Here is a 57,671-nt window from a genome sequence, read left to right as displayed (position 1 = left end):
TACCTAGGATTAGCAGAATACCTGGTGATTATCCAGGATCCTCAAACCCGAAAGGAATGTACAAAACGCTTCGGGACTTACGTAGCCGGAGAGTATTCGGATTCTCTCATACGTAAAATCCTCTGGAAGGGAGCTGCGGAACGAACCGGACAAGCACTCTCCGAATGCTCCGGAGTGCAAGTTCCTCCGACCCCCGAATATGTATTTTCTCCCAGTCTCTGGGAATTCGGTAGCGGATTTTGGGACCTCTTCGGCGGAGAACCCACACGCTACGTCGTAAAATACTCGGAGACCGAAAAAGATACTGTTGCTCGCTTGCCGGAAAAGATTCGTTACACGGAATGCGTGTATATCGTGGCCAACCCCTCCGGTGCCCGTTGCGGACATTACGGAACCTTTACCACACCCCCGATCGATTGGAAGACTCGGTACCGCGAGTTGCGCACTGAGGATCTCCTACGGGAAATCAGATAAATTCCCTCTCTAAAATTAAAGATTCGTAATAATCACCAGTAAGAACAGGAAAAACGGAAAAAGCCAAGTCAGAATCGCTCTTCCATAATTCTGGTCGAAGACGACTCTACACATCCGAACATAAAAAAAGCACTGAAGGATCACACCCGAAAAGAAAAGGATTCCGTTCAGGCTCAAAAAAGTTACCATCTGAAATACGTCTGTGCGAATGCTCGCAGGCGAGATATTAAACAGAATCAGGACGGGAAAAAAAGTCAAAAGAACGTACAGACCCGACGAAAAAGCGATCCCTAAAATTCGTGCAAAAGAACGCTCCTTCTCCCCCAGAACCCAAAGAGCCAGATAACTACTCCCTGCCGCATATACCTGAAACAAGATCAAAGAGCCCGACAAGAAAAAGATACTATAGGGAAACGAGTTCATCAGATATAAGGACCAAGCGATCTTCTTCTGAAGATAAAACTCCCTCATCTGCCTGGAATATTCCTCCAAGTAAGGAAGATTGAATAAGGAAACGAATAGATTGAATAGGATATAGGTCCCCAGGAATAGACAGAAAATCTGAACGGTCTGCTTCAGGAATTCGGAAGGAGAAAGCTCTTGAACGGATCTCGGATCCGCGCCGAAAGCCCAATTCCTAAACAAGTATCTCGTGTATATGTTGTTTGTCAAAAAAGTCCGAATGGATTCCGAATTCAGTTTCATTTTCTTTTTCCTTTATGGTGTTTTTTTGTCGGAGTCGTCGGTTCCGTTTTCGGGACGATTCGTTCTTCCCTTTGTTCTAACTGACGGTCCATTGCCCAGGTTCCGCGAAATACGATCAAACCTTCGGGGGAAACGAGAGTGCCGAATCCGTCTCTTTTTCCTCCTTTCCACGATCCAATGTATTTGGAACCGTCTACATACATATAAATTCCTTCCCCTTCGGAAATCACACCGTGGGAATAGGTTCCCGAGAGGCTTGTGCCGTCGGGTAGTCGTAAAACTGCCTTCCCTTCCGGTTCATCGTTCAACCAATAACCTTTCAAAACGGTACCATCAGCCCAAGTGTACGTTCCGTTTCCCTGTTTATGATTCATGACGAACGTACCTTCATATTTGGCGCCATTCGGATAAGTATATTCGCCTTCGCCGTGCTTGAGCCCGTTTAACCAACTACCCTGAAAATAATCTCCCTGGGGATTTCGGTACACTCCGTATCCGACAGGAACCTTATCCTTCAGCATCCCTTCGTAAATGTCTCCGTTACGATATTCCAAGGAGCCGAGACCGTCCTTACAGTTTCCGGAGATGCACTTGGCATTTCCCCACGACCGTAAAAACAGAAAAATCACTGCAACAAAAACGATGGCGACTGCGACTCTAATCGATCCGGACAGAGCGCGGAATCTGGAGGACACAATCGCTGCAATGGATTTCAAAAAAGGAACGAAACCTTTTCTTCCTTCTCCTATCTGAGACGATGGTGGAGCCTGAAACGTCCGAGGCGCCGGGGATTCCGTGATTTTGGGTTCTTTTTTTTTCTTCATAAAGATTCCTCGAAACTCATTTGGTTTTCTTTTTGGTCTTGCGTTTCGACAAGATAGGTTCGGAAACTACGGAGACAATTTCGGAAACGGATAATTTCTCGTTCGACGTCGAAGATTGGAAGCGAACGAAATAAAGCCCGAGCATGGAACATGCCATTCCGACTAGAATCGTAACTTCGAATTCCATCAGGAATTTACCTCCTTCCCTAGGAAACAGAATCTGAGGGAGGAAAAAAATCGACACCGCGAGAAAGGACTCCCTACCCCAACCTGCCGACTTCAATTTCGGATTTCTGACCAAAAATAGAGATTGAAAACATACGACCGCGACCGTGAGAAGCAATGCGAGATAAACCGGAAGAGAAAGCGAGCCGAAGACGAAAGAAGCCAGGATCAAAGTCGCGAAAAAGATCGGTAAGCTCGCGAGTAAAATCGGCAAGGGTTTAAAAAATGATTCGAAATAGGACGCCAAAATCATGAAGATCAAAAGAAAGGAAAAACCCAAAACTCCGTAAAGACGACGTTCTGTCTCCACGATCCTCTCCATATTCCTGCCTAATTCGATAAAATAGTTTTCGGGAAGGTCCTTACCGAGCTCTTTAAGTACGGAATTTTTGATCTCTGAAAAAGAAAGCCCCGAACTCAAAATGGAAAAGGATAGGGTTCTTTTTTTGTTTTTTCGGAAGATCTTCGTAGGGGTTCGGGACTCCTTTTTTGAGGAAAGTTCGGGGACGGGAATGTATTTCCCCATTTGGTTTTTAACGACCAACTTTTCCAAACTTTGGGGGGAGTTCCTGAATTCCTTAAGAGCGCGCAGGCGAATATCCAATTCCCGGTTATCATCCAGGAATTTAGAAATAACCGAACCTTGGATCGCCGTTTTCAAAAAGCCTGCGACCTCCGAGTTACTCAAAGTGGAATTCGAAATTTTCTGATGATTCAGAGAAAGCTCTAATTCGTCCCTGGGGGCCTTATAGTTCAGGATCACGTCTTCCACTCCGGAGATAGAGGAAGCTTTTCCCGCCAAATCCTGCGCCAAATCGTTTAGGCGATTATAATTATCTCCCAAAATATCGATCTTTACTTCCTTGAATTTGGAGGATTCGGATTCCCGTGAAAAGTAACAAAAAGCAGGCTTTAAACCGCCGACTTCTTTTTTGATACCGTTGATAAATTCGTCCGATTTGATTTTACCCTCGTCTAGAGTGATCACCAAAAAGGAATGCCCCGGCTCGATCCGCGACGCAACTTCGGTAACTCCAGGGAACTGAAGGATCTTATTCTCCACTTCCTTTGTAATCGCGTCCGTTTGCGGAAAATTAAAATCAGCGGGGAGCTCCACAAAACCCAAAATCTTTCGGTTTTCCACCGAGTAGAACAATTCTTTTTCCACCGAAACGAATCTCCAAATCCCCAAAATAACGATCACCAAAAACACAGGAATGAGTCGCCGCCGAGAAAGATGGAAACGAGAGGGAAAATCCGGGAGACTCGTATAGGAATCGGACTCTTCCATAGGAATCATCGTATAATTGCGCTGGAATCTCCTCCGTGCAAGATCTAGAATACTGTGCAAAGGGCCGAAAGAAAAATAGCAGAGACTAAGATACAGGGAAAGAAACGTCCCGAATCGTAATGTCGATTCTCCGGTGTCTCGATCCAGGTAGTAGAGAGGAAAACAAAGGGAAAGAACGATGATGACAAGCGACAAAAATTCTCCCGCGGTATGTTCGAAGTCGAATTCTTCCCCGTATTTTCCTCCTTTGGACAGAAAAGGATAAAGTACGATCCACAAAGCGAATCCGATCGTTTCTGCGCAAAGGACAATTATGTCGTAGTTTGCCTTAAAGACGAACAGCAGAAATTGGAACAAAAAAAAGATTACGATAAATTGAACTAGTAAAGTGGAAAAAACTTCGAAGTTACCGTATTTCTTTCGAACCAAGAGGGAAATTCCCAGAGCGATCATACCGAACACGACGGAAATAGCGGTATTACGGTAAGTTTTGCGGACCGTATCCGACTGGTCGTAAGCGATATTAAATTTGACGTGCGGGAGTTTCAGCTCCGCTAAAGTCTTATCGACGTCGGAAGAAATTTGAAGGGGATTCCCTACGGAAGATTTATAAACGTAAACGCTAACGGTGTCTTTTCCGTTGATCCGAGCTGAACTGGACTCGTCCCGAAAAGAGTAGGAAATGTCGGCGACCTCCTCCAAAAAAAACGTCTTACCCGATTCCTTGGAAAGAATGGGCTGTTTTTGGATCTCCCGTAAATTACGGTACTTGCCGGACAAGAACATGTTGAAACGGTTTCCTTCCGATCGTACCGAACCAATGGAGGCGGATCGATTGTTTGCCTGCAGTACTTTCTGAATTTCATGCAGGTCTAAACCGTAGGCCCGAAGCTTTTGCATGTCACAGCCGATCAGAATTTCCCGGAGTTTGCCGCCGGACGCAGCGATTTTGCTCACGCCCTCTATATTTTCCAAATACCGTTTCAGTTCGTTATCCGCAATACTCCGTAGGGTCGTAAAATCGAACTTATCGCTTTCTAGCGAAAGAATCAGTACCGGCTTTTGATCCGGATCATAATGATAGATCATCGGCTTATGCACTTCCCGCGGAAATCGACCCGATACGAGATCCACTCGTTCCCGGATCTCTAATCCCTTCAGATCCAGATCGGAACCTTTCTGAAATTCCACGTTGATTTCGGACCTACCTCGTTCCGCGGAGGAACGAATCTCCTCGATCCCGCCCACGCTGGAAATGATCTCCTCAATCGGAATCGTTAGCGTTTCTTCCACAGTACCGACATCCGCTCCCGGATATTCCACGGAGATCGTCAATCCAGGATAGTCCGAAGTCGGAAAGAGAGTCAGCGGAACCTGAAAAAAGGAAAGGACCCCGAACAACAACAGGCCTGCAAAAAACATGGCTACTGTAAGAGGTCGTTTCAGATTTCGATTTCGGCTCTCTGGTTGCATAAACTCATCAGCGCGCCTTACGGCTCAATAAATGAAAGAAAAGGACGGGAATCAGATACAAGCTAAAGAAAAAGGAAGTGAAGAGTCCCACGATCACTACGATCGCCATCGGAGATTGGAATTCGGTACCCCTCTGAAGTTCGAACATGATGGGAATCAAACCGAGAATAGTGGTGGCGTTATTCATCAGAATAGGTCTCAAAACGATCCGCCCGCTATCTAAAATCACTTTCTTCAAGGGGAGATTCTGTTTTAAAAGGAGATGAACGTACTCGTAATAAAGAGCAGCGTTGTCTACGACGACTCCAAGTAAAAGCACGAGCCCCATGAAGGAACTCACGTTAAGACTCTTTCCAAAAAGAAACAATGCCGGAAAGACCCCGATAAACATAAGAGGGATCGTGCAAATCATAATCAAAGAATACAATAGAGATTCGAATTGGCTCGCTAGCAGCATATAGATAAGTACGATCGCTAAAACGAAGGAAAGGCTAAGGTCGGAAAAGGATTTCTCTATATTCTCCTGTTCGCCCGAGAATTTAATCCGATAACCGTCAGGCAACTTCAGACGCGAAATCGCATCCTTTACGTCTTCAATCGGATTATTGGCCGCTTTCAAGTCCAGATCGGCGGTAGCAAGATTCACCCGGGAATTCCCGGATCGAATAATGGAAATCGGAGAATTCGTCCTTTCCACTTTTCCGATCTGGGACAATCGCACCAAGCTGCCGTTCGGAGCCTGGATATTCGTATCCAAAATTTTTTGGAGGGAATCCACGTCTTCCTTGCGGAAACCCATACGAACATCCGTGCTACGATCCGCGACCTTGATTTTGGTGACGATCGATCCGTAATTGGCGATCCTAAGATAATTGGACAGATAGTCGTTATTAAGGCCGAGCATGCTAGCCTTAATGGGGTCGAAACTCAATTCGTATTCGATCGCTTTATCCTCCATGCTGAGGCGAGGATCTTTGACGCCCGGAATTTTGGAGAGAATGGATTTCAGCTTTTCGCCGATATCGCTCAAAGTACGGAGATCCTCTCCCAAAATCTCCAAGCTAAGTCCGTTAGAGTCCGGAGAAACCACGGAGGCGAGAATATCACCGCTGTTCTCGAAATGAAGTTCCACTTCTTCGGAAAAATGGAATTTCTTTCTCACACTTCGGATAAACGAGTCCGAAGATCTCCCGCCATCCTTTAACACGACCCGGATAGCCGCCCGATTTGTCCCCCAATTGCCGTTTCTTCTTCCGGACAATTGATCTTCTTCGTATCCGATCCTAGAAATGACGCTTTTCGTATCTTTTTCCGCAGATAAAACCCTCTCCACGGACTCCACCGCATCGGATGTGGCCTCCAAAGAAGAACCATTCCTCGTTTTTAGTAGAATCGAAAACTCTCCTGTATCCACCTTTGGAATAAATTCCTTCGGAATAATAAAAAGAAACGCGATCGAAAATACGAATAAAAGACCAATCAAAACGAAGAGAGATTTTGGTTTATCTAAATAATGGGAAAGACGCGCTTCGTATTTTGCTAAAAGATTCCTATGAAAATCCTCGGAACGCTCGAACACTTTTTCCTTCAAGAAGGCCGGTTCCAAAGGAATATCGTAAAGAACGACAGTCAGCATCGGAATCACGGTCAAGGAGGCGAATAAACTCATCAAAAGCGAGATAGTGATTGCGATAGCCATTTCGCCGAAAACGATACCGATCATACTCTTAAAGAAAATGATCGGAAGAAAGACGATAACGGTAGTAAGAGTTGCGGAAACGACCGAGCCGGTCACTTCCGACGTTCCGTTCACTGCCGCCTTTGCGACTTCCATTCCTCTGGATAGATTCCTTTCGATTGCGGAAAAAACCACGTTACTGGTATCGAAAAGCATCCCGATGCCGAGCGCCATACCGCCCAAGGACATCATGTTAAGGGAAATGCCGAAGATATAAAATAAAAGCAGAGTGGAAAACAAGGAAGCCGGAATCACCGTCAGAAGAATCAACGGACTCTTAACGTTTCTCAAAAGGAAAACAAGTACGAAGAAGGCCAAAATCATTCCGGAAACGAGAGCGCCTGTAACCCCCGAAATGGATTCCTTGATGAACTTGGATTCGTCATATACGATCTCGGCTTTCAGTTCGTTTTTGAACTTGTTGTTGATCGAGGTAAGCTCTCTCTGAACGTTGTCGGAGATTTCGACGGAATTCCGTCCCGATTCCTTATACAAATACGCGATGATACATTCTTTACCGTTATATCTTGCGATTCCGGTTCTCTCTCGATACCCCGAACGGATCGCACTGAACGATCCCAAACGAATAGGAATCCCCTGGGAATTATTTCCGACTATGGTTTCCGCAATGGATTCGATCGAATCGTACTCCCCGACCGCTCTCACGAGATAATCCTTATCCCCGACCGGAAGGCTGCCGGCGGGAGCGCTTACGTTGGAGGAATTGATTGCCCGGCGGACGTCGAACAAAGAGATATTATACGCATTCATCTTATCGGAATCGATTTGTACCGAAATTTCCCGCTGAAAACCTCCGGAAAATTGAACGGAAGCAAGTCCTTCGATCCGCTCGAAATAGACCCTAACATTGTCGTTCAAAAAGGATCGAAGATCCCGATCGGTGATTCTACCCTGCGGAAAAATTACGATTTCCTGAAATGCAGAAAGGGAAGGATCGAACCTGGTAACGACGGGTTTACTTGCGTCCTGAGGTAAAAGATCCCGTACCAAATCGATCCTTTCGCGGACATTGATGACCGCGTATTCCAAGGAGGTACGGTTCGAAAACTGGATCGTAACGACCGACCTGCCTTCGAAAGATTCGGAATTCACCGATTCTACTCCGCCGACAGTGCCTACCGCGTCTGATACGGGTTTTGTGATCAGATTTTCCACTTCTTCGGCGGAGGAATTCGGATACGCAGTAACGATCGTTACTTTCGGAAACTCGAGTTCGGGCATCAAATTGATCTTCAGCCTCTGTAAGGCGATCAATCCGAACATTACCAGGGCCGTCCAAACCATGGATACGGTTACGGGTCGGCGAACGCAAAACTTAAGAATGCTTTCCATTAGCGGACAAAACTAGGAGAGACCGCCATACCGTCTCTAAGCTGAGACAAACGATCCAATAAAATGACGTCGTCCTTCTGGAGACCTTGGAGGATTTCGATTTCGTCCCCCTGCTTCTTGCCGATCTTAACGTCGTTCGTATAACAATGACCTTCCCTTACCAAAAAGACGGAGTTCCTGCCGGAATCATTCGAAAGGACAGCCGTGGAAGGAATCAGGATTGTCGGAACCGGCGATCCCAATACTACGTTGGCCCGGATGAACATTCCGGGCTTCAATCTCCTATCCTTATTATCCACTAAAGCGCGGACTTCTACGGTATGTGCCTTTTGGTCCACCAAAGGGCTAACTGTCTCCACTTGGCCCCGAAACTTGGACTCCTTATAAACGTCGGCCGTAAATTCGACTTTCATCCCTTTCTTCAAAACGGTCGAATCCGTTTCAGAAATATTCAGAACTCCGTAAACCTTATCGATATTGATTACGGTTAGAACCGCCTGGTTTCCGGAAGTGCCCGTTAGAAGTTCCCCTTCGTTTTTGTATCTTTTGGCAACTACACCCTTAATAGGAGAAAATATGATCGTTTCCTTGAGCATCGTCTTGGTGGAGTTCACCTGGGCCTCATGTGATCTAAAAACCCCGTCCGCGACCTCTAACTCCGCTTTTTCGATCTGGGTATTGATTTCTTTAAAAAGCTCGAGTTTGTCCTCTCTCGATTTTGGTACAACGAAACCGTTTTTTATGATGTCTTCGTCTGTAAGATTAATGCTATGGATTTCCAAATCCCGTTTTGAAATGCCGAAGGACGTTTCCTTTGCCGTAAGATTCAATTTGGCGGTCTCGAATTCTTCGCGGCTCATTCCCCCAGCTTTATAAATCTCTTCAATACCGAGAAACGTATTACGAGCCTTTTCCAGTTCCTCTTTGGTCTTTTCAAAAACTGCGCGGCTTTTTTCCATCTCCTGGATTTTGGCGTACACGCCCATCCGCGCCTTATCGTATTTTTCCTTCGCCAATTTGACCTGAGACCGGGATGATTCCAAAGTCGCCTGCTGTTTCATCAATTCGAGTTCCATCTGGAGACTTTCGACTTTAAACAGTTTTTGCCCTTGAGAAACTTCTTCCCCTTCCTTTACGAATATTTTTTCCAGCCGCCCGCCGATTTTGGAATATAAATCCACCTTTTCGGTAAAATCGATTAAACCGGAAATATCGATATTGGGAGAGATCGACTTTTCATCCACTTTCATTGCGGAAATCGAAACAGCTCCTTGCTCGACTCCGAATTCCCTAGCATCATCCTCACGCCTAAAGGAACTTAGGGGTTTAAACAGCGTGGAATCCAATTTAGAAAAAAACTTGTTCGACGAGCCGCGGGAAAGTCTGGAAAAAAGAAAATAAATGCCTAAGTATATGAAAAATACGTAAACTATATACCGAAGAAAACGATTCGACAGCAAAGACTGAAAAAAAGATCGCATATATGACGTTCCGAAAGATAATTTTTTGCGACGATTGTCCCTAAAATCAGTCCTTACCGATCAAAGATTCGAATTTTTTCAAATGAAAAGCCGCCTTTTCCGATAACTTCGCCTTTCCATAAATCGTCGCAAGATGTCTGTGCGCTAAAGCGATCTGGCCGGTCTGCATGACGATCTGATTATAATGCTGGATCGCCAAATCAGTTTTTCCGACTTCTTCCATAATCATCCCGCCGATCATTAGGGCCTCTAGGTTGCCGTTGTCCCGTTTCGAAAAGAATTGTAGGTTATCGAAAAAATCCTTGTCGCGGACTTTACCTGCAAACTGCGCTTTAATCACCCAAAGCAGTACGTTTAGATTATCGGTATCCTTTTTGTACAATTCCCGAAAATACTTCGTCGCTTCTTTGAAATTTAACTCGTAATAATACAATTTTCCTAGATTAAAAAGGGTGTCTTTATAATCCGGATCTTCCTTATAAATTTCCGAAAAGATCTTGATGGCTCCTGCCCGATCGTTCTTTGCGAACAGAGTCATACCCTTATTATACTTTTCTTCCAACTTTTTGGAATCCGTACCACAACCTGCAAACGACAGTATGAATAGCATAACGACGAAGACTTTGCTCATTAGTATCGAATATCTCTTTAAAATTTCCACCAAGGTCTCTTTTCTTCCTTATTATCTAATCGATCTATGATCCTGGAACAAACCGAATGCAAAAGTTCCGCTTCGCTTAAAGTCTTGCCTTCGATCGTATAATTGATACTGCGTACTATTTTTCCGGATTTATCGAATATTTCTAAAAAGATCATTCCACTCTCCGTCTTATCCAGCATTCTGCGATTGTCGCTCATTGCTATCGCACCCTGAATTAGGTAATCAAAATTAGCGGAAGCTCCTATCGCTTTGATTTCGGATTCTTTCAAAATCCTGGAACTCAAATCTTGACCGCCTGCGGGTAAGGTTGCACCCAAAAGGACCTTACTAGGTTCGTTGGAGGACTGCTCTAACAGTTTACTTTTGGCTGCATTCGGGTCTTCGGTCGACCTCACATAATCTTCTAAATTTAAAATTCCGTATCCCGAATTCAATAGGGAAAATCTCAGCATGCTGGCAAGATTCCTCGTACTGAAAGGATCGAAGTGACTGTCCCGATTTTCGATAAAGCCCAATAGATACGTGGACTTGACCGCTTCCGGCTTGGAAGCTATCCTCACCGTCCCGGAATTAAAATAGTTTAGGTTCAAACTGGCACATGAAACGGACCAGAAGAATATCAAAAACGAAAGAGAAATCCTCATAAAAACTCTATCTCCGTATGAATAACACAACCTCTCAATATCGATTTTCATTGGCTGATAAACGAAAACGAAAAGGGCGAGTTGAGCGCTCGACCGTTAACGTCCGTAGCTGAGTTCGAAACCGATAACGTGTAAACCGGACCGTTCGGACTCGGAGTAATGGACGGGAACGCGGTTGCCGGAGCGACCGGTGTGACCGTAAAATCGAAATTGGCATTAGTCAGATTATAATCGCCGGAACTTCCGAACGCCGCATTCCCTCCGCAGCTCGCTTCCAATTCGGAAAAAACAAGATCCAAAACGCGGCATCCGTACGGATAGGCGGCCTGGCAATCTCTCCAAGTCCAGGATGCCAAACGTATCACCGTGGACGTGCCGGAAATTCTGCTTAAAGATACGGCAGGAATCGTCGTCCCGGAACTCATATAATTATTAAATACGATCCGGAAATCGTCCGTGGTTTGGTCTAAACAGGATGTGGAGGTACCTTGGCCGTCATCCCCTCCCCTAAATTGATAGGAACTCGGAGAGAGTACCGAAAGAGAAGAATCCCACCAGCAATAGCCTAAAGACCAATTGCCTCCGGTAGAACTCCCAGTGCCGGGATAAGTACCCGAACCGGCACAGCCGGGACTACCGACTTGACTGACCAGACCGATCGCTTGTACCGCGGGACTCGGATTCAATCCTACGGCAACGAATGAAGCCGTCGTTGTCTGCGGAAACGGAATCAGATTAGCGGTAAGCGCGGATGTTCCTATGGCAATCGTATATCTAGTTCCAAATCCTAAAGTCGAATCGGTCACAAACGTCAAAGTTTGATTTCCGCCTGACCAAGTGAATTGTCCCGACAAACTTGGTGAAAAAGAAATGGCATTTTGGGTACTTTGCGGATCCATCGGAGTCGTAAAGTTAAAGGTAATTGTATTACTTGTAGGGTTTCCCATACAAGCATTGGTAACAGTACCAGTTAAAATATTCACCGGTGCGCCGATCCCGACTTGACAGCCTGCTTGTGAGCCCGCCAATACCGTAAGCGAACTTAGGCCCGGAGCCGCATTATTGGTTCCTACTAGAAAGCTCGCCTGCACGCCCTGTTTTAGGGAAATATTGGATTGATCCATCGCCTGAGAACCTATGGATATCGTATAACGTTGGTTATAGAGTAATGTAGTATCCGGCGTGATCGTCAGAATGCTGCTCGACGTCCAAACGAAATTGGCGGAAACACTAGGACTGATCGTAATCGCGGATGCTGTCGCCTGCTGGTTCATCGGTCTCGAAAAATTGATGACGATTTGATTCTGAAGTGGATTTCCCATACATGCATTGGAAACATTTCCGTTCAAAAAATCGGAAAGAGAAGCACTCGAAGCGTTACACGCAGCCGCGGTTCCGGCAAAAACGAACATATTCGAAACACCAGGATTCGTGCCTAAGCTGGAAACGGATCCTACCGCAAAAGAGGCGCTAAAAGGATTCGCGATATCCATACCGTTCGGATCTTCGCAGGCTTTTGTCAAAGTGAACGTATAGGTTCCCGCATTCAAAGCCGACGAAGGAGAGAAATTCAGAATCAGATTATTTGTATTCGAAAAAAAACCTGAAGTTTGTGGGGAAATCGAAAAGGCGGTCTGACAACTATTGATGTTCATCGCCCGGCTAAAACCCACGGACAAAGTCTGATTCGAAGGAAGGTTTTGCTGACCAGAGATTGGATTGCTGAAGATCACTTTCGGCGGCTCATTCTCCCCCAAAAAGGGATCCAATTTCAGGAGTTTATTCGAAAGTTTCTGGCAATCACCGAACAAAACCAAGCTAACCGAATAGAAAAGAAAAGATTTGTAAAAGTCAATTTTCATAAGATTCCATAGACTCCTGAAATAAACATTCACCTACCCATCGGAGGCGAATCGCCTTCACTGGGCTCGACGCCGGCGGCTGTTTTAGGATCCCGATTTGTTAGAAGAGCGGCAATTAAAGAGTTTCCTCGTCCTTTTTCATACCGAACGAGTTTACTCTCTATAGGGTCGATATTCGCGGTTAAAGCGACTTCATAGCAACTAACTATGTAACTAGCCAAAGAGTCCGTCAGTTCTTGTTGCGATTTAACGAATTCCAATTCGGCATTTAGAACTTCTTCTTTTTTAGATTGCCCGACCCCGAATCTTGTGTTCCCGATTTTAATCGATTCCCACTGGAGTAAAACTCGGGAATTTGCGATCTTTAGAAGTTCCCAGGACTCGGTCGTCTTTTCTATGCTCTTCTGCACCTCGACCCCGACTTGGATTTCTAGATTCCTATAATTTAAAAGCGCTTCGGTAAGTTGAACCTCTCCCTCTAAAATTTTTCTAGAGTAAGCAAGGTTATCAAAAAACTTAATTTGAGTGGATTCATAACCGTTTAATCCGGGCCCGACGGTTTGATTCCCGAAACCGGGATAGGTTTGGATCCCGGTCCCGTCCTTTTGGACACCAAGGTTACCGTTACTTTGCACGATATTACTGCCAAACGGAATGACCAAATTGAAGTTCATACCGTAAATATCATGTCTCAACGGAAAATCGTTTCCGTTTTTACCCGCATATCCGCCCATATACACTTTCGGAATCCAATAATTGTCCGCCAACTTCTTTTCGTTCTTTAGGCGCTTGACGATCACTTGGGATTTCTTAAGATCTTCTCTTGTGTTCAAAGCTCGGATAACGGACTCATCTATGTCGAATTTTGGCGATGAAATGTGGAAATCAATGAATAGGTTTTCTTCTATATCCAGATCGACATGATAATCCAGAGCTAAGATCTGCTTGAGTTCCAAAATGGATTGATTGTATTCGTTCTTATATCGCAAAAATGCGTATTCCGCCTGTTTGACTTTAGTGGAGATATCGTTTAGTTGGATTTTGGAAATGAAACCCTGCGAATGCTCTATTCTTGATCTCTTAAGAGTCTCCTGCATTTTTTCGACGGACTTCATCCCGATCTGTATTTTCCCCTTGGCAGCCAACGCTTTAATATAAGCCTTCTGAATATCTAGTTTCAGTTTTGCAGCGTTGATTTTGAAGTCCTTATCGTTAAGAACCTCGTTTAACCTAGCGATTTCCACCTGTAAATTGGCTTCTCCTCCGTCGAACACCAATTGTTGAACGGTCAATCTAATATCGTTATAAAGATTATCCAACGATCCGACATTGACGTTTCGGAGTCCCATATATTGAACGCCGACTTTCGGGAGGAATTCCCGCCAACGTTCAGTAATAACCATTTTAGAAATCTCTTTCTTAGATTCTAAAGTTCTTAATAACACATTGTTCGTAGTTCCGATCAGAACAGCGCGATCCAAATTCACTGGAATTTTAACTTTGGTGATCGAAATATATCTTGTGGATTCCGAAGAGAGAGGAAGAGAAAAGAAAACACAAAGGATAAGAGAATAAGAAAAGAGAAAGATTCTCTTCTTTTTGAGCCGAAAAAGATTCATGCTTCGGCCTCATGATATTGAAATGCCGCACAAAAATGACCCATTACACATTTTGGCTTCAAAATGGAAAAAACTCTCTTAATTTGGAGACTTTTGTAAAACAGCATCTGCGGACAATTCATATTTTAATTCAGAAACCAAACCCTTAAATTGCATGACTTAGGTAACAGATATTCACGAAGTCTTTCCCCTCGCATGCATCAGGCAGATGTTCTGATCTATTTCGGATCCATTAAACCCGCTTCTTGATATATTAATTCGATACGCAACGGACATAATACTTACTAGATTTAGATGCGAATGGATTCACTAAGCCGTCGTTCATATACACGTACCAAGCATTGGAAGGAGACTGAGTATAGGAAGTCGATGACCAATAGTATGCGGATAATGTTCCCGGAAAATACGTGGAGTTTATGGCGGGATTCTTCTTGGAATAATCCGAGATGGATCGTAGCTCGTTTACGTTAGGTAATCTCCAGGATTTGGACGCCAAAGACAAAGTGTTACATCGATTCAATGCAGCTTGCCAAGTATATTGAGTCGCGGTCCCGGCCGAACAATTGCTTCCGGAAAGACCATCGGTACATTGTTCCCAGATCAAACCGGTTACATTATCCGTGATCGTTCCATCACCATTGTTCGTATAAGACGGTTGCGAGGCCGAAGTGCCGGCAGAAGAAACGCACATGATTCCGTTCTGATTCGGTTTGATATAATTGGACTGAGAACCGTCGGCAAGACTCGTAATCCAGGAATAGTAGGGATTCGGAAAGTAAGAAGTTGCCGTCCAAAAGTTCACCCAATAACTACCTCCTTGGCCCGAAGGAGCGTCATAAAAGGCCGCAGTATCGATCGCAGGCAAAGCGGACGAACCGTATTTGGGTAGTGTAGCCAACTCGGCTTGCGTCGGCAATCTCCATGCAGAAATACCTCCGTAATTCGCGGGTAAATATTTCGCACAGGCATTTACTGCGGAAAATAACGCAGGAGTTTGGCTATTATTATTATAGATCGGCCAGGGATCTATTTTGGTGGTATTTTGAACACATGTGTTCGGCGTTCCGGTTTTTACCTCGTAACCTAACGCGCAGGTTTTCCATGTAAGCCCCGTGACCAAATCTTTAGTGATATAATCTCCCGTATTGACCTTAGTCGGACCGCTATAATTGCGAGCCGTCTTACTTAAATACTGTCCATCCTGCCCGGTTCCGGAACAAGGAATCGGATTCCCACTAGAGTCCCAACAAGCGGATTGTCCCGTCTGTAATACAACGAATTTATTCGCCGGATTCAACCCTGTGGTAAAACTCAGTTTTAAATTGGAGGCGATCGGATTACCTGCAACATCCTGAAGCAAGCCCGACGGGACGATCCATTGGATATTCGTATTTTCCGGGAAATTCACCCAGGACAAATCCGCCTGCAACTTCGTATAATTCACATCCAGCCAAGTGAATGTAGCCGTCACATCGGTGCAATTGTAACCGGCGCCGTCGAATATATCCGTCTCAACCAGCGTGGTGGAATTGGAAGTACTGCAATCGTTCGAACTCGTTGATCCAATTTTACTAGGATTCATCGATTCGCTGAAAACCATCGTGATTCTTGCAGGAGAGCTGGAAATGGATAAACCCAAATTCGAAGGAATGGATGAGGACAAGGTCGGAGGAATATTGTCCTTTGTAATCGTTGCGGATAGAAATCCGTATTGGGGAGAAAGGCTAGCGTTCGCAACGCAGATCAAAACCGTATTTTGTCCGTTTGTAAAATTGGAATTATCCAGAACGCTGGCGATTTGCGAATTCGCAGAGACGGTACCGCCGATATTCGTACCTGTCGCCTGAACCCCGGAAGTGCAAGTACTGGCGGATCCTATAAAGATTTTATAAAAACCGGGAGAATTGGATTGCCAATCGATTTCGACTGTTGAAGAAACGGATGCGTTGATCGATCGACTTGCGGGAACGTACGCATTGATTGTGATCGTAGCGACGGTCGTATTGATCGTGTAAGAAGCGGAGTTAACGGAGGAAAGATTCCCCGCCCCATCCCTACCGATATACTTCAGAGTAGTCGCCCCTGCACCCAAAGAAACCGGTGCGGAAGTATATACGGTGCCGTTCGTAACCACCCCCGTCAAAGAGTTGATTGCAGGGACTGTCCCGTCGGTAGTATAAACCACCGTGCAACTGCTGGAATCGACGCAACCTAAAGCAATATTCTGCGGAGCCGTTCCGAACGTACCTCCTCCCGGAGTTGGAGAAACGGAAGGTGAAACATCGTCGCGACTGATATTGAACATAAACTGTCCCGTCAAACCGGCAGTGACACAGATATAGATCGAATTCAATCCCGCGGCCAGTTGGCTCGCCAGAATGCTGGAATTGATCGCAGAATTGGCCGCTACCGTTCCACTTTCTATGATCGTACCGTCACTACAGCCTGTCGCATTTTGACGCACCGTGTACGAGCCCGACTGGTTGGACTGCCAGGAATAACTTGCAGAGTTCATGGCTCCACTATTGACACTAATGTATGGAGAACTTAAGGGAGTTGTAATGGAAATATTCGGAATATTATGGTTTATTTGATATACCGCAAGTTGCACGACTCCGGAATTTCCCGCCATATCCCTGCAAAAATATCTTACCGTATAGGATCCGTCTCCAGATCCGCCTACCGTAAAAGTAGCATTCGGAGGATCCGTCACATTGCCTACCAAGGGGGTAAAAGAAGGAATCGATCCGTCCGTAGTATAGATAATATTCCCGGGAGCGACGTTGTCCGCGCACATTACCGTAATGGATTGCGGACCGCCATAGGCCCCCGCGACCGGAAAAATCGCGCTAGTCGGAACCGTGGTATCGGCAAGAATCGAAGCGAGAATCGTATTATCCGCGACTCCGTCTCCGTTCGTATCATAACCGCTTCCCGGAATCACTAATACTTGATTTCCGGAACAGCTAATGCCTGTCTTTAAAGTAATCGTTCCGGAGGTATTGCAAAGAAAATAATCCGGATTTCCGTCTCCGTTCACATCGACTGCAAACGGATTTCCGCTAGCATTGTATAAGAATATCAAAACCGGAATTCCGCCGGCCCCTTGTAAGGAAATTCCTACGGCTGTACCTGCGTTGCTCGGATCGACGACGGTTCCTAAAACTTGAGGGCTAACTCCCCCGTTCAGGTCGAAAGATTGCCCGACAGCTAATGGGCTACTAAAAGCGGATCCTTTCGCTAACAGACTCAATAGGGAAACGATGGAAGAATGAATATCGCTGGAAGGTTTACAGCTGCACGAAACAAAAATCGCAAAAACAAAATTCAGAAATCGCCAAAGGATACGGTGAACCGAAAGGTTCGGAGAGACTTCTTTTATGCTGATTTCCCGGAACATATATTTATTTAATATTTAATACCAAATAATAGGATAGTCGGTACTTGCTTTTTTTGTGCAACAAAAATTGCAGAAAATCGGCATTTTGAAAGATTCTAATCAATTTTACAAGAAGACGGTCGAAAAAAAGGAAAACCGACAGAATTGGAGATATGCTACATAAGAATATGTATTCCCAGAAACCCGGAAGAGTTGAGACCGAAGAAGGAGTGGCAAAAAGGAAACCGCTTATCACCCAGGGGATAGATGTCTCGGCATGGAAAAGAAATTCGTTTCCAACGATTCCCTGAAAAAATAACGTTTCCGAAAGACCTTCCTATGAGATTCCCCAGATGGATCCGACCACTACTCCTCTTTTTTTCCATCTTTTCGGGACTAAACGCCGAAGAAAAAGTCCTCGAAGGGAAATTACTGCAATTCGGAAGGCTTCTTCATTCGGGAGAAGAATTCGTAACTCTCATCTCTAACGACCTCGGCCCGGAACTATCCAGGCATGAAAAGGAGACCATCCGCATCCTTTGCGAAATGAAGGGAAAGAATTGCGAACCTCTTCGGTTCGATCTTTCTCCGTTCGCGGAACAGACAGGATTGGCTCCCTGGACTCTGAAAAAAATTCCGGACTATGTCGGTCGCGGTCTCTATTCCATCAACCCGGTCGTATCTCCGGACGGAAAGGCGCTGTTCTGGACGGTTTTTCGCCCCCAAGGAAGGCACGGAACCCAAAGAATCTGGATGGCGGAAAAAGACGAATTCGGAATTTGGAAGGACGGAAAGGAAATGCCTCCTCCCTTAAACAACGAACTTCCTACATCGGTTCTCGCGGCTCTCTCCGGAGGCAATGAACTCTTCCTGTTCGGGAGTTATGACGACGAAGAGCAGAAAAAAAAACTGGAGGACGAACTGCAGGAACGGAAAAAGGAAGCGTATCAGAACATAGACCGAGATCCGGAAGTCCATTCCAAAATCGAATCCATAGAAGAGGAATATCGGAAAAAAAAGGAAGCTCTCGCCCGAAGAGTCCCTCTCTACCGGAGCTACAAAGAGAACCAAAGCTGGTCCGTACCTAAAATCATACAATTCCCCGGGTTTTATAATCATTATAGAAAGAAGACCAATCCCTCCCAGGAAGTCTTCGGAGGCTCTACGCTTTCCAGCAACGGAAGAGTCCTGATTTTTTCCGTCCAGCGAGAGGATTCCGTAGGAAAACTGGATCTGTACGTAAGCTATCGGCGGGAAGACGGAACCTACGTTTTCGGACAAAACCTCGGAAACGGGATCAATACGGAAAAGGAAGAGATGGCCCCTTTCTTGGCCAGCGATGACCGAACCCTGTATTTTTCCAGCGACGGACATAAAGGAATTTCCGTATATGTTACGAGAAGAATCGGAGACGGATGGGACAAATGGACCAAGCCGACGGAAGTCTCCGAGAACCTCAAAGGAACGAATTTCTTTTCCATACCCGCAAACAGCCAGTGGGCTTATCTAAGCAAGGAAGGAAAATTGTACATGGCCTATCTGCCGGAGGAGTTCCGTCCCGGAGCAGTGGTCGTAGTGGAAGGAAGAGTCAAGGACGAAAACGGAAATTCCCTCTCCGCGGAAATACATTACGAATCTCTAACAAACCTCTCCAAACTGGGTAGCGCCAAAAGCGACCCCAAGGACGGAAGCTTCAGCATCGTACTCCCTTACGGACAGAAATACGGAATCTATGTGGAAAAAAAGGGATACCTTACCGTTTCCCGAAACTTGGACCTCACTACTTCTGAAAAAAAAGACAAGGTAGCGACGGAATTCGTCCTCCCTACCCTAGCTGCGGGGAGACAGGTCCGACTCGATAATATCTTCTTCGAAACGAACCGGTTCGAACTCACCAAAGATTCCGAACCGGAACTGGATCGGCTCGCCGAGATTCTAAAGGCGGATCCGAATCTCAAGATCCGCATCGAAGGCCATACGGACAACATAGGAAAGGAAAAGGACAACCAAGTCTTATCCGAAAATCGCGCCAAGGCCGTATCGGAATACCTACGATCACATCACGGAATAGATCCCACTAGATTGCACACAGTCGGTTACGGGGATTCCATCCCAATCGCACCGAACGATACGCCTGAAAATCGCCAAAAAAACCGCCGTGTCGTTTTCATAATCTCGGAATAGCAACCGCGTCCTTTCACTCAACTCTCGTCGGCCATAAAGCGGTGTCTTTTTTCGAAAATTGTAACTAAAAATCAGTTGCAGATCCGTAATTTGTGCAATTGAATAGAATTGGTGAGTAAATTCGAAAAGTCGCTTCGTAGGCTGAAATCGAAACCCAAGGATTTTACATATGGTGAATTAAGAAATATCCTAACTGGGTTAGGTTATACCGAAGTAAACCAAGGGAAAACTTCAGGCTCAAGAGTAGGTTTCATAAATGAAGAAACAAAGCATTTGATCAGACTTCATAAACCGCATCCGGGGAATATTTTGAAAGCTTATCAGATTGAATTAGTGCTGGATGAACTAATGAAGAAGGGAATTATATAATGAAGGATATTTTAAACTATAAAGACTTTATCGGATCGGTTCATTATAGTGATGAAGATGAAACTTTTTACGGGAAATTGGAAGAAATAGACGATCTGGTTACGTTCGAAGGAAAATCGGTTTCGGAACTAAAAAAATCCTTCAAAGATTCGGTGGACGATTATATTTCCGTGTGCGAGAAGCTTAAGAAGCCATTGTTCAAATCTTTTCGTGGAACATTTAATGTTCGGATCAATCCGGAACTTCACAGAAAAGCCGTAAGGAAATCGCTTGTACTTGGAATTTCGCTGAATCAATTCGTGCAGTCTGCGATCGAAAAAGAAATATTGAATCCTAAATCTCCGAAAGCAAAGACCTAAAGAAGCAAACGATCGATTCCGGCGCGGCCACAATAGGATCACTAGCGGATCCGCGTTCCGACCGCGCGGCCTTTCGCTCAGCTCTCGTCGGTCATAAAGCGTTTCTTCTCTTCCTCGGAAAAACGGAACGGACGTTTAGAATGAAGGTCCATGAAAATCCCGTAAAACTTGCCTCGACAAACATGAATCTCAACGCCCCCTTCCGTACGGAAAAGATCCTGGATGAACAGGAGCCTATTCTTCTCTCCCTTTTCCACACGGGTTCGAACGGAAACCGTTTCCGGGAAAACAAGGGAATCGAAGTAATCCAAAGTGGCCTTATAAATGACGGGCCCGACACCTTTACGATTCAATTCTTTCAGATCAAAGCCTGCTTTGATAAACGACTTGATCCTCGCATCGTCCAGATAGTATTGTAGGGAGGAAAGATATGGGTGGTTCTCCGGACTGATATCCGTCCAACGAAGCGGAACGGAATGCTCGAAAAACCTCCCTTCTTTGTTCAACTCGGGCGGCCGCGGTTCCTGCCCGGGAGAAAAGACGGAAAACTTGGCAAAGGCCGCAAATACACCATCCGAAGACCGGTACATCTCTTGGCGGATCTCCCAATTCCCTTGCGGGTCCTCCGGAAAAGACGTCAGAATCCGAATGGACTCCGGGTGCTTTAATTCCGCCTTATATTCTAGAAAAACCGAGCCGAAGGGAGAGGGAAGATTCTTTGCTCGAGTCGGAAAAAAGCCTGCTTCGGCAAAAGCCGCCTCTCTTGCTTCCTCGAAATAACTTTGGTACGTGCCGTTATTCACATGACCGTTCACATCCAAATCCGCCCTGCGAACGGGCAAATCGAAGGTAAACGACTGCAAACCGAAGGTTTGAGATTGAAGTCCTAAGGTTTCCATCCGATCCTCCCGGGAGACCGATCGGTCTACCCGCATAAACTTAGAGTAAAAAGGTGGACAAATCTGTCTACTCCTTTTATACTCTAAAGAACCGATATGGACCGCAATTCGCAAGGAAACCTTTCCCTGCGGGAAGATTCCCCTGCCAAGGACAGAATCCTAACCGCAGCCTTGGATCTCTTTTACGAGAAGGGGTATCCGAATACCGGAATCAATGAAATCTTAGAGCATGCCGGAGCCTTTAAGAAAAGCCTGTACCGTCATTTCCCTTCCAAAAAGGACCTGGGTAGAACTTACTTGGCGACCCAGGAAAGGATCATTCTCGCCTTATTCCAAAAACTGATGGATAGAAAATCTTCTTACCCCGACTTCATCCACTCTTGGATGCGAGTGGTAAAACGCGGAACCGAATCCACCTTCCGGTTCGGATGCCCGGTCGCGAACTTCGCGAACCAGACGCATGACGAACCCGAGCTACAGGAATTAACAGGGGAGTTTATCCGACGTTGGACGGAATTATTCGAGACGTATCTACGGAAAACGTTTCCCGATACGAACCGGGACAAAATAAGCAGGACTACCGAGTCGATTTTATTGTACTACCAGGGAACCATGCAGGTATACGGAATGACCGGAGATCCGAAATATCTTCAAAAATTGGAAAGAGAACTATTGAGATTGGAAGCAGATCTGACCTAAGACCGCTTGGGTAGTTTCAACTTTCTCACCCTTTCGATATGTTCGAATTGCGCGTTCTTTGCGTCTTCCAGGAATTGTCGGATCGCCTTCAGTTCGTCCATGGAGTACTTGGATAAATTCCGTTTCCCGACTTCTATAAAAGGCCCCCAGATCGAGCCGATACTGGATTCCCCTTTCTTCGTGAGTTCCAAAAGGATTCCCCTGCGATCCAAAGGATCCGGTATCCGCTTGGCATAACCTGCATTTTCGATTCTATCCAGCGCGGTCGTCATGGCTCCCCTGGTAAGCCCGGTGACTCTCGCAATCTCGCTAGGAGAAACGGATCCATTCCTGAAGATAATACCCAGACATTTCAGATCGGTACGATTCAGCCCCATCACTTCTGCTGCGGTATCATCAAATGCCTCGGAGGCATCCTGGAATAGCATAACGGCCTGGCCTATCGTCTGAATGATTTCGTTTTTCATAGATTTCCGACTCGTTGCAAACCTGCACTCCGTTCCTGCGTAAAATCCCACCGAAAGAGCAAATAGTCAAGACCTTCCATTTTTTGCAAATCCCCCCATATTCCATTTTTTGGACCCCTCCCTGAAATCCAGCTTTTTCTTTAAAAAGAGGTTGACCTTTTTCAGGTATTTCGTTTTTCATATAGTTTGATTTTATTACTATATAAAAATCAAACATGTATGTCGGTCAGTCGATATCTAAGACCGGGTAAATAAAAGGAGAAAACTATGGAAAATCAAGATGAACTCAAATACCAGGAACTGTTCGGGAAATGGCACGGCTGGGCTTCCCCCGTGGGCCTCGGAATCTTCTTCCTAAGCCTCGCTCTATCCGTTTTAGTTCTGAGTACTGCCATCAAGAAATTGACGGAAGCGGGGGAAAAAGGGGTGGAGATCCAACAGAGGTTAAAAGCGGAGTAGGCAGGAACTCCTAGACGAAGTCCCTTCTGCCCTCCCTTTCATATAAAAAAAAGAACCGACGGAGAGGAAACCCTACCCGTCGGTGGGAATGGACGTAAAATACGACCGCGAACAAGAAGCGGTTATAATGGACCCTTCCCGATTCCTTCAAGTAATCGCTTCCGCCGGTTCCGGAAAGACTAAGACCATGGTGGGAGTCGTGGAAAGAAGCCTCGAACAGGGAGTCGGAGCAGAGGAAATACTTGTGCTCAGCTTTACCAGAAAGGCAGCTGGGGAAATCCGAAACAGAATCCTACACCGTGTCGGACGCACAAACGTCCGGGTCCATACTTTCCATTCCTTTTGCTTCCAAGCTTTGGCCCGTTGGCACCCCGATTTCCGAAAGCGCACTCCGAGTATCGTGCTCCCCATGGAAAAAAACGCTTTTTTCCGGGAATGGTTCCGGAAAGACCCATTCTTGGTCGGAGGAATTCCGTACGAATTATTGGCGGATCTGCGAAGCTTGCCTGAGGACTTTCCCAAGGAATGGTACGAGGAATTGCAGAAAGATTACCGTGCCTACAAAACAAGTACGGGAAAACTGGATTTCGACGATTTAGTGCATTTGTTTCTTCGCTCTCTCGAGGAAAGAGAACCTTGGACGGAAATCCCTAGGAATCTCTTGAAAAAAATCCTGGTGGACGAATTCCAAGATACGAATTCGGAACAGCTCGTTTTTCTACGCAATCTAAGCGAAAGCTCTTCCATCGTCGTAGTGGGAGACGACGCTCAGAGCATCTACGGATTCCGTGGAGCGGATGTGAAATTGTTCCTGGATTTTCCTCGATTCTTCCAAGGAACGAGCCGACATTTACTCATTACAAATTACAGATCTTTACCGAAGATTGTGGAAGCATCCGACATTCCGATCCGGAAAAACCGCGGCAAAATTACGAAAGAAGTCCGCGCCCATAGAAAAGGGAAAGCGTTCGTCGGTAGAATTTTGATCAACGGAATCCCGGACCTTTTCCCGTTTTTGGAAAACGCGTACCTCACCTGCGGAAAAAATTGGAAGATCCTCTGTAGGTCCAACCATAGGATCCGGGAATACCTCCGCGCGGGAATTCCGGAAGACTTCCTGCTGACCATCCATAGCGCCAAAGGACTGGAATTCCATACGGTCTTCGTGGACTTAGCGGACGGTTGGAACGTAAAGTGGACTTCATCCGAGGAAATCCTGGAAGAGGAGCGCAGAATCCTTTACGTGGCCTTGTCCAGAGCCGAAGATAGCCTTGCAATCGTGGGGTCTCGAACGAGGAATGCACGCGAAACGGCGGAGGATCTTTTTTTTTCCTATTTCGATTCCCTACCCCTATGGAAGAAACCTCCGCAATAGGCGTCTTGTACTTTGCAGTTTCAAGTCTCCTTGCGATCCTGTATTTAGGAGAAGAGAATGAAATTTTTTCTAATAGAACTGCGCTATACTTCCTCTTTGGAAAAGATCGAAGCTGCGGTCGTAGAACACCGCGCATTTTTGCAGACGTTGTACGACAGAGGGATCCTATTACTTTCCGGCCCGAAGGAACCTCGAATCGGAGGAATGATTTTAGGAAAAGCGAACTCTAAAGAGGAAATGCAAAACTTACTCCGAGAAGATCCTTTTCAGAAGCAAGGATTAGCGGAAGTATCATTTACGGAATTCCATCCGGTTAAATATCAGAAATTTCTGGAGAATTGGATTTCGGCCCCATAACCGAAAAAAAATCGAATCTTGTTCCTTACGGGCGAAAAAAAACCGACCTCCCGACTCCTTGCGGAGCGGGAAGCGGGAAGCAATTGGATTGGATGGGTGCTACTTAAATGGTGGCCAATGCGGCGTTCGCTAATTCGTATCCGCCGGTCTGATCAGGGTGAAAACCGGGTTTAAAATACAGGAGCGCCATAGAAGCCAGCGACGGATACAAAACTCTTCCTATGGGCCGGGAGCCGTTGAGATCTTGAAAATACTTTCGGATCCCTACTTTCTTATCCGCCAAAAGGAACCAGTGCTGTAGAAAAATCGAATATCCCCAGAAGATCAGGGAAGCGATCAAAAAGCCGAAAATACGCAAAACATAACTTTTTGATATCGTTTGGAGAACGTCGTAAGCTACCGATTTATGCTCGATCTCTTCGCAGGCATGCCAAAGCAATAAGTTTCTCATCTCCCCTTCCGCATTGTCGTACAACCTATGCCTGAGTACTACTTCTCCCATGCTAGCCGTATAATGTTCCAACCCTGCGGTTACGGAGAGTTTCAGTTTCTTTCCGAACAGGAACTCCAATACGGGAACCAAAAAATCAAAAGCGGTCCACACGTAGAACTTCAACATGGCTCGGATCGGACGCCCTTGGGCTTCCAGAATCTCCAGAGCTTTTTCATGTTCCTTTCCATGCTGGACTTCCTGACCGATGAAAGCCTTCACACGGTTCTGTAATCCAGGATCGGTGACACGGTCCGAAAAAGCCTTTACGCTCTTGATAAAGAAGCGCTCCCCTTCCGGAAACAGTACATGATATGCATTCACATTATGTGTGACGAAGGAATTATTCGCCACATAATGATCGGAGATCTTGTCCAAACCGGAAAAGTCCATCTTACGGACCGTAGGCGATTGTGCGTCTATCGGCTTTAAATTTTTACCTTTCACTTTCGTTTCTAAGCTCATTGAATGTACCCGTTCGATTCGTTTATATAGTTGCGAGAGCGGCGTTCGCCAATTCGTATCCACCGGTTTGGTCCGGATGGAAATCCCTTTTGAAATAAATTCCGAAAGATTTGGATATATCGGTCCAAAGTAGGGAAACGTACGGACCCGCGTTCTTCATGTCGGCGAAATACCGTTTCAGACCTATGTTCTTATCGGATAGGATAAACAGATGCTGGATAATCACTGCATATCCCCAAAACATAAAGGAAGCGATGATAAAACCGAAAACCCTCAGTAGATAACTTTTGGATACCGTTTGGAGAACGTCGTAGGCGACGGACTTGTGCTCGATCTCTTCACACGCATGCCAAAGCAATAAGTTTCTCATCTCTCCCTCCGCTTGGTCGTGAAGGTTGTGACGAAGAGAAATTTCCCCCATAGTCGCGGTATAATGTTCTAACCCGGCGGTTACGGAGAGTTTCAGTTTCTTTCCGAACAGGAATTCCAGGATTGGCCAGAAAAAGGAATAGGCGGTTTTCACATAGAATTTCAGGATCCGAGAGACCGGATAACCTTTCTTTTCCAGCATTTCCAACGCTTTTTCATGTTCCTTTCCGTGTTGAACTTCCTGACCGATAAAAGCCTTCACACGGTTTTGTAGTCCTGGATCGGTAACTTGGTCGGAAAAGGCTTTTACACTCTTGATAAAGAAGCGCTCTCCTTCGGGGAAAATAATATGATAGGCGTTTACCGTATGAGTGACGAAGGAATTCCCGGCGATATAATAATCGGAAAGCTGGTCTAACCCTTCGAAATCCATTTTGCGTACGCTCGGAGACTTTGCGTCGATCGGTTTGATATTTCGCTTTTTAGTAGTTGTTTGGACGGTCATTGGTACCTCCTCCAGTTTCCACGTCGACTTTTGTAGCGCTTACTATAAGCCTATGACGTTCGAATTGCACGCCGATCCCGGAAAATCCTAGCCGATTCCGAAATCTGCCTAGATTAATTCTGATTTTTAGCCTCAAAAACAGGGTTCACCGACGGAAAATCGTCCGGTTTTCTCTAAGAATTCCTTGGGATTGATTCGGATACGTTTTCGATCGGGAAAAAATGAGTGAAGAAAGGCCGAATCGAAAAGGCTTTACGATAGGAGTCGCATCATAATACTGGTCGCTACCGGGGGGATTAGCTCAGCTGGTTAGAGCGCTACCTTGACATGGTAGAGGTCACTGGTTCGATCCCAGTATCTCCCACCACCCGGAACTCCCTTCTTACTTCTTTCCGAAATAAAAAAGAAAAACGGGACTTATTTCCCGCTTTGGTCTTGGAACATAAAGCTGGTCGCCGGCATTTTAAATCCGATCACACTAGCGAGGTCCTTTTTAATCTGTTCTCGCACGATCGGCTCATGTTCGATCAAAAGAGCCTCTCTCAGGGAAAATTCGCCTGCTTTCAGATCCACCTCTCCCACGGCTACGGAAGTCCTGTAACGAACCATAGGCGATTCGTCCTTCAAGAACGCGCAAAGATCGTAAAACTTCTGATTCGCGATCCGATTGTTGGAAACGATAGCGTTCAGAATCGCGACTTTTACGAAGGCATTTTTTTCCTTTTCTAGGGCCGAATTCAATTGAGCCAAGGATTCCTTCCGTTTCTGGTTTTTGAGACCGTCAGCGGCAGCGGCACGGATATAGAAATTGGGATGGCTTAAGCCCGTTACGATGGTATCTTCATTCTCTTTCGAATAGGGCAAAAGACCCAAATTCCGAACGACTTCCCCCACGGAGATCGTCAGGTTATAACCTTCCGCAGAACTGAAATTCGGGAGATCGGATTCCTGAACTTGAGGAGACATGCGCTTGAACTCTTCCACCAATCCGGGAGCGGCCAAGTCCAATTCCATCGCACCGAGCGCCTGAGCGATGGCGAATTTTAAGGAAGGAGAGTTCTCTTCCGATTTAGGCACCTTGGGATTTCCCTTTAAAGCGTCCAAAAGAGGGCGAACCGCCAATTTGCTTTTTACGAATTTCAGATACTCGGCAGCCTGGACTTTCTCCTCTAATGTACCGCTTTCCAATTTGCGGACTTGCTCGAAGAACAATCGATCCAGTTTTTCGTGAATGGGTTCCTTTGCGGAAACGGAATTGGATATGAGAAGAATAGCGCAAAAGAATAGGCTGGAAAATCTAAAAGCGGACATGGTCCCCCCTTTCCCATAGAGTATCGGAGATCGGAAAGTCTATCTTGACAGATTCGACGTAAGAAACGGGCTTCAGATGGAATCTTTGTCCCGAACCTGCTCCGCGATCTTCCGAATTTTCTCGGAAAAGTCCTCTACCGCCAATCCCTTTTCGCCCCCATCTTCCAGTTCCCGACCGACTTTTTTGAGCTCTTCTTGGATTTGTTCCCGATTTTCACTGGCTCGGTGAGCCAAATGGGTAAGCAGGTCTTCCCGGTAGCTCTTCACCTCTTCCAGTTTCAATTCCCCTAGCGCCACCATGCTCTGCAGAATCTTATCCATCTTTTCCCGGGTCAGGTAGGCCAGGCCGATTCCGCCGAGCACCAGACGTCCGAATAAGGCACTGATGTTTTTTCCCGTTTCCCGTATCAGGGCGGAAAGCATATAGTTGGAAAATTCCTCGTTTCTCTGGCCTAGGCTGACCTTTAAAAAGGTTTGGCCTAGGATTTTAGGAGTGATGTCCTGGCCGGTCATATTGTCCACGACCTTGATTTCACTTCCGGCGATGATCATCTCCGCAACGTCTTCGAGGGTGATAGTTTTGCTCGTCTCGGGGTCGTACAACCTGCGGTTTGCGTATCGTTTGAGTACTTTCATTTTGGCGTTCGCCTATTCTTTGGAAAAATCCGAGACCGATGTGAAAAGAACCGAGACCGAATCAAGGAAAGATCGTTTTTTGAATCGGAACACCTTTCTAGTTGCGGGTTTTTCGCAACGCACTAATTCTAGGATCGGGTTAAAATCCCCGAGGTCAAGGAAAAAACCCTACTTTAGAATTCGGCATGAATCTACTTTCCGACGTTTACCTTCTACGACGACTGACTTCCGAAGAAAAAGAATTTCTATTGGCCTTATTAAAGTGGAAAGGAATTTCCGTTTCGGAATGGGTGAAGTCTTCGGGATTTCCCTCGGTTTCCAGGGAAATCTTGGTGTGGAAATCGGACTCTCAGCCGGAAGATTTATCCGTCGTCAAAGATTGGTCGAGGGAACCTTGCCTGATCGGAAGATTCGACCCGGAGGAAAAGAACGCATTTTTAAGAGCAGGCGCAAATCGGATCTACGATCTCAATCTTTTTCCCTTAGAGGAAATTCCTTTCTTCCGCCCCCAGAGACCCATGCATCCGGAAATCCTGTTTTTCACCCGGGACGAAAATCTGTATTATAAATATAGGTCCTTGCTTAGAGCCGGAGGGTCCAATGCCTACTGGTGCCGGGACGAGTTCGGTCTACCGAATCTTCTGAAGGAGACGAGACCCGGACTTCTGGTATTGGACGCGGAATCTTTTTCCACCAGAGAATTGGTGGAAAAATTGAAGCCTCTCTTAGGAGTTCCTTTTTTTCCACTTAGTTTCTGTTTGATAAATTTCGGAAGAGAAAACGTTTATACGGATCTGGCGAGAGGGCTAAAGGATTTATCCAAAGCCTTCTTTTCTCCCGAAGACCTGCTCCTCTTTTTACGCGATCGACTAGCCTTATCTTCGGAAGTGGAAACTTCCGGATACCAGGCGATCGTTTGGGGAGGATCTCCCCATAATATTCGGGAATACGAATTCATTCCTATCCCAAGATTTCCGGAAGGCAATGCGGAACTCATCGAAAACCGAAGGATACGCAGATTATTTCTTTGGTTGGGAGAAGGAGCCCAACGAGGAGATTCTTCTTTTTGATCGAGGCCGGAAACGATTTCAGTTCGATTCCGCTTTCAAACGATCGAATACCTGCAAAAACAAATCCACGGGCTGTGCGCCGGAGACCGCGTATTTTTCGTTAAAAATATAGAAAGGGACTCCGGTGACCCCCATCTGTTTTCCGTCGGTTTCTTCCGATTCGATTTCCGCAATGAGGCGATCATCCGCTTTCACGGCCGCCAACTCGGATTCGGGAACACCGGCTTCCTTCAAACTCGCAAGAATCACGGAATCTTCCGACAAATTTTTTCCTTCGGAAAAGAAGTTCCTGAAGAATACCTCCGCCAGTTCCGATTCTTTGCCATATTTTTTGGCCTTTCGGATCAATGTGTGGAGCAGGAAAGTGTTGGGCTGGTGCCCTTTTTCCAAATTATGAAATTCTAATCCGTCTTGCTTCGCGATTTCGGCTACCCGTTCCGTCATGGATTTTACCCTTTCCAGCGAACCGAATTTAGAGACCATGTGAGCGTCCCGATCCGTTCCTTCCGGAGGTAGATCGGGATTCAATTGGAACGGTTTCCATTCTACTTGGATCTCGTCTGCTGGATGAGTTTCTTTCCATTTCTCGATCGCAGATTCGAGTCTTCTTTTTCCGATATAGCACCAAGGGCAGACTACATCCGAGTAAATGGAAATTGCGGTTTTCAAAAAAAGATCTCCTGTAATTCTTAGACTTACAAGACCTCTAAAAATTCCAACCTTTTTAATCGGAGTCCCGCAAAATAAAGAAATCGGAAGTTTAGGGTTTTCCGATACGAATTAATCCTCGTCCGAAATCTCTTCGGAATCCAGCTCCTCCAATCCTCTATGAGGAAACGCTTGTTCGTAGAATAAGGCCGAAAACAGATTGAAGTCCTCGTCTTCTGCCAGTTTCGCTTTTTCCCAATGCTCGTTTCTCCTCTTGATCAGCACAGAAATCGTCTCGTCTTCCAGAGAGAATTCCTTGGCTCCTCGATTCAATCTTCGGATCAGCCAGTTCAGGTTATGAAGGGTAAAGGAGCCCAGAAATTCCAGAGAAGCGAGAGAAGGTTCCCTCTTCATCAACGTTTCCGTATGATATAAGGGAATTCTTAAATAATGCGGGTCGTTCGTTTGGACGTACTGTTGGTAGCCGGAGGATATCGACTCGAAAAACTGCAAAGTATTCACGTAAGAAGAGTTGATCAACTTTTCCCGTTCCGGATGCAACCGAATGATCTCCATCAGATCGATAAAACGATCTTTGTTCAGAGCCTCTCTTAGAATCGAATCCTGAGGTGCGGGCCGAGGTTCCACATCGATCAACTTCACGAAAAGATATTTGATTTCATATGCGAATCTGGATTCCCTAGGAATATAGTATTCGATCCAGATCGGCTCCTTATAATAATGCACCAGCTCTTCCGCCGGTAAATCGGGAGTGACGCTAAGCGACTTGAGCTTCTTAACGTCGTCGGTGATGACCTTCTTACCGCCGACCCTCGTCCGAGAGCGCTTGATCTGACGGAGCTCGCTTTTATTCAGTAAAGGTTTCGGTTTGTAGGAGTCCATCTTAGAATCCTATCGGATCGGAAAGTCTCCGAATCCAGTTATCCCTTCGATTTCCGTTCCGACCGATCAAGGCCAGAAGATTTTCGCCCAAACCAACCTGAGGAGCATTCCGAATGGGCTCATGATTCCCGACTCCGCAAAACGAACATTGCCTCCTCCGTCGAGTATATAAAAACTGGGGTATCCTCCGATTCTCCAGTCTCGTAGCAACATAGGATTCCCTTGAATGACGGGAAAATCCACTCCTTTCATTCGGATATAGTCGTTTAACGCTACCTGATTTTCTCCTTCTTCCACGCTCAAAAAGGAAAAGCCCGTCCTATCCTTTAGTACGGAGGCGTACCATTTCACGACGGGAAGATTGATCGTGCAAACCTCGCACCAAGTCGCCCAAAAATAAACGACCGTCGTTTTTCCCTGTAACTCCGCCTTCTTTCCGCTAAGGTTCCTGAATTCCATCCCTTCGAGAGAAAGAACCGGCTTGGTATCCACGGCTCGAAACCATGCTAGAAAAAAGGTAGCCGCCAAGAGCAAAACCAGTGCTCCCCCGTATTGAAAGGCCGTCTTTGCTTTGGCATTCATCTTTCTATTAGACTCGAATCTAAAGATGAATGGGCAAACTTTGTCCGGGTCCAGAATACATGATCCAGACCACTAGTAATAGCCAGAAAAATCCCGCCGCGAGAACCCCGGCGTCCGTCAAAATGGCCTTAGTAGGATTGTGGCCCATATTCTTGATATAAATGATGTAGAGGGATCGGAAAATCGCGTATACTACGATCGGAATCGTGTAAACCATCTTATCGGTGCCTAAATTTTCGATCGTGGTCGGACTGGTAACGTACATTACATAGGTCACAAGAGTCATCGTGGCAACGATTCCCATCATAAGATCCAGAAAGTTGACCGAGTATTCCTCGAGAATCTTTCTATGTCCGACCGCCCCTTCTTCCAGGATAATCAGTTCTCCTCTCCGCTTTCCGAAGCCCCAATACAAGGCCAACATAAACGTACAAAGCAGAAGCCAGGACGAAAAACTGACCCCTACGACAACGGAACCGGCGATGGCCCTAACTACGAAGCCGATCGAAATACTCATAACGTCCAGGATCACCATGTGTTTGAGGAATCGACTATAGACGACGTTAAAAACAAGATAGAAAGTGACTAGATAGAAGAATTCCGGTAAAAGCTGAAAAGAAAGCAGAAGAGTACCGGAAAGTAAGATTGCGGTGAGCAAGAGAGCGACCGTCGGTGAGATGGCTCCCGAAGCAAGAGGGCGATGTTTTTTTTCGGGATGCAGCGCGTCTTCTTTGCGATCTAGAAAATCATTGATCACATACTGGCAACTTGCGGTGAGTGAAAACAGAAAAAACGCCGCAATTGCCCTCTCGACGGATTCTACTTCTCCCAGTTTTTTCCCGAAAATAATCCCGGCAAATAGGATAATGTTTTTAACCCATTGGTGAGGACGCAGAAGTTTCACGTAAGGGACTATCATTCTTTCTCCAGGGACAAATATCGTCCGTGAAGGACAAAATGCCGCCAATCGCGGATGTTTCAATTAAAATTAGGGCTGGGAAAGGTCTCCCCACCCTCTTTGGGCGGGGGCCGGTGCGGTGGTACCCCGAAGCGGTTCCCCAACGTGCGTAGCACACATTTGTTCGGAAGCAAAGCTCTTTTTATAAAATTCGTTGCAGGAACTCCTGCACGGAAATTGGGAAAAAATCCTACTTAAATGATGTTTTTATGATATAGAGTTGGCGAAATTCGTCCATAAGTCCACTGCCTCCCGAACCCGGGTGGGGGCCCCGAAAAACACCTAGTATACTCTCAGTCCCTGGCCCTAGCCTACCTGAATCTTGATTCCGTCATCCTTGGAGCCCAAGCTGCCGAGGCCGGAATGACCCGTAAACGCGATCAGCAGAGTAAACACTCCCACCCTTCCTACGTACATGATACAGGGGTAAAAGAATTTTTCGAGACCGGTGATATAAGGCGTCAGCCCTTTCGACAACCCCACAGTACCGAATGCGGACATCACTTCGAAAAAAATATCCTCTATACCGTGCCTGTGTCCGTTCGTGATCGTGATGACCAGCATAAAAAATACGATTGCTATCGTAGCCAAGAAGTAAATCCGCGTAGAGATCGCTACGGAGTTTTTGGAAACCTCTTCCCCCATTACCATCACTCTTGCTTGGGGATTAATTACGTTTCTTAAATACATCAAAAGAATCATGAAGGTGGTAATTTTGATACCTCCTGTCGCCCCCTGCGGCCCCCCACCGACAAACATTAGGGAGCAAAGAAGGACGTAGGTCGGACTCCGAATTTCGGAAAGATCGAATGTGTTGAACCCCGCCGTTCTGGAGGAGACGGAAAGAAAGAAAGAATTGAACAATTTGTCCCAAAATCCGAAAGGACCTAAGGTATCCGGATTGTCCCATTCCGAAAACAGAATGCCCAAACCGCCGACATGGACCAATATTAAAGATCCATAAAGAATTACTTTCATCTGGATCCTGTTCGATTCTCCATGGAGGGCCTGTCGATAAAGATTCAGACGATCTTCCGCCCAAAACGAAAGCCGGATCAACACTAAGTAAAGCCAGGAAGGTTCCTTTCCTTCTTCCAGCGCTCGAGACATGAGATAGGTTTCGGTCGCCACTTCTACACGGTTCATGATTTTACGGAAGGCTTCCAAAAGCATCTTTTCGAAGAAAATGATGACCGGGAATCCGATACCACCCATGACGATCAATCCCTCGATAACCAAAAGACAGATCGGTTCCCTGGCCAAAAACGTCACATCGTCGACGATAGAAAAGCCCGCATTATTAAATGCTGAAACTGCCGTAAACAGACTTAAGAAAAACCTGTTGGGATTTCCGGGCAAACTGCTCAGATCAGCAGGCATCGTAAGATATAGTAGAAAGGCGCCTAGCAATTCCAAAGAGACGGAAATATTCGCAATGGCAAATAGGATCCGGCGGACGTAGTGGGCCTTCCGGGAGGACTTTTCCAATCCGTCGTCTTCCCCGTCCGCGGTTTCATGCGAATCGATGGCTTCGAAAACGAATGCAGCGATCCGAGTGCTCCGTGACAAACCTCTTACAACGAGAATACCCACCAATACGGTAAACGTGATAATCCCCAACCCACCGATCTGGATTAGAAACATCATGATCACTTGGGTGGAAAAAGCGAGTTCGCTGACGGAAACTGTCGTCAATCCCGTGACGCAGATCGCGGAAGCGGCTAGATAAAAAGAATCCGGATAACCCAACCGCCCCGATTCGGACGCGTAAATCATAAAGGAGCCGACAAGAATTGCTGCCGCGAACCCGAGACAAAGGATTCTCGCAACCGAAAGCAATAAAAATGCCCGGGCGATCCGATTGATGTTTCTCTTCAAAAATTTGATCGGTTGCATGAGGAAAGGGAAACCCGCTTTCGAAGGGATATTTTTTTAAAAGAAAGAACTGCGGCAATGAAAAACCGGCGGGAAAGTCTTAGAAGCGAGGATTCTAATAAGAATATCTTTACAAATGAGGGGGTTCCAGAAATCTGGTAAGAATGGGGGCACCTATATTCTAGGAGACCCCGGCGTTATTATAACTCCAACTTTATCTACGAGGATCTTATGAGCACTGCCGTTGCGGATTTTAAAGCGAGTGAAAAACTCCTAAAAACCAGGAACATAGGGATTTCCGCCCACATCGACTCAGGAAAGACCACCCTGACGGAAAGGATTCTTTTCTATACGAACCGTATCCACGCCATCCACGAAGTTCGTGGTAAGGACGGAGTCGGCGCTAAAATGGACAGTATGGAACTGGAAAGAGAAAGGGGAATCACGATCCAATCCGCTGCCACCTACTGCCAGTGGAAAAACCATACGATCAACATTATCGACACTCCAGGCCACGTGGACTTTACCGTGGAAGTGGAAAGATCCCTTCGGGTATTGGACTCCGCGATTCTCGTGCTTTGCGGAGTTGCCGGAGTACAATCCCAATCCATTACCGTGGACCGTCAGATGCGCCGTTATAACGTTCCTCGTGTGGCGTTCATTAATAAACTGGACCGGACCGGTGCAAACCCGTTCCGCGTGATTGACCAGCTCCGCGAAAAACTGAAACATAATGCTGTTGCCGTGCAAATCCCGATCGGCTTGGAAAACGACCTATTAGGAGTCGTAGACCTGGTTACGATGAAGGCCATCTATTTCGAAGGAAAAGACGGGATGCAAATCACGGAAAAGGAAATTCCGGCTGAAATGCAAGAACTCGCCCAAAAGAAACGGGAAGAACTTCTGGACGCTGCTTCCATGTTTTCGGACGAACTGACGGAGGCAATGCTGGAAGGTGAGCCTACCGTGGAGCAAATCAAAACCGCGATTCGCAATGGAACGATCGCACTGAAATTAACTCCCGTATTCATGGGTTCCGCGTTCAAAAACAAAGGAGTACAAAAACTCCTCGATGGAGTCTTGGATTACCTCGCTTCTCCCGTTGACGTAACGAACAGAGCTCTGGACGTGAATAACAACGAAGAGCAAGTGGTTCTTCCTTCGGATCCGAACCGTCCTTTAGTTTGCCTAGCCTTCAAACTGGAAGACGGACGTTACGGACAGCTTACCTATGTCCGAGTCTACCAAGGAAAAATCCAAAAAGGTATGACGATCTACAATATGTCGAATAACAAAAAGCATAACGTAGGTCGACTCTGCCGGATGCACTCCGACGAAATGGAGGATATCGATTCTGCGGAAGCAGGAGACATTATCGCTCTCTTCGGGATCGATTGCGCCTCCGGAGATACGTTTACCGACGGAAAAATGAAAGTTTCCATGGAATCCATGTTCGTTCCGGCGCCGGTGATTTCTCTCACTATCGAAGCGAAGGAATCCAAACACCTGAACAACCTTGCAAAGGCGTTGAACCGCTTTACCAAGGAAGACCCGACATTCCAAACCCACGTGGACCAGGAGTCCGGACAGACCATCATCAAAGGAATGGGAGAACTTCACCTGGAAGTTTACATCGAAAGGATGAAGAGGGAATACGGCGTCGAGTTGATCACGGGAGCCCCCCAAGTGGCTTACCGCGAAACCATCACCCAACGTGCGGATTTCGATTATACCCACAAAAAGCAAACCGGTGGCCAGGGACAATTCGGTCGCGTAGCCGGCTTCATCGAACCGATTCCTTTGGAAGAAGGAAAAGATTACGAATTCGTGAACTCCATCGTCGGAGGATCGATTCCGAGGGAGTACATTTCCTCCGTGGATAAAGGATTCAAAAGCTGTCTGGATCGGGGTAGCATGATCGGCTTCCCGATTATCGGAGTAAAATTGACCATCAACGACGGTTCCTACCACGACGTAGACTCTTCCGATATGGCATTCCAAATCGCAGGCCGCTATGCGTTCCGCCAAGGTTTCTCTAAAGCCAGCCCGCAGATTCTGGAACCGATCATGAGAGTGGAAGTAGACGGCCCGGCGGAATTCCAAGGCGCGATTCTCGCCTCTTTGAACCAAAGACGGGGAATGATCCTGAATACCACCGAACAGGACGGATATTGCAAAGTGGAAGCGGAAGTGCCCTTAGCGGACATGTTCGGATATTCCACCGTAATCCGTTCCTCCACCCAAGGAAAAGCGGAGTTTTCCATGGAATTCTCCCGTTACGCCCCGGTTCCACGGAACGTCGCGGAAGAATTGATGAAAAAATACAAACCCAATTCGAAAGACGAAGATTGATCTCTCCGACTCCGAAATTGGATTTTTCCTGAGAAAGGGAGCCATCGGCTCCCTTTTCTTTTTCTACACCTAGGATTTAGCCGATACCAAATGTATGAGGATCCGCTTTCGACTAGGGTCGATTTTGCTGTTTTGTATTTGGGCTTTTACTTCCGACGCCCGTACCTCCCGAGCCGGAACCGTCCCCTCCCGAACCCACAAGGTCCAAAATAAGGAAACTGCTTTTTCCATCGCAAAAAAACACGGATTGGATTGGAGACTTCTTTTGGAATGGAACGGCAAAAAAGAATCCGACGGATTGCGCACCGGCGAAGTATTAAGATTGCCTCCCGATCCGTCCAAAGGTTCAGGACGATCCTCGGCGGGAACAGAATTCGCGGTAAAACAATCCCAGCCTAGATTCGGAAAACCGTTGGGAAAACTTCCTCCGATCGCCCTCCCTTTTTCCACGACGAGTCATTATCCAAATAAAGGGGTTCTGTTCAAGGTCGGCAGGCACAAAGAAGTTCGTCCAGTGACCGAAGGAAAAGTAGTTATGGTGGACCGTATGGAAGGATACAGGAAATATATTATTTTGGAGCATAAGGGGGGATTTTCCTCCGTCTACGCCAACCTTCGGGCCGTGTCCGTAAAGGAGGGAGAAATCGTAGGCAGAAACTCCTCCATGGGTGAACTCGAATCCGGAAGAGGATTGTACTTACAAATCAACCAAGGGAACAAGGCCTTGGACCCTATGTCCGTAATCGTTCGATGAAAAGAATTTTACGTAAAATTCCGATGCAAAGATAAGGTTTCGATCCGATGGAATGGGAGATAATAAACGCAAACGCCGTGACTCCTTCGGGAGTCGTTGAAGACGCTTCGATTCGCATAAAAGGCGGTCGAATTCTTTCTATCCGAAAAGGAAAATCCACGGATTCGATTCCTATCCGAATCAATCTGGGCGGACTTTTCGTTTATCCCGGATTGATCAACGCACATGACCACCTCTTGGGTTCCTATTTGCCGAAAGTAGGAACCAACAGGCCATACACGAACTGGTTGCCTTGGGACAACGATCTAAAGTCCTCCGTTATTTTTGCGGAAAGACAACAATTGGAACCGGAACAACTTTATTTTTTAGGATCCTATAAGAACCTAATCAGCGGAGTTACTTCCGTATTGGACCATGTCCCCCACTTCGTGCAGGAACCTTTCCTGGATACGGCGCCCGTCCGCATTTTGAATCGATATACGCTTTCACACAGCATCTGTTCCTATTCTTTGGGTTGGGGAGAAGGCCCTACCCAGGAATACGAAAAAGCGAAACGGGAGAATCTGCCGTACGTGACCCATATCGCGGAAGGATTCGACGAGGAATCGGAAAACGCCGTCCGCACCCTGCAATCTTTGGGCGCCTTGGGAGAACATACTGTTTTAGTGCACGGACTTGCCTTCGACGGAGAAGATATCAAATCCGTCGCCAAAGCCAAGGCTCATTTCGTATGGTGTCCCGAATCCAACTTATTCACGTTCGGCAAGACCGCGGAAATCAGGGCCATACTGGAATCCGGAATCAACGTGAGCCTCGGAACGGATTCTCCGTTTTCCGGATCCCTGAATCTCTTACAGGAAATCAAAAACGCGCGATCTTTTTTCCGAGAGAAATACGGCGAAGATCTGGATCCAAAAACGGTCTTTCAAATGGTGACTTCCCATCCTGCAAAAGCGCTGCGAATTTCCGAGGATTTAGGAAGTTTGGAGGAAGGAAAAATCGCCGATCTAACGGTTTTATCTTCCGACAAGACGGACGCGTACGAAGCTCTGTGTTCCGCGGATCTCGGATCGGTCCGTCTGGTCGTCAAAGAAGGCGTTCCTCTGTACGGGGATCTTGCTTTGAAAGAATTTTTCGACGAAACCGGAGTTATCGGACGCGAAATAAGGATCTCGGAGACCGATAAATACCTTGCAGGAGATCCCCTAGGGTTGGTAGAATCGGTCACCCGGGCCCTTGGTTACAAAAAGGATTTGGCATTTTTTCCTGTCGGGTAAGATTTAGAGTGGAAGGTAACGGTCTTGGCTGGGCCCATAATCCGAAATTATAAAGGCGGCTCCATTATTTACTTCGAGAAAGATCGATCGGAGGATATCTACGTCCTCAGGAACGGTCGTGTCGTTCTCACGTACACCGCGATCGATACGGGTTACGAAGTAAAGGAAGACGTAAGGTTAGGCGAATTCTTCGGCGTAAAATCGGCCCTGGGCAAATACCCGCGGGAAGAAACCGCCCAAGTGGTCGGAGGAGCAACGGTACTCGTATTCAAATTACACGAATTCGAGATCTTCGTATCCGAAAAAACCCATCTCATCCTCAAAATGATGAAGGTTTTTTCGAGCCAACTCCGGCAGGTCCATAAGAAACTGCGCGAAATTCTAGGACAGGCCGAAGCGAGAAACCCTGCGTTCGAACTGATGAACGTAGCGGAAGTATTTTACAAAAACAACAACTTCGAGCACGCCGCATACGCGTTCGGCAAATACCTGGAGCATTATTCCTCCGGTCCGTACGCCGGTAGGGCGGCGGAACTCTTGGATTTGGCCAAAAAGGGAAATCCCTATCCTATCAATATGCCCCCGCTGGTATACGAAGCAACCGCGAGTCCTCGTATGACCCAGGAAGGCCTGCAAAACATCATGAAACTCGCATCCGAAAAGCCGAGCATGGGTTCCGGGGTAGACAACTCCATCACTTCCCTGTACAATCGCGCGCATACGTTTTTGAATGTGGGCAAATTCGAGGACGCGATCGGCATATTCAAGGAACTCACGGGAAGGAACGACTTCAAATACGATAGTGAAAAGAAACTTGTGGACAATGCTTTGTTTCAGATGGGCGTATGCTTGCTAAAACTCAATAATTTGGACACCGCGAGTAATACGTTTTCCACATATATCAAAAAGCATCCCTCCGGGGAATCCGTCAAAGAATCTCTGTTTCATTTGGCCGAAATCGCGGAAATGCAAGGAGATCGACAAAGAGCCGGCATGCTCTTCGGAAAAGTCGCCCTACTTCCTCCGGAACGCGATAGCCTCTCACAGAAGGCGAGACAAAAAGCCAAGGAGCTCAGCGCTTAATGGATCTAATGCTTGAGTCGATGTTTTCCAAGTTCGGCAAGACGTACGAACCGAACCAAATCATTTTCTGCGAAAACGAACCGGGAAACGATTTTTATCTGATTCAAACGGGCAAGGTTAAGATCACCAAAACTGTCGGCAATTCCATCAAGACCTTGGATATATTGGAGCAAGGAGATATCTTCGGCGAAATGGCGATCCTGGAGGAGCAGCCGAGGAGCGCGACCGCCATTGCGATCTCGGAAGTAAAGGTTTTGAACTTTAACCGAGCCAATTTCGAACTTCTGCTGACCAAAAACCCGACTCTGGCGTTGAAGATCCTGACGATCTTCTCCGTCAGAATCTACGATGCCAAGCGTCGCCTTCTTATACTTCTTCTGGATGATATCACCGGCAAAGTGGCCGACGTATTCCTAATGCTATACGAAAAAATGCATACGCATACCGATTTTAAGGAAGTGGTTCTCAACGTTTCGGTGGAGGATGTAGCTGATTGGTGTGCTCAACCGGTGGGCGAAGTCCAAAAAGTGGTCAACCAGTTCGCCAAAAGCGGTAAAATAGAGATCTATACCGACAAAATCGTAATTCACAATATCAACGACTTCCAGAGAATAGTCTCCCAGAAGCGCAAACCGGGTTAGACCCGGCTCGCAAGAATTCCCCGATCGGGGAAAAAATCGTCGGTCCCGTAGCTCAGGTGGACAGAGCAGAAGTTTCCTAAACTTTTGGTCGGAGGTTCGAATCCTCTCGGGGCCACCAGTCATATGATTATGCAGAATTCCGAGGACAGCGTCCTAAGCCTTTTAAAGAAATCGGAAGAATTTCTCAAAAGAAAGAATATACCCTCTCCTCGCTTGGACGCGGAACTTCTCTTGGCGGATCTTCTGAAAATCCCGAGAGTAAAACTCTACGTGGATTTTGAACGTCCCTTGTCTCTCGTAGAAAAGGACGCCTACAGAGAAAGGATTCTCGAACGATCCAAATCCCGTCCTACGGCTTACATCATCGGAAAAAAGGCCTTTTTCGATTCCGAATTTTACGTGGATCAGAACGTTCTGATCCCGAGACCCGAAACCGAAGAATTAGTCGCATGGGTACTCGAGGATTCTTCTAAAGGACAGGACTCACAGGAAGTCCTGGATCTCTGTTCCGGGAGCGGTTGCATCGGAATCAGTTTGGCCAAACCGAAAGCAGGTTGGACCCTTCACTTTTCGGACGTTTCTCCGGAAGCGATGAGCGTTACCAAACGCAATAGTTCGGAAATCTTAGGGGGAAACCGTAAGATCGAATTTTTCGAAAGCGATCTTTTTTCCTCCATTCCTAAAGACAAATCCTTCGATTGTATCGTATCGAATCCTCCCTACATTCCCGAAAAGGAAAAAGCGGAAATCATGCCCGACGTATTGAATTACGAACCCCATCTCGCGCTTTTTCTTTCCGATTTCGAGGAATTTCACGTTAAACTGTTAGGCCAGGCCCTCCCCTTTCTGAAGGAAGGAGGACGCTTGTATTTAGAAACACATCCGGACTATTCAAGCTGGCTAAGAGAAACAGCGCTTAAGGTCGGTTATTCGGACGTTATCCTGCGTAAAGACCTTTCTTCCAAGGAAAGATTCCTTCGCTTAACGAAGTGAAGCCACAAAAAAGGGGTCGGAATTCCGACCCCTAAGATGGTTCGACTCGTTTTGGGGAAGAATGAATCCGTTAGATAGCGGAGCTTCCTCTTTCTCCGGTACGGATACGGATCACATCCTCGAGCGGGAGGATCAGAATCTTTCCGTCTCCGATCTTTCCGTCTCCGGTTTTTGCGGCTTTCAGAATCGCATCAACGGTAGGTTTGACGAACTCGTCGTTGACCGCGATTTCCAATCTTACCTTGCGGAGCAGGTTCACTTGGTATTCATGACCGCGGAAGACTTCCGTCTTACCTTTCTGCTGCCCGTAGCCTTGCACGTCGCTGACGGTAAGCCTGTAGATTTCGTTTTTTGTCAGCTCGGCTTTTACTTCTTCCAGTTTATGAGGCTGGATAATTGCTACGATTAATTTCATATGCTCTCCTTTAATTATTAAATCGAATTTTCAGGGATTATAAAATATAACCCTTCTCTCCGTGAATTTCGGAATCGAGACCGGCGATTTCCTTCTCTTCGGAAATTCGGAATCCGATCGTTTTTTCTATCACGAAAGCCAGCACCAGGGAAACCACGAACGAATAAATACCGGTTGCGGCCACGCTGATCAATTGAACAACGATCTGATCCCCTTTGCTCGCGACACCCGCGCCCAAAGTAAGAGTAAATACACCGGTCAGAATCGCTCCGATCGCTCCCCCTACACCGTGAATTCCGAAAGCGTCAAGAGAATCGTCATAACCCAGTTTACCTTTCAGAAGAATCGCTCCGTAACAGATCGGTGCAACGATGAATCCCATATAAATGGACTCAACCGGACCGACAAAACCGGAAGCGGGAGTGATTACCACAAGACCGGCGACGATTCCTGAAGCTGCACCTAACGCGGTAGCCTTTTTAGTATGCAGATATTCGATCACAAGCCATGCAACTCCTGCCGCTGCGGGGGCGACCAAAGTTACGACGAATGCACGAGCCGCAATACCGTTCGTAGCCAGTCCGGAACCTGCGTTGAATCCGAACCATCCGAACCAGAGTAATCCGGCTCCGATCAGCGTATACGTCAGGTTATTCGGTTGGACCAAGGAGATTCCTTCCCCTTTACGTTTTCCGATGACGATTGCGGCGGCCAAACCGGCGATACCGGAAATCAAGTGGACTACCGTTCCTCCGGCAAAATCGAGGGCGCTCATTTTAAATAACCAACCGGATCCAGCCCAAACCCAGTGAGCGACCGGATCGTAAACCAGAGTTGCCCAAAGTAGGATAAAAGCGATGTATCCGGAAAGTTTTACCCGTTCCGCGATCGCTCCGGAAATTAGAGCTGGAGTGATCAATGCGAACATTCCTTGGAAGAGGAAGTGAACGTATTTCGGAACCGTAAGCTCCAACGTGTTTTCGTTTATCCCGTTCAGGAATGCTAATGCGAAGTCTCCGTAGTATGGGTTTTCGCCGGAAAAAGCAAAGCTGTATCCGAAGATAGTCCACTGCAAAGTCAATACGAGGATGGCGATAAAGCTGTGCATCATCGTAGAAAGTACGTTCTTAGATCTGACCAAGCCGCCGTAAAAAAGGGCCAGGCCTGGAATCATAAAGAACACGAAGGCGGACGCGACAATCATCCATGCGGTATCACCTTTATCCAAGGTGGGCGCAGGAGCCGGTGCGGGGGTGGTTGCTTCCTGGCCCCATACGAATACGGGGATCGCAAGGATCAGGAACGGAAGAATTTTCTTTACCAATTTCATTTTCTCAAATCTCATCTCGCGCGTTTTGTTTCCTCCCCTATTGCAAAAATGGTACCTAATAGCTAATGAGGATGGAAAAAATGTAAAATTTATCGGTACCGCTCAGGATAGAGCGGAAAACTGATCTAGGATCGGTTTTTTCGCGGGAAGGAGAAGAGACATGTGAGAAAAAAGAAAGATTCCTTTTCTTCCCCAATACCTATGATAACAGTTTGCCTAAATAATAAGCACATTTTTCGGATATGTTAAAATTTTGGCCGCTTTTCCTTGCAGAGAAATTCGGCAAAACTTCCAAAAAGAAAAAAAGGGAGCGGGAAAGGGGTCTACATCCTGAAAATTGCGTAAGAAGGTTTTTGCCCCTTAGGGGAAAAATCCGAATGGAGGGCCAGACCTAAAGTTTCCCGAGTGCGAGCCGGATCTAAAACTCCGTCATCCCAGAGCCTCGCTGTCGAATAGAGGTAGGAGGAGCGATTTTCATAATCTTCCAGAATCGGTTTCCGAAAAATCTCCCGCTCCTCTACAGACATGGTCTTTCCTTCTTTTTCGAGCTGGTCTAGTTTTACGGTAAGAAGAACATTCGAAGCCTGTTCGCCCCCCATCACGGAAATCCGCGCATTCGGCCACATCCATAAAAATCTAGGGTCGAAAGCTCTTCCGCACATTCCGTAGTTTCCGGCCCCGTAGGAGCCTCCGATCACTACGGTATATTTCGGAACCACGGAAGTGGAGACCGCGTTGACCATCTTTGCCCCATCCTTTGCAATGCCGGAATTTTCGTATTTTTTTCCGACCATAAACCCGGTGATATTCTGTAGAAAAATCAGCGGGACTTCTCTCTGATTGCACAGTTCTATAAAATGAGCCGCCTTTAAGGAACTTTCGGAAAACAATACTCCGTTATTCGCTACGATTCCGGTTAATTTTCCGTAGATATTCGCGAAACCCGTCACGATGGTCGTACCGTAATTCTTTTTAAATTCCTGAAAGCGTGAGCCGTCCACAATACGTGCGATCACTTCCCGAACGTCGTAGGGCTTGCGGATATCCTTCTGTATAATTCCGTAGATCTCTTCCGCAGGATACAAAGGTTCTTCGTAGGAAACGGATTCCGTTCTCGCAGAGCCTCCTAAAGTGGACACGATATGCCTTGCGATTTCCAGGGCGTGCTCGTCGTTTTCCGCCAAATGGTCGGTCACTCCGGAAATCCTACAATGAACGTCCGCCCCTCCCAACTCTTCCGGGGTCACGATTTCCCCCGTAGCCGCCCTTACGAGAGGGGGACCTCCTAGAAAGATCGTACCGTTTCCACGAACGATCACCGACTCATCCGACATGGCCGGGATGTACGCTCCACCTGCGGTACAACTCCCCATTACGATCGAAATCTGGGGAATTCCCGCGCGGGAAAGATTTGCCTGGTTGAAAAAGATTCTTCCGAAATGTTCCTTATCCGGAAACACCTCGTCTTGCATGGGCAAAAATGCCCCGCCGGAATCCACGAGATAAATACAAGGAAGTCGGTTTTCTCTCGCGATTTCCTGGGCTCGAATGTGCTTTTTTACGGTGAGAGGATAATAGGTTCCGCCCTTTACGGTGGCGTCATTCGCCACGATCACGCAGGGAGCTCCGGCGATTCTTCCGATTCCGGTGAGTATGCCTGCGGCGGGAACCTCATCCGCATAAACCTGCTCTGCGGCAAGAGGAGAAAATTCCAAGAAGGGAGTGCCGGGATCCAGTAAACCTTCCACCCTTTCTCGAGCGGTCAATTTTCCCCTGCTTTTATGGCGCTGGATCGCTTTGTCCCCCCCGCCTTTTCTCACTTTTTCCAAAAGACGACGGGTGGCATCCACGCGAGCGGACAAATCCTCGTAATTTTCCTTATATTCGGACGAAGACGTACGGATCTGGGATTCTATTACTTCCATCGTTCCCTCCTAGGAAGAACTCATTTACGCACTTTCGTTTCGTAAAGCACACGAATCAATTCGGCCTCGGAAGAGGATAGTTCACGGTTACGTCTTGCCATGATCTTTCTGGAATCGCGGAGAAAATGGTCCAGAATATAAGGCTCACCGTTGACCCAGGAAAAAGGCGGAATATAACCTCCGATTCTGGAGGAAACTACGTTACATCCGAAATCGACCACTGCACCGGTGTTCAACATCACTCCGATTCCGATTTTCGAAAAATCCCCGATGATGGAACCGAACTTGATCGATCCTGTATTGCATTCGACGCCTTCTTCCAGAATTTTTACCACTCCGTAATTGTTCTTCAAATCCGAAGTGGTAGCCAACGCGCCTATATTGACCCAACTACCGATGAGGGAATGTCCCAGAAATCCTTCGTGGTGTTTATTAGAATAATCTAAAACGATACTTTCTCCGACTTCTCCGCCTATTCGGCACCCCTGCCCGATCGTGGTTCCGCCGGTAATCCTGGCGTTATCTATCCTGGCACCCGGGCCGATGTACAAGGGACCTTCCAAAAAAGTAAACGAGGTGATCTTAACGTCCTTGTCCACGATCACGGGACCGGAGGTTACGTCGATGACCACTCCCGGAAAGATGCTCGCGGACGGATGGACATGCAAGTGTTTGGATTTGCCGACGATCTGAAAATCTCCGGACTTCACCTTTAACTTTTTGATCCACTTCCGGAGTTCCTTGTTCAGATCGATATCCTGCTCGATCGAACGGCCGGTACCTTCGATCAACTTCCAAGGGAGAAATTCTTCGGGAGAGAGGATCAAGTCCACATCCTGTCCCTCATGGATCAGGACCTTCGGGTTCCTCTCCAAAAAGGACCGTTCGAATTCGGGAATCGAATGCTTGTAAAAGATCTTGGCGTCCGGGTATTGGGCCCGCAAGCGTTCCAGCGGGGTTAGAATTCCATCGCGAATTTCGCTAAAAGACCTGACTCTAGTCAGGGCCTTTAAACCGGGAAGGATCTCCCTTTCGTCGATTAGAATTCTTTGGACCCTTGACACCGACTACTCCACTGTGACGGATTTGGCCAGGTTTCTCGGTTGGTCCGGAGGACAACCTCTCGCTACGGCAGAATAATAAGCCAATAACTGGAGAGGAAGAACGTTCAAAATAGGACTTAAAACTTCGGGGCAATCCGGAACCTCGAAGCAATAATCGGAGAGCTCCTTTGCCTCCTTATCCCCTTCCGTTACGATTGAAATGATGATTCCGTTCCGAGCCTTGATTTCCTGGATATTGGAAAGCATCTTGGAATAGATTTCGGATTTGGTTGCAAGACAAACTACGGGAACCTCGTTCGTAATCAATGCGATCGGGCCGTGCTTGAATTCCCCTCCCGCGTATCCGGACGCGTGAATGTAGGAAACCTCTTTCAATTTCAACGCGCCTTCCAGAGCGACAGGATGATTGTATGTTCTTCCTAGGAATACGAAATCCTTCGTTTTCGTAAAATCCGCTGCCCAGGTTTCCAAAAGAGGGGCCTGTGCTAGGATACGTTCCATCTTTGCTGGGAGCATGCGGATCTCGTCCAGTAGGATGCGCAACTCTTCGTCGGAAATGATCCATTTCAACCTGGCTACGTACAATGAGAATAGAAGCAAATTAATCACCTGTGCGGTAAACGCCTTGGTGCTTGCCACGCCGATCTCGGGTCCGGCGTCCGTTCGGATATACGAATCCGATTCCCTTGCAATGGTGGAATTCACGTTGTTCACCAAAGAAACCACTTTGATGAACTTCGCCTTCGCTTCCAGGATGGAGGCTAAGGTATCCGCTGTTTCCCCGGATTGCGAGACTCCTATGATCAAGGTATCTCCTTCGACGACGGGATTTCTATATCGAAATTCGGAGGAGGTTTCGGTGTCCGTTTGGATCTTCGCGAAATTTTCGAGGTAATGCTTTCCGAGCATCCCCGCATAATAGCTGGTACCCGCTGCCTGAATGATGATCCGATTCACTCTCGAAAGCACGTCCCTGGAGATTCCGGTTTCGGGAAATTGGATATCTCCCGATTCCGTGATTCTGGATTGGATGATTCTACGAAAAATTCCCGGCTGTTCATGGATCTCCTTGATCATGAAATGCGAATATCCGCCTTTGTCCACGTCCTCGAATTTGACTTCCTGCTTTTTAAACTCGATCTGTTTTTCGGATCCGTCGAAACCGAACACCTTACATTCATTTTTTGTAAAATATCCCCATTCTTCCGAATTGATATAATACACTTCATGGCAGTTCCGGGTCAGCGGCGAAACGTCCGAAGCTAGATAGAATTCGTCTTTTCCACGACCTAACAACAAAGGCGCTCCGTCTTGTGCAAAATAGACCCGATCCGGCTCGTTATCGAAAACCGCAGAGATGGCCCATTTCCCGTGTACTTTCTTGAACAGGCTTAAAAACGCTTCTCGATTGGATTTTCCCCCTTTGCGACTTTCCGCTAAAAGATTGGGAATCACTTCCGTGTCCGTCATGCTGTGGAAGACGTGGCCCTGTTGTTTCAGTTCCTGCTTCAGTTCGGCATAGTTTTCTATGATTCCGTTGTGCACGACTGCGACGGTAGCTTTAGAATCGGTATGAGGGTGGGCGTTGATTTGGCTCGGTTCACCATGAGTGGCCCAACGGGTATGGCCGATCCCGACAGTACCGCGGACCGGATGCTCCTTCAGGAAACCTTCCAAATCCTTGATTTTCCCCTTTTGCTTCCGGACCTGGATTTCACCCTTATCCAGTACCGCTATTCCTGCGGAATCGTACCCCCGGTATTCCAAGCTGATGAGTCCTACGATTAACACGGACTCCACGTTTTTATCACCGGCGTATCCTACGATTCCACACATATCTATGAATTCTCCATGATCTTTCCCGCAATATCCATCAAAGCGGAGAGATCTTTTTTAGTCCTTGCTTCGGCGATCACTCTTAGAATCGGCTCCGTATTCGAGGGACGAATATGAATCCAAGAGTCCTCACTAGCTAGACGCAGACCGTCGCGGACATCTTCCCCATGTTCGGGAAACGTGCTTCGGAATTGCGAATAGATCTCCTCCGTTTTTTTACCGCCGATTTTATATGCGATTTTACGCATAAATACGGCGGGAAGACCGTTCAGTACAGAATCGATGCCTTCTCCCTTTAGGGCAAGCAGATTCAATACATGCGCCACCCCGGAAAGGGAATCCCGACCGAAGGAAGGAATCATCGGATCGATGACTCCGCCGTTCCCTTCTCCTCCGAAAACGGATTTACGCTGTATCATTTCGGACACAACGTTCGCTTCCCCCACCTTGGAACGGTAAGTTGGAATTCCGGCGGAGGATGCTACCCATTCGTTAATAAAGCTAGTGGACAGGTTCACGGTTAGAGAGGCTTTTTTGGGCGGTCGATTCGTTTGGAGGTAAGAAAGAAAGCTGAAAGGAAGCGTATATTCCTCGGAAATCGCCCCCTTTTTCGGAGTGAGCAGAACCAAACGATCCGCATCGGGATCCAAAGCGAACCCCACCGTAGCTCCCGATTGCTTCATCGCTCGGGAAGATTGGCGCAAAGCATCCGGCGTCGGTTCCGGAGGACGCGGAAATGTTCCGTCGGGGGAACAATGAAGCGGGATCACCTTGCAACCCAATTGTTTTAACAATTCGGGTAAAACGAAGCTTCCTCCCCCGTTGACCGCATCCAAAAATACGGAGAATTTCCTTTTTTTAATCGCGGAGACGTTCACCCTGGAAAGAACCGCATCGATATGAGCTTGGATCCTATCCCTTCCCGACTCCAATTTCGAACCGGGTTTGAACTGAAAAGGCTTATAGCTCTGGTTCTTTACGATCTCCAAGATCTCTTCCAGGTCCTTGGCTCCCGTAAAAAACCCGCCTGGACCAATGAATTTAAACGCGTTCCATATGATAGGATTGTGAGAAGCGGAAATCATGATCCCACCTGCCGCACCGGTCTGGTTTACAACCGCCTTAACGGTAGGAGTCGGGACCACGCCCAATAGGATCACGTTTTTGCCCAATCCTTGCATGACTCCGATGGCGATGTTTTCCAGAAACTGGCCGCTTGGACGGGAATCCCGGCCGATGACCACGGTGTTTCCGCGGAGCCAGGAACCGAACGCGCGCAGAGCGTCATAAATGACGTCGGAACTGAACCCTGTAGGAATAATTCCCCGGATTCCGGAGACGGAAACCATCAGATCGGGGTGTTGGAAAACCGTGGATCGTGGATCTAAAACCATGGTTCCGGGATGAATCTCTTGAAATAAAAAAATGACATGGGCGATGACAGGATCGAACTGCCGACATCCTCCTTGTAAGGGAGGCGCTCTCCCAGCTGAGCTAATCGCCCGTTATGAAAACGGTTTTTATACGCCTGCTGCTGCTTGGCGATGAATGCGCAGTGCCATCCTGCTCTTTTTACGATCCGCGTTTTTAGAGTGGATGAGGTTGGTATTGGCTGCTTTGTCCAGAAGGGAAGCATATTCGCTGTACAGACCTTTCAGCGACTCTTTTTCACCATCTTGGATCGCCTTCAGGATCTTTTTTGCTTGGGTCCTAAGGCGGTTCCGATTTTGGGAATTCGCGGCATTTCTGCGCTTCGTCCTACGGATATCTTTTTCTGAAGATTTTATATTCGCCAAGGATGGAACCTTCCTATCAAGGGATACTATCCAGATTTTCGTACCTTCCCTATGTGTCAATTCGGTTTTTTTAAGATTCTTTTCCCTCCTGAAAAGAGACATAGGTCGGTCCTTTGCCAGGTGGGAGCCTTCGGTACGCATTCCCGAAAATACGGTTTCGGAAAGAAATTTTTTCCGGATGATTCCCAATAAAAACGGCTCAAAAAATTTAAAAAAGGAATCAAATGAAACTCTTCCGTTTTTTTATTCCTCTTCCTCTCGTCAGATACACTCAATTGTAAAAGAGAGCGAAACGACAATGATTTCCAGGCAAGAGTCTCAGTACATAGTTGTCAATTCCATCGGTGAAATCGATCCGAACAAGCTCTCCGTATCCCAACTCGGGGTAAAATACATCGATCGTTTCGGCAACAGATATGCTGTCCGTTTTAATAAGGAAAGTCGTAAGGCTGAACTCGTAAGGATCGCTCTCCAAAAAGCCTCGGATGCTCTTCCTTACCAGAAACCCAGAGCAAAGCAGCCGGGCAAAAGGGCTCCTTTAGATCTGGGAAAACTCTCCGCCCTATTAAAGAACACCAAAGACAAGAGTCCGGAGTGGATGGAATCGCTTGCGGAAAAAACCAATACGGAAGAACAGATTCCCGCCGCAAACTCGGAAAAGGCTCTCTCCGAACCGGGAGCCGATACCGCTCCCGCTAAAAAAGATTCTCCGGAACAGACCCCCAAAATAGTTCCGGCAAATCTTGACCGATTCGATCTCTCGAAAGTCGATTTAAACATTATAGAAAATCACATCGAAAACAAGCAGGATGAAACTCCTTCTTTCATCGATCCGGAAGACAGAAATTATAACAGGGAAGCCGGCTTCATAGAGGGGAAATTGTCCGAATTCCAACGGATCAAAGAAAGAATCGAATCCGTTTTGAACAATATCCGGAGTTCCAAAATCTTCGAAGCTACCGGCGATCCATCCGAGAATAAGAATATCGTAGGGAACCTGAACAGAGAGTACGACCTGGAGTTTTTCCAAAAATTGGACAAGATACTGAACTATCATAAGGAATTGACTTCTTTTCCCAGATCGATCACGTACTATACCGCAAAATACGAGTCCTCTAAAAAACAGATCTTACAGTCAAAAACGAACGACTTCGAAAAGCTACAACTGGTCATACGATGGGAAATGCAGGAAATGCTACTTTCTCTCTCCAAAAAATTGAAGAAAATGGTTCTAGACACCTTAAACGTGCTGAATACCAAAAACGAGAACCATTTGAAGCAGATCGCCTACAACCACCAGCAGATGTTCAAGGACGCTCGCAGCGCTTTATTATATTGCTCCGAGGATATAGGCGCGACGCTTATGTCCTTGCAAAAATGGGTCGATCATGAAGGGTAGAACCTTCCAACATGCCTCTGACAGACGAAGAACTTAAAAAAATCGTGGAAAAGATCCGCTCCGAATACCGGGAGGGGGCCCAGCAAAGTCCGAAACTTTTCGATAACAAAGGTTTCGAAGACAGGTACATCCAAACCTTGAAGCATAAGGGAAATCTGGAAAAATTCCTGCAGGACGAAGTGTCTTTTTTGGAGAAGGTCAAGGCAAAGCACCGGGAACTCGTGGAAAGGAAGAACGCTGCCAAAGGGGAGACTTTGAATCGGATTCTGGACGAGCAGGAGGAGAAACTTTCCAAATACCCCAGAATCGATTTTCATCCTCTAGCCAGAACGGAGATGCGTTATTTTTACGGAGCGATGACTAATTTTGCCGAAACGGAATATCCCGTTCTGATCCATATCTTTCGCGGAACTCCAGAGTATTCTTCCTTTCAGGATTCCCTTTCCGTCATCGAAAGAATCGGAATCTCGAAAAGAGGGCTGCCTTCACTCAGAATCGCCGAACATATCAAAGCCTTGTTGGACGCGAACGGGAACCAATCCGCTATGGAAAGGGACTCGCAAAACATTCTGAAAGAGGTCTGTCTTTCCCTGGCGAAACTGATTCGGAATATCCAGGATTGCATCGAAAAAAATCGGGTAAGCGATCGGATGACCGTTCAGGTCTCCGACCGGGAATTTCCGAAAGCGGCCGAGACCTACAAGAATGTACTTTTCGGTATCGCATTGGAAAAAATAATAGTCCGGGTCGAAAACATCATTCGGGATTTTCGAATGAATGAACTGGTCGGCTTGGATTCAAAATGAAACTATCCATCGTCATTCCCTGTTATAACGAAAAACAGACCATAAAAAACATTCTGGAAACGGTCCGAAAGGTCCCGTTCAAGGCCAAGGAAATCATCGTTGTCGACGACTTTTCCACGGATGGCACCCGCGAATTGCTCCGGACCCCGGCGTTCAAAAAACTCTACGACCGATTGGTTCTCCACGAAAAAAACCAAGGGAAAGGCGCCGCACTTAGGACGGGATTCCAAGCCGCCACCGGAGATATCGTGATCGTGCAGGATGCCGATCTGGAATACGATCCCTTCGAAATCCCTACGGTAGTGGATCCGATTTATAAAGGCAAAGCGGACGTGGTATTCGGAAGCAGGTTCATGGGAAACCACCCCCATCGCGTCGTTTATTACTGGCACAGACTAGGAAATCTATTGTTGACCACTCTCTCCAATATGTTTACGAACATCAATCTCACGGACATGGAAACCTGTTACAAGGCATTCCGGAGGGAAATCATCCAAGGAATCCGAATCAAAGAGGATCGCTTCGGTTTCGAGCCGGAAATCACGGCCAAAATCGCGAAGATTCCCGGCATCCGCATCTACGAAGTAGGCATTTCCTATTACGGCCGAACCTACGCGGAAGGAAAAAAGATCGGGTGGAAGGACGGATTCCGAGCCATCTATTGCATCATCCGGTATAATCTTTTCGGATAAACGAACAGAACACAGCTCGGATCACTGAATTTCGTATTCGCGATATTCCCAAGCCTTTTTGTTCCTCACGATTTCGTCTTTGAATCTGGAACGAAAAGACCGGATCCAGAAGTCCCGCTTTTCTCTTCCGGATAAAATGGAATTCAGATATTTTTTAAGTTTCGCATCCGAGGTGACTTCTTCTTCTTTTTTCGAAACCATAGCGTAGGCCTCGTCTCCGTAGCCTATAAAACCCAACCTCTTACCGGCAAACTTCGCGGATATATCTTTTAAAAGGGACTCGATCCGATCCTCCGAAATCTGATTCGAGGCGCAGAAAACCGTTTTTCGAAAATATTCCGTACCGATGGAGTTGCAAAGCACCGGATCGGAAAAAATCAGCACTTCCGCCCTCTGCCCGAGCCAAACGGATCTCGTTTCCCGGATTTGTACCAAACTAGTCTTATATACTAGAGCTCCCGCAAGCGTGACCCCGAAAGAATAGAGTAACAGCAACGAGGCAAAACCGTTGGCAAATCCTCTCACCTTCAGGATCTTCCATCCGCTTCCTTCCCAAACTCTTTGTAAAAGGATCGTTAGTGGAAAGAGGGAAAGACCCAAATACCTCGGACCCCAATTCGAAATCCCGTTATTCGGAGAGGACAAGGCGACGAAGGGTAGAAAGATCGGGACGGCGAGAAGCAGGATCCGAAAGGAATCCTCCCAGCCTTTCCATAGACGGAACCCTTTCCAAAAGAGTACGACGGAAATCGGCAAATATAGAAAATAACCCGGCATCCGATAAGAACCTACGAGTATGTCCCAGACCCGCGAGCCTATCGTGTCCTCCGCCACTCCCCCGAAATTTTCCGAGAAACGCGGGCCGAAGACATTTTCGTAATCCAGGATATTAAAAATAAATAATACTATGGAAACGATCGAAAAGGATAAGGAAAACAAAAAAGACCGGGGGACCCATTCCTTACGATGAATCAAAGCCCCTGCCAACCAGAGGGACGCGAACAACAGGAGAGCTTCCAAACGCAGCCATACCGCCAAACCTATGGCAACGCCTCCCAAAATCCGCTCCGCATTTCCTTCTCGAAAAAGTCCGGTAAAACCCGCCAGAGAAAGAAAAAGGAGAATGGGATGTTCGGAAGCCTCCGGACCCATCAGGAAAACGAAAGTCCCGAAAAAGGCGAATACGATCCAAAACCAAGGTAAATTCCAGGACCTTCTCAAAATCCAAGCGGAACCCAGATGGAAAATCATTCCGAAAAAAGGAAGAAGGAAATACGCTTTCAGGATCGCAAAAGGCGAATATAGTATCGAAAGGAAGACGGGAAAAACCCCTCCCACCCCGTCTCGAGTCCGATAAACGAACTTTTCCTTCCACAGGAAAAAATCGAAGTCTTCATCCAGCGAGCGCCCCGGATAAGTAAGAGTCTCGGACCGGAAGCCGGAAGTGACCAGAGAGACCGACTCGTGGATCTTCAGCAATGGATCGGAAAAGAAACCTTCCCAAGGTTTTAGGAAGGAAAGTAAAGTCGCATAACAAACGGAAAATAGAAAAAAAGAAAGAAGCTCCCGTTTGCGGTCCCGATCCTGATCCACTAAAACCTCCGTTCTTTCGGCAATATACGGAAAGCGAAAGAACCCGGAAACAATATGCGACTTGGATCGTTCCTCATCCACCAAAAACCGGAATCGAGGATTCCGAACGGGACGATTCCCTTCAAAGGGAAAAAAATAAATTCATTTCTCCGAGAGGATTTTTAGAAAAATACTTGTAGTTTAAACTATTACAAGATGAACTATCCAAATCAACACTATGACTCAGGTGAATCGAATGAGCAAAAAATATACCATCCTCTCCCTGCTCCTAGCCGTTTTGGCCCTCGGGAGCTTACAAGCCGCGAACTATAAATTGGACACAGCCCACACTTCCGTAGGCTTTAAGGTAAAACACCTAGCGATCTCCAATGTACCGGGAACCTTTAAGGAATTCTCCGGCAAATTCGCGTTTGACGAAAAAACCAACTCGCTTTCCGCACTGGATGTTACGATCCAAACCGGGTCCGTTTCTACGAACGATGCGGATCGTGACAAGCACCTGAAAGGCAAAGACTTTTTCGACGCGGGCGAATTCGGAACCATCACTTTCAAAGCGGCGAAAGCAACCGTTAAGAAAGGTGGAGTCGCGAAAGTCTCCGGAGAATTGACCATCAAAGGAGTCACCAAACCCGTCGTTCTGGAAGTGAAATATGGCGGATCTGCGAAAGACCCCTGGGGAAATACCCACCTTGCTTTCGAAGCGGAAACCAAAATCAACCGCAAAGATTTCGGTCTGACTTGGAATAAAACTCTGGAAACCGGCGGAGTACTGGTCGGCGAGGAAGTTTCTATCCGTATCGAGGGAGAAGCGATTCCGGAATAATCGGAAACAACGCCCGAATCCGCGAAACGTCCGCAAGGGCGTTTCGTCGGAGATTTTTTCTCCCTTTTTCCTTCTTCTCCTTTTTCTTGCTGAAATAAATCCGCTCCTTGTAACCATTTCTCCGAACCTACGAAATGAAGGTTGATCGGGAAACGTCGTAAACCGACCGGTCCGATCCAACGTATCTACGGAGACTAAAATGAACGAAATTACGAAACAGTTATTGATCGGAGCAGCTCTTACCGGCTTACTCACTAGCGGAGCCATAGCGGAAGACAAAAGCAAATCCGGTGCGGAGCCGACGGGCGAATGCCACGGAGTCAATTCGTGCAAAGGAAAAGGAGACTGCGGCGGAAAACATCACTCCTGTGCCGGCAAAAATTCCTGTAAGGGAAAAGGCTGGATTTCCGTTTCCAAAAAGGAATGCGACGCCCAAAAAGGAACCTTTAAAAAATCCTAATATCCTGAATAAACCCTCCTTGGACGAGTTTGGAGACGAAAACGGACACGAAGTTCGCGTCTGACGGAAGAAATTCCGATTCGTTTAACGCTTCCAGGAGGGTTTTTCCCTCTTTCAATTTCGTTCCTAATGCCCATTCGGATTCGTTCAAGCTCTCGATCCTAAATTCCTCGCCTTTCTTACCCAGGAGAAGACGTTCTTCTTCTTTCACGTTCGACAAGTCCTGGAATTCGAGGTTTCTATTCTTCCAGAGTTCGCGGACGGAGAATTCGTTCCGCAAAAAGATACAGGATTCCGAAAATACGAATCGAAGATCCCCGGGGCTCTTTCCGGCTATTTTTTCCGTAAGGTCCACGGCAAAAACGGGAGGCAGATGGAACAGAAAAGCGATGATACGCTCGAACTCGGCGAGTTCGCGCACAAAGGGAATTTCGGGAAAGGACGCCCCCAAAAACGAAGGAAATTCCTTCCCATAATCGGATAGATTATACGACTTAGAGTCGTTCCTTTTTATAAATTCCTGGCAAGCCTCGAAGAAAGTTTCGTCTCCCAAAACTCTCCAAACGGTTTCGTAGGTCTCCCCTAATGCCTCGGTCAACCTGGCGCCGTATCCGAGCGAATAGACGTTCAAAGCGGAAAAGGAATCCAGGGTTCCGGCCGGGAGAATCTCCGGATCCAACTCTATCGTCCACCCTTCGGAGAGCAGGGATACCGCAAAGTTGCGTCTAAACTCGAAGATATTGCTCATTCTTTCGCCTCTGCCAAAATGGAAGCGGCTTTCATCGCTTCTTCCTCGACTGTCGGAAAGGGGGGAATCTCCGCATCCCATTCCAAAAGAATCGGTACGTTTGAAATCCGGGGAAGAGCGAATCGGAATAGATCCCAAACAGGAGCCGCGACCGGATTGGAATGCGTATCGAAAAGGAACCCGTCCGCATCCGTAAATCCGGCGATATGGATCTGCTCCACGCTTTCCCAACGGATTCCGTTTAGGAATTCCAAGGCGGAAAAGCCGTGATTAAACGAATTTACGTAAACGTTATTTAAATCCAGAAGTAAACCGCACCCGGATGCCTGAAGTACTCCGGAAAGAAACTCCCACTCTGTCATCCGGTCGGAGCGAAAACGAAGATAAGTGGACACGTTTTCGATCAAAATCTTTCTTCCCAGGAAATCCTGCACTTTCCCGATCCGTTCTATCGCAAGTTTCTGAAATTCTTCCGTAAACGGAAACGGAAGCAGATCGTGCAGATACCTACCGCCCTGATCCGTCCAGCAGAGATGGTCGGACACGATCATCGGATCGATCCTACGGACCAAAGACTTCCATCGTTCCATATACCGTTCGTTCGGAAATTCTTCGCCTAACAAGGATAAGGAGACTCCGTGCAGAGCCACCGGAAAATCCTTTCTCAGATTTTCCAGCATCAGCAAAGGTTTTCCTTCGGAGTCCATATAGTTCTCCGTAATGGCCTCGAACCATGAGATCTTCTCCGGTTTATTCTGCCTCAAATACGGATAATGCTCCGAACGCAAACCCACACCTATGAGCGACTTCCTAGTTCGCTCCAATCCCGGTTTTTCCAAACGACCTTGCATTCTCACTTCCACTTCGCCTAAGAAAGGGAAACCCAATCATCCCTTTAAGTGTGGTGAGATAGTATTCACCTGACAGTCATCGAAAAACCGGTGGCCCCAGTTTCTTCTGAAAGAGAAAATGATT

General features: G+C 46.9%; 51 protein-coding genes and 3 tRNA genes (1 of these 54 running past the window's edge). 22 read left to right on the top strand and 32 right to left on the bottom strand.

Annotated features, from left to right (window positions below; all coding sequences use genetic code 11):
* Positions 1 to 474, top strand: the 3' portion of a protein-coding gene (locus EHO60_RS03275) for a hypothetical protein (protein WP_135766755.1). 384 nt of this gene lie to the left of the window's left edge; 474 of the gene's 858 nt are visible here — the last part of the coding sequence; the start codon falls outside the window, past its left edge; its stop codon occupies positions 472 to 474.
* 15 nt (positions 475 to 489) lie between these two features.
* Here the strand turns inward: EHO60_RS03275 and EHO60_RS03270 are convergent, their stop codons facing one another.
* From EHO60_RS03270 to EHO60_RS03225, 10 genes are all read right to left on the bottom strand, one after another.
* On the bottom strand, positions 490 to 1,179 hold the full coding sequence (locus tag EHO60_RS03270) for a hypothetical protein (protein WP_135766754.1): 690 nt from the start codon (positions 1,177 to 1,179) through the stop codon (positions 490 to 492).
* Positions 1,176 to 2,003: an MORN repeat-containing protein gene (locus EHO60_RS03265; protein WP_135766753.1), complete on the bottom strand. Its 828-nt coding sequence runs from the start codon at positions 2,001 to 2,003 to the stop codon at positions 1,176 to 1,178. The genes EHO60_RS03270 and EHO60_RS03265 overlap by 4 nt, the downstream gene beginning before the upstream one ends.
* A gap of 16 nt (positions 2,004 to 2,019) precedes the next feature.
* Positions 2,020 to 4,992: an efflux RND transporter permease subunit gene (locus EHO60_RS03260; RefSeq protein WP_135766752.1), complete on the bottom strand. Its 2,973-nt coding sequence runs from the start codon at positions 4,990 to 4,992 to the stop codon at positions 2,020 to 2,022.
* 7 nt (positions 4,993 to 4,999) lie between these two features.
* Positions 5,000 to 8,083, bottom strand: coding sequence for an efflux RND transporter permease subunit (locus EHO60_RS03255; RefSeq protein ID WP_135766751.1), 3,084 nt, complete (start codon positions 8,081 to 8,083; stop codon positions 5,000 to 5,002).
* Complete coding sequence (locus EHO60_RS03250; protein WP_135766750.1) at positions 8,083 to 9,564, bottom strand: efflux RND transporter periplasmic adaptor subunit; 1,482 nt, start codon at positions 9,562 to 9,564, stop codon at positions 8,083 to 8,085. The genes EHO60_RS03255 and EHO60_RS03250 overlap by 1 nt, the downstream gene beginning before the upstream one ends.
* A 46-nt stretch (positions 9,565 to 9,610) precedes the next feature.
* The gene (locus tag EHO60_RS03245; RefSeq protein ID WP_135766749.1) at positions 9,611 to 10,195 is read right to left on the bottom strand and encodes a tetratricopeptide repeat protein; all 585 of its coding nucleotides are present in this window, start codon (positions 10,193 to 10,195) and stop codon (positions 9,611 to 9,613) included.
* A gap of 17 nt (positions 10,196 to 10,212) precedes the next feature.
* Positions 10,213 to 10,869 carry a lipoprotein gene (locus tag EHO60_RS03240; RefSeq protein WP_135766748.1) on the bottom strand — a complete coding sequence of 219 codons (657 nt, stop codon included), beginning with the start codon at positions 10,867 to 10,869 and terminating at the stop codon, positions 10,213 to 10,215.
* 47 nt (positions 10,870 to 10,916) lie between these two features.
* Entirely contained in the window at positions 10,917 to 12,764 is a 1,848-nt protein-coding gene (locus EHO60_RS03235) for an Ig-like domain-containing domain (RefSeq protein WP_425460264.1), read from the bottom strand.
* Entirely contained in the window at positions 12,761 to 14,350 is a 1,590-nt protein-coding gene (locus EHO60_RS03230) for a TolC family protein (RefSeq protein ID WP_135766746.1), read from the bottom strand. The genes EHO60_RS03235 and EHO60_RS03230 overlap by 4 nt, the downstream gene beginning before the upstream one ends.
* Positions 14,351 to 14,603: 253 nt before the next feature.
* Positions 14,604 to 17,603 (bottom strand): Lcl domain-containing protein, encoded by a 3,000-nt coding sequence (locus EHO60_RS03225; RefSeq protein WP_167880144.1) that lies wholly within the window; start codon positions 17,601 to 17,603, stop codon positions 14,604 to 14,606.
* 465 nt (positions 17,604 to 18,068) lie between these two features.
* Between EHO60_RS03225 and EHO60_RS03220 the strand changes: the two genes are divergently transcribed.
* From EHO60_RS03220 to EHO60_RS03210, 3 genes are all read left to right on the top strand, one after another.
* Complete coding sequence (locus EHO60_RS03220) at positions 18,069 to 19,913, top strand: OmpA family protein (protein WP_135766744.1); 1,845 nt, start codon at positions 18,069 to 18,071, stop codon at positions 19,911 to 19,913.
* A gap of 111 nt (positions 19,914 to 20,024) precedes the next feature.
* Positions 20,025 to 20,282 (top strand): type II toxin-antitoxin system HicA family toxin, encoded by a 258-nt coding sequence (locus EHO60_RS03215; RefSeq protein WP_135766743.1) that lies wholly within the window; start codon positions 20,025 to 20,027, stop codon positions 20,280 to 20,282.
* Entirely contained in the window at positions 20,282 to 20,641 is a 360-nt protein-coding gene (locus EHO60_RS03210; RefSeq protein ID WP_135766742.1) for a type II toxin-antitoxin system HicB family antitoxin, read from the top strand. Before EHO60_RS03215 ends, EHO60_RS03210 begins: the two co-directional genes overlap by 1 nt.
* Before the next feature lie 77 nt (positions 20,642 to 20,718).
* On the opposite strand, the gene EHO60_RS03205 is transcribed toward EHO60_RS03210, so the two are convergent.
* On the bottom strand, positions 20,719 to 21,540 hold the full coding sequence (locus tag EHO60_RS03205; RefSeq protein ID WP_135766741.1) for a thioesterase family protein: 822 nt from the start codon (positions 21,538 to 21,540) through the stop codon (positions 20,719 to 20,721).
* A 96-nt stretch (positions 21,541 to 21,636) separates the two neighbouring features.
* Here EHO60_RS03205 and EHO60_RS03200 point away from each other — a divergent pair, with 96 nt between their 5' ends.
* Entirely contained in the window at positions 21,637 to 22,239 is a 603-nt protein-coding gene (locus EHO60_RS03200) for a TetR/AcrR family transcriptional regulator (RefSeq protein WP_135766740.1), read from the top strand.
* Here EHO60_RS03200 and EHO60_RS03195 read toward each other — a convergent pair.
* On the bottom strand, positions 22,236 to 22,706 hold the full coding sequence (locus EHO60_RS03195; protein WP_135766739.1) for a MarR family winged helix-turn-helix transcriptional regulator: 471 nt from the start codon (positions 22,704 to 22,706) through the stop codon (positions 22,236 to 22,238). The genes EHO60_RS03200 and EHO60_RS03195 overlap by 4 nt on opposite strands.
* A 267-nt stretch (positions 22,707 to 22,973) precedes the next feature.
* Between EHO60_RS03195 and EHO60_RS03190 the strand changes: the two genes are divergently transcribed.
* The 3 genes from EHO60_RS03190 (at position 22,974) to EHO60_RS03180 (ending at position 24,897) form a co-directional block, all read left to right on the top strand.
* Positions 22,974 to 23,165 carry a hypothetical protein gene (locus EHO60_RS03190; RefSeq protein ID WP_135766738.1) on the top strand — a complete coding sequence of 64 codons (192 nt, stop codon included), beginning with the start codon at positions 22,974 to 22,976 and terminating at the stop codon, positions 23,163 to 23,165.
* Positions 23,166 to 23,253: 88 nt separating this feature from the next.
* Positions 23,254 to 24,540 (top strand): UvrD-helicase domain-containing protein, encoded by a 1,287-nt coding sequence (locus tag EHO60_RS03185; protein ID WP_135766737.1) that lies wholly within the window; start codon positions 23,254 to 23,256, stop codon positions 24,538 to 24,540.
* 57 nt (positions 24,541 to 24,597) lie between these two features.
* Positions 24,598 to 24,897 (top strand): YciI family protein, encoded by a 300-nt coding sequence (locus tag EHO60_RS03180; RefSeq protein WP_135766736.1) that lies wholly within the window; start codon positions 24,598 to 24,600, stop codon positions 24,895 to 24,897.
* Positions 24,898 to 25,000: 103 nt separating this feature from the next.
* On the opposite strand, the gene EHO60_RS03175 is transcribed toward EHO60_RS03180, so the two are convergent.
* Entirely contained in the window at positions 25,001 to 25,852 is an 852-nt protein-coding gene (locus tag EHO60_RS03175) for a metal-dependent hydrolase (RefSeq protein ID WP_135766735.1), read from the bottom strand.
* Between the two features lie 22 nt (positions 25,853 to 25,874).
* Positions 25,875 to 26,726 (bottom strand): metal-dependent hydrolase, encoded by an 852-nt coding sequence (locus EHO60_RS03170; protein ID WP_135766734.1) that lies wholly within the window; start codon positions 26,724 to 26,726, stop codon positions 25,875 to 25,877.
* A gap of 290 nt (positions 26,727 to 27,016) precedes the next feature.
* Between EHO60_RS03170 and EHO60_RS03165 the strand changes: the two genes are divergently transcribed.
* A tRNA-Val gene (locus EHO60_RS03165) sits at positions 27,017 to 27,093 on the top strand.
* A gap of 50 nt (positions 27,094 to 27,143) precedes the next feature.
* On the opposite strand, the gene EHO60_RS03160 is transcribed toward EHO60_RS03165, so the two are convergent.
* Together EHO60_RS03160 and EHO60_RS03155 are read right to left on the bottom strand one after the other, a co-directional pair.
* Entirely contained in the window at positions 27,144 to 28,037 is an 894-nt protein-coding gene (locus tag EHO60_RS03160; RefSeq protein WP_135766733.1) for a HEAT repeat domain-containing protein, read from the bottom strand.
* A 72-nt stretch (positions 28,038 to 28,109) separates the two neighbouring features.
* Positions 28,110 to 28,673 carry a polyhydroxyalkanoate synthesis regulator DNA-binding domain-containing protein gene (locus tag EHO60_RS03155; RefSeq protein WP_135766732.1) on the bottom strand — a complete coding sequence of 188 codons (564 nt, stop codon included), beginning with the start codon at positions 28,671 to 28,673 and terminating at the stop codon, positions 28,110 to 28,112.
* 185 nt (positions 28,674 to 28,858) lie between these two features.
* Between EHO60_RS03155 and EHO60_RS03150 the strand changes: the two genes are divergently transcribed.
* Positions 28,859 to 29,743, top strand: coding sequence for a hypothetical protein (locus EHO60_RS03150; RefSeq protein ID WP_135766731.1), 885 nt, complete (start codon positions 28,859 to 28,861; stop codon positions 29,741 to 29,743).
* Positions 29,744 to 29,761: 18 nt separating this feature from the next.
* Here EHO60_RS03150 and EHO60_RS03145 read toward each other — a convergent pair whose 3' ends face one another.
* The 5 genes from EHO60_RS03145 to EHO60_RS03125 form a co-directional block, all read right to left on the bottom strand.
* A complete protein-coding gene (locus EHO60_RS03145; protein ID WP_135766730.1) occupies positions 29,762 to 30,412 on the bottom strand; it encodes a DsbA family oxidoreductase in 651 nt (216 codons plus the stop codon).
* 111 nt (positions 30,413 to 30,523) lie between these two features.
* Positions 30,524 to 31,294 carry a hypothetical protein gene (locus EHO60_RS03140; protein WP_135766729.1) on the bottom strand — a complete coding sequence of 257 codons (771 nt, stop codon included), beginning with the start codon at positions 31,292 to 31,294 and terminating at the stop codon, positions 30,524 to 30,526.
* 66 nt (positions 31,295 to 31,360) lie between these two features.
* Positions 31,361 to 31,876, bottom strand: a complete 516-nt coding sequence (locus EHO60_RS03135) for a TlpA family protein disulfide reductase (RefSeq protein ID WP_135766728.1) — start codon at positions 31,874 to 31,876, stop codon at positions 31,361 to 31,363.
* Between the two features lie 19 nt (positions 31,877 to 31,895).
* A complete protein-coding gene (locus tag EHO60_RS03130) occupies positions 31,896 to 32,795 on the bottom strand; it encodes a decaprenyl-phosphate phosphoribosyltransferase (RefSeq protein ID WP_135766727.1) in 900 nt (299 codons plus the stop codon).
* 345 nt (positions 32,796 to 33,140) lie between these two features.
* Entirely contained in the window at positions 33,141 to 34,730 is a 1,590-nt protein-coding gene (locus EHO60_RS03125) for a TrkH family potassium uptake protein (protein WP_135766726.1), read from the bottom strand.
* Between the two features lie 210 nt (positions 34,731 to 34,940).
* Between EHO60_RS03125 and fusA the strand changes: the two genes are divergently transcribed.
* The 7 genes from fusA to prmC all read left to right on the top strand — a co-directional run bounded on the left by fusA (position 34,941) and on the right by prmC (position 41,809).
* Positions 34,941 to 37,061 carry an elongation factor G gene (fusA, locus tag EHO60_RS03120; protein WP_135766725.1) on the top strand — a complete coding sequence of 707 codons (2,121 nt, stop codon included), beginning with the start codon at positions 34,941 to 34,943 and terminating at the stop codon, positions 37,059 to 37,061.
* 94 nt (positions 37,062 to 37,155) lie between these two features.
* Positions 37,156 to 37,815 (top strand): LIC_10271 family cell wall hydrolase, encoded by a 660-nt coding sequence (locus EHO60_RS03115; protein ID WP_135766724.1) that lies wholly within the window; start codon positions 37,156 to 37,158, stop codon positions 37,813 to 37,815.
* Between the two features lie 47 nt (positions 37,816 to 37,862).
* Positions 37,863 to 39,092 (top strand): amidohydrolase family protein, encoded by a 1,230-nt coding sequence (locus tag EHO60_RS03110; protein ID WP_135766723.1) that lies wholly within the window; start codon positions 37,863 to 37,865, stop codon positions 39,090 to 39,092.
* Between the two features lie 24 nt (positions 39,093 to 39,116).
* Positions 39,117 to 40,175, top strand: coding sequence for a tetratricopeptide repeat protein (locus tag EHO60_RS03105; RefSeq protein WP_135766722.1), 1,059 nt, complete (start codon positions 39,117 to 39,119; stop codon positions 40,173 to 40,175).
* Positions 40,175 to 40,816 (top strand): Crp/Fnr family transcriptional regulator, encoded by a 642-nt coding sequence (locus tag EHO60_RS03100; protein ID WP_135766721.1) that lies wholly within the window; start codon positions 40,175 to 40,177, stop codon positions 40,814 to 40,816. The genes EHO60_RS03105 and EHO60_RS03100 overlap by 1 nt, the downstream gene beginning before the upstream one ends.
* Before the next feature lie 41 nt (positions 40,817 to 40,857).
* A tRNA-Arg gene (locus tag EHO60_RS03095) sits at positions 40,858 to 40,934 on the top strand.
* 11 nt (positions 40,935 to 40,945) lie between these two features.
* Positions 40,946 to 41,809, top strand: a complete 864-nt coding sequence (gene prmC / locus EHO60_RS03090) for a peptide chain release factor N(5)-glutamine methyltransferase (RefSeq protein WP_135766720.1) — start codon at positions 40,946 to 40,948, stop codon at positions 41,807 to 41,809.
* A 70-nt stretch (positions 41,810 to 41,879) separates the two neighbouring features.
* Here the strand turns inward: prmC and EHO60_RS03085 are convergent, their stop codons facing one another.
* The 8 genes from EHO60_RS03085 to rpsT all read right to left on the bottom strand — a co-directional run bounded on the left by EHO60_RS03085 (position 41,880) and on the right by rpsT (position 50,175).
* Entirely contained in the window at positions 41,880 to 42,224 is a 345-nt protein-coding gene (locus EHO60_RS03085) for a P-II family nitrogen regulator (RefSeq protein ID WP_008595143.1), read from the bottom strand.
* A gap of 37 nt (positions 42,225 to 42,261) precedes the next feature.
* Positions 42,262 to 43,554, bottom strand: coding sequence for an ammonium transporter (locus EHO60_RS03080; RefSeq protein WP_135766719.1), 1,293 nt, complete (start codon positions 43,552 to 43,554; stop codon positions 42,262 to 42,264).
* A gap of 323 nt (positions 43,555 to 43,877) precedes the next feature.
* Positions 43,878 to 45,479 carry a carboxyl transferase domain-containing protein gene (locus EHO60_RS03075; protein ID WP_135766718.1) on the bottom strand — a complete coding sequence of 534 codons (1,602 nt, stop codon included), beginning with the start codon at positions 45,477 to 45,479 and terminating at the stop codon, positions 43,878 to 43,880.
* A gap of 20 nt (positions 45,480 to 45,499) precedes the next feature.
* Positions 45,500 to 46,543: a GlmU family protein gene (locus EHO60_RS03070; protein ID WP_135766717.1), complete on the bottom strand. Its 1,044-nt coding sequence runs from the start codon at positions 46,541 to 46,543 to the stop codon at positions 45,500 to 45,502.
* Between the two features lie 3 nt (positions 46,544 to 46,546).
* Entirely contained in the window at positions 46,547 to 48,379 is a 1,833-nt protein-coding gene (glmS, locus tag EHO60_RS03065) for a glutamine--fructose-6-phosphate transaminase (isomerizing) (RefSeq protein WP_135766716.1), read from the bottom strand.
* 2 nt (positions 48,380 to 48,381) lie between these two features.
* Complete coding sequence (gene glmM, locus EHO60_RS03060; RefSeq protein WP_135766715.1) at positions 48,382 to 49,773, bottom strand: phosphoglucosamine mutase; 1,392 nt, start codon at positions 49,771 to 49,773, stop codon at positions 48,382 to 48,384.
* Between the two features lie 37 nt (positions 49,774 to 49,810).
* Positions 49,811 to 49,883: transfer RNA gene (locus EHO60_RS03055), tRNA-Val, on the bottom strand.
* A 16-nt stretch (positions 49,884 to 49,899) separates the two neighbouring features.
* Positions 49,900 to 50,175, bottom strand: a complete 276-nt coding sequence (gene rpsT / locus EHO60_RS03050; protein ID WP_135766714.1) for a 30S ribosomal protein S20 — start codon at positions 50,173 to 50,175, stop codon at positions 49,900 to 49,902.
* A gap of 298 nt (positions 50,176 to 50,473) precedes the next feature.
* On the opposite strand from rpsT, the gene EHO60_RS03045 reads away from it, so the two are divergent.
* The 3 genes from EHO60_RS03045 to EHO60_RS03035 are packed head-to-tail and all read left to right on the top strand — an operon-like array spanning position 50,474 to position 53,072.
* Positions 50,474 to 51,574 (top strand): LIC_10450 family protein, encoded by a 1,101-nt coding sequence (locus EHO60_RS03045; RefSeq protein ID WP_135766713.1) that lies wholly within the window; start codon positions 50,474 to 50,476, stop codon positions 51,572 to 51,574.
* Between the two features lie 11 nt (positions 51,575 to 51,585).
* Positions 51,586 to 52,380, top strand: coding sequence for a hypothetical protein (locus EHO60_RS03040; protein WP_135766712.1), 795 nt, complete (start codon positions 51,586 to 51,588; stop codon positions 52,378 to 52,380).
* Entirely contained in the window at positions 52,377 to 53,072 is a 696-nt protein-coding gene (locus EHO60_RS03035; RefSeq protein ID WP_135766711.1) for a glycosyltransferase family 2 protein, read from the top strand. Before EHO60_RS03040 ends, EHO60_RS03035 begins: the two co-directional genes overlap by 4 nt.
* A gap of 21 nt (positions 53,073 to 53,093) precedes the next feature.
* Here the strand turns inward: EHO60_RS03035 and EHO60_RS03030 are convergent, their stop codons facing one another.
* Positions 53,094 to 54,665, bottom strand: a complete 1,572-nt coding sequence (locus EHO60_RS03030; RefSeq protein WP_135766710.1) for an LA_3751/LA_3752 family putative glycosyltransferase — start codon at positions 54,663 to 54,665, stop codon at positions 53,094 to 53,096.
* Positions 54,666 to 54,900: 235 nt separating this feature from the next.
* Between EHO60_RS03030 and EHO60_RS03025 the strand changes: the two genes are divergently transcribed.
* Both EHO60_RS03025 and bufA2 read left to right on the top strand, forming a co-directional pair.
* Positions 54,901 to 55,488, top strand: a complete 588-nt coding sequence (locus EHO60_RS03025; RefSeq protein WP_135766709.1) for a YceI family protein — start codon at positions 54,901 to 54,903, stop codon at positions 55,486 to 55,488.
* Between the two features lie 199 nt (positions 55,489 to 55,687).
* Positions 55,688 to 55,948, top strand: a complete 261-nt coding sequence (gene bufA2, locus EHO60_RS03020; RefSeq protein WP_135766708.1) for a BufA2 family periplasmic bufferin-type metallophore — start codon at positions 55,688 to 55,690, stop codon at positions 55,946 to 55,948.
* On the opposite strand, the gene EHO60_RS03015 is transcribed toward bufA2, so the two are convergent.
* Both EHO60_RS03015 and bufB read right to left on the bottom strand, forming a co-directional pair.
* Positions 55,935 to 56,696: an HvfC/BufC N-terminal domain-containing protein gene (locus tag EHO60_RS03015; protein WP_135766707.1), complete on the bottom strand. Its 762-nt coding sequence runs from the start codon at positions 56,694 to 56,696 to the stop codon at positions 55,935 to 55,937. The genes bufA2 and EHO60_RS03015 overlap by 14 nt on opposite strands.
* Positions 56,693 to 57,547, bottom strand: coding sequence for an MNIO family bufferin maturase (bufB, locus tag EHO60_RS03010; RefSeq protein WP_135766760.1), 855 nt, complete (start codon positions 57,545 to 57,547; stop codon positions 56,693 to 56,695). Before bufB ends, EHO60_RS03015 begins: the two co-directional genes overlap by 4 nt.
* Positions 57,548 to 57,671: the final 124 nt, after the last annotated feature.

Source organism: Leptospira fletcheri (assembly GCF_004769195.1).
GTDB classification, from domain to species: Bacteria; Spirochaetota; Leptospiria; order Leptospirales; family Leptospiraceae; genus Leptospira_B; species Leptospira_B fletcheri.
The sequence above is the reverse complement of the archived record's forward strand: the minus strand, read 5'-3'. Positions and strand labels throughout refer to the sequence as shown.

Coding starts and splice junctions, on each gene's coding strand:
- EHO60_RS03270 (WP_135766754.1), bottom strand. CDS start 1,179: ATGAAACTGAATTCGGAATCCATTCGGACTTTTTTGACAAACAACATA.
- EHO60_RS03265 (WP_135766753.1), bottom strand. CDS start 2,003: ATGAAGAAAAAAAAAGAACCCAAAATCACGGAATCCCCGGCGCCTCGG.
- EHO60_RS03260 (WP_135766752.1), bottom strand. CDS start 4,992: ATGCAACCAGAGAGCCGAAATCGAAATCTGAAACGACCTCTTACAGTA.
- EHO60_RS03255 (WP_135766751.1), bottom strand. CDS start 8,083: ATGGAAAGCATTCTTAAGTTTTGCGTTCGCCGACCCGTAACCGTATCC.
- EHO60_RS03250 (WP_135766750.1), bottom strand. CDS start 9,564: ATGCGATCTTTTTTTCAGTCTTTGCTGTCGAATCGTTTTCTTCGGTAT.
- EHO60_RS03245 (WP_135766749.1), bottom strand. CDS start 10,195: ATGAGCAAAGTCTTCGTCGTTATGCTATTCATACTGTCGTTTGCAGGT.
- EHO60_RS03240 (WP_135766748.1), bottom strand. CDS start 10,869: ATGAGGATTTCTCTTTCGTTTTTGATATTCTTCTGGTCCGTTTCATGT.
- EHO60_RS03230 (WP_135766746.1), bottom strand. CDS start 14,350: ATGAATCTTTTTCGGCTCAAAAAGAAGAGAATCTTTCTCTTTTCTTAT.
- EHO60_RS03220 (WP_135766744.1), top strand. CDS start 18,069: ATGAGATTCCCCAGATGGATCCGACCACTACTCCTCTTTTTTTCCATC.
- EHO60_RS03210 (WP_135766742.1), top strand. CDS start 20,282: ATGAAGGATATTTTAAACTATAAAGACTTTATCGGATCGGTTCATTAT.
- EHO60_RS03205 (WP_135766741.1), bottom strand. CDS start 21,540: ATGGAAACCTTAGGACTTCAATCTCAAACCTTCGGTTTGCAGTCGTTT.
- EHO60_RS03200 (WP_135766740.1), top strand. CDS start 21,637: ATGGACCGCAATTCGCAAGGAAACCTTTCCCTGCGGGAAGATTCCCCT.
- EHO60_RS03195 (WP_135766739.1), bottom strand. CDS start 22,706: ATGAAAAACGAAATCATTCAGACGATAGGCCAGGCCGTTATGCTATTC.
- EHO60_RS03190 (WP_135766738.1), top strand. CDS start 22,974: ATGGAAAATCAAGATGAACTCAAATACCAGGAACTGTTCGGGAAATGG.
- EHO60_RS03185 (WP_135766737.1), top strand. CDS start 23,254: ATGGACGTAAAATACGACCGCGAACAAGAAGCGGTTATAATGGACCCT.
- EHO60_RS03180 (WP_135766736.1), top strand. CDS start 24,598: ATGAAATTTTTTCTAATAGAACTGCGCTATACTTCCTCTTTGGAAAAG.
- EHO60_RS03175 (WP_135766735.1), bottom strand. CDS start 25,852: ATGAGCTTAGAAACGAAAGTGAAAGGTAAAAATTTAAAGCCGATAGAC.
- EHO60_RS03170 (WP_135766734.1), bottom strand. CDS start 26,726: ATGACCGTCCAAACAACTACTAAAAAGCGAAATATCAAACCGATCGAC.
- EHO60_RS03160 (WP_135766733.1), bottom strand. CDS start 28,037: ATGTCCGCTTTTAGATTTTCCAGCCTATTCTTTTGCGCTATTCTTCTC.
- EHO60_RS03155 (WP_135766732.1), bottom strand. CDS start 28,673: ATGAAAGTACTCAAACGATACGCAAACCGCAGGTTGTACGACCCCGAG.
- EHO60_RS03150 (WP_135766731.1), top strand. CDS start 28,859: ATGAATCTACTTTCCGACGTTTACCTTCTACGACGACTGACTTCCGAA.
- EHO60_RS03140 (WP_135766729.1), bottom strand. CDS start 31,294: ATGGACTCCTACAAACCGAAACCTTTACTGAATAAAAGCGAGCTCCGT.
- EHO60_RS03135 (WP_135766728.1), bottom strand. CDS start 31,876: ATGAATGCCAAAGCAAAGACGGCCTTTCAATACGGGGGAGCACTGGTT.
- EHO60_RS03130 (WP_135766727.1), bottom strand. CDS start 32,795: ATGATAGTCCCTTACGTGAAACTTCTGCGTCCTCACCAATGGGTTAAA.
- EHO60_RS03125 (WP_135766726.1), bottom strand. CDS start 34,730: ATGCAACCGATCAAATTTTTGAAGAGAAACATCAATCGGATCGCCCGG.
- fusA (WP_135766725.1), top strand. CDS start 34,941: ATGAGCACTGCCGTTGCGGATTTTAAAGCGAGTGAAAAACTCCTAAAA.
- EHO60_RS03115 (WP_135766724.1), top strand. CDS start 37,156: ATGAGGATCCGCTTTCGACTAGGGTCGATTTTGCTGTTTTGTATTTGG.
- EHO60_RS03110 (WP_135766723.1), top strand. CDS start 37,863: ATGGAATGGGAGATAATAAACGCAAACGCCGTGACTCCTTCGGGAGTC.
- EHO60_RS03100 (WP_135766721.1), top strand. CDS start 40,175: ATGGATCTAATGCTTGAGTCGATGTTTTCCAAGTTCGGCAAGACGTAC.
- prmC (WP_135766720.1), top strand. CDS start 40,946: ATGCAGAATTCCGAGGACAGCGTCCTAAGCCTTTTAAAGAAATCGGAA.
- EHO60_RS03085 (WP_008595143.1), bottom strand. CDS start 42,224: ATGAAATTAATCGTAGCAATTATCCAGCCTCATAAACTGGAAGAAGTA.
- EHO60_RS03080 (WP_135766719.1), bottom strand. CDS start 43,554: ATGAAATTGGTAAAGAAAATTCTTCCGTTCCTGATCCTTGCGATCCCC.
- EHO60_RS03075 (WP_135766718.1), bottom strand. CDS start 45,479: ATGGAAGTAATAGAATCCCAGATCCGTACGTCTTCGTCCGAATATAAG.
- glmS (WP_135766716.1), bottom strand. CDS start 48,379: ATGTGTGGAATCGTAGGATACGCCGGTGATAAAAACGTGGAGTCCGTG.
- glmM (WP_135766715.1), bottom strand. CDS start 49,773: ATGGTTTTAGATCCACGATCCACGGTTTTCCAACACCCCGATCTGATG.
- EHO60_RS03045 (WP_135766713.1), top strand. CDS start 50,474: ATGATTTCCAGGCAAGAGTCTCAGTACATAGTTGTCAATTCCATCGGT.
- EHO60_RS03040 (WP_135766712.1), top strand. CDS start 51,586: ATGCCTCTGACAGACGAAGAACTTAAAAAAATCGTGGAAAAGATCCGC.
- EHO60_RS03035 (WP_135766711.1), top strand. CDS start 52,377: ATGAAACTATCCATCGTCATTCCCTGTTATAACGAAAAACAGACCATA.
- EHO60_RS03025 (WP_135766709.1), top strand. CDS start 54,901: ATGAGCAAAAAATATACCATCCTCTCCCTGCTCCTAGCCGTTTTGGCC.
- bufA2 (WP_135766708.1), top strand. CDS start 55,688: ATGAACGAAATTACGAAACAGTTATTGATCGGAGCAGCTCTTACCGGC.
- EHO60_RS03015 (WP_135766707.1), bottom strand. CDS start 56,696: ATGAGCAATATCTTCGAGTTTAGACGCAACTTTGCGGTATCCCTGCTC.
- bufB (WP_135766760.1), bottom strand. CDS start 57,547: ATGCAAGGTCGTTTGGAAAAACCGGGATTGGAGCGAACTAGGAAGTCG.